Annotated in this window: 51 protein-coding genes and 1 riboswitch (1 of these 52 running past the window's edge); of the genes, 16 read left to right on the top strand and 35 right to left on the bottom strand. The window is 37.5% G+C overall.

Annotation, left to right across the window (positions count from 1 at the left end):
• A protein-coding gene (locus tag ACVYAD_RS00255) for an NAD(P)H-dependent flavin oxidoreductase (RefSeq protein WP_476423881.1) crosses the window boundary here: on the bottom strand, positions 1 to 603 show its 5' portion. Its footprint begins 354 nt before the window's first position; the window shows 603 of its 957 coding nt (coding positions 1-603); its start codon is at positions 601 to 603; the stop codon falls past the left edge of the window.
• Between the two features lie 151 nt (positions 604 to 754).
• Between ACVYAD_RS00255 and ACVYAD_RS00250 the strand changes: the two genes are divergently transcribed.
• Positions 755 to 2,224 (top strand): aminotransferase class I/II-fold pyridoxal phosphate-dependent enzyme, encoded by a 1,470-nt coding sequence (locus tag ACVYAD_RS00250; RefSeq protein ID WP_349658968.1) that lies wholly within the window; start codon positions 755 to 757, stop codon positions 2,222 to 2,224.
• A 41-nt stretch (positions 2,225 to 2,265) separates the two neighbouring features.
• Here ACVYAD_RS00250 and ACVYAD_RS00245 read toward each other — a convergent pair whose 3' ends face one another.
• Entirely contained in the window at positions 2,266 to 2,598 is a 333-nt protein-coding gene (locus ACVYAD_RS00245) for a helix-turn-helix transcriptional regulator (RefSeq protein ID WP_476423879.1), read from the bottom strand.
• 173 nt (positions 2,599 to 2,771) lie between these two features.
• Here ACVYAD_RS00245 and ACVYAD_RS00240 point away from each other — a divergent pair, with 173 nt between their 5' ends.
• The gene (locus ACVYAD_RS00240; RefSeq protein ID WP_403008105.1) at positions 2,772 to 3,368 is read left to right on the top strand and encodes a class I SAM-dependent methyltransferase; all 597 of its coding nucleotides are present in this window, start codon (positions 2,772 to 2,774) and stop codon (positions 3,366 to 3,368) included.
• 36 nt (positions 3,369 to 3,404) lie between these two features.
• Here ACVYAD_RS00240 and ACVYAD_RS00235 read toward each other — a convergent pair whose 3' ends face one another.
• The 8 genes from ACVYAD_RS00235 to pdhA all read right to left on the bottom strand — a co-directional run bounded on the left by ACVYAD_RS00235 (position 3,405) and on the right by pdhA (position 12,505).
• On the bottom strand, positions 3,405 to 4,082 hold the full coding sequence (locus tag ACVYAD_RS00235; protein ID WP_476423877.1) for an LrgB family protein: 678 nt from the start codon (positions 4,080 to 4,082) through the stop codon (positions 3,405 to 3,407).
• Positions 4,075 to 4,518 carry a CidA/LrgA family protein gene (locus ACVYAD_RS00230; protein WP_476423875.1) on the bottom strand — a complete coding sequence of 148 codons (444 nt, stop codon included), beginning with the start codon at positions 4,516 to 4,518 and terminating at the stop codon, positions 4,075 to 4,077. Before ACVYAD_RS00230 ends, ACVYAD_RS00235 begins: the two co-directional genes overlap by 8 nt.
• A 218-nt stretch (positions 4,519 to 4,736) precedes the next feature.
• Positions 4,737 to 6,242: a Tle-like phospholipase domain-containing protein gene (locus tag ACVYAD_RS00225; RefSeq protein ID WP_476423873.1), complete on the bottom strand. Its 1,506-nt coding sequence runs from the start codon at positions 6,240 to 6,242 to the stop codon at positions 4,737 to 4,739.
• Positions 6,243 to 6,577: 335 nt separating this feature from the next.
• Positions 6,578 to 7,360: an SDR family NAD(P)-dependent oxidoreductase gene (locus tag ACVYAD_RS00220; RefSeq protein WP_349658974.1), complete on the bottom strand. Its 783-nt coding sequence runs from the start codon at positions 7,358 to 7,360 to the stop codon at positions 6,578 to 6,580.
• 236 nt (positions 7,361 to 7,596) lie between these two features.
• A complete protein-coding gene (gene lpdA, locus ACVYAD_RS00215; protein WP_053483451.1) occupies positions 7,597 to 9,012 on the bottom strand; it encodes a dihydrolipoyl dehydrogenase in 1,416 nt (471 codons plus the stop codon).
• Between the two features lie 5 nt (positions 9,013 to 9,017).
• Positions 9,018 to 10,361 carry a dihydrolipoamide acetyltransferase family protein gene (locus tag ACVYAD_RS00210; RefSeq protein ID WP_349658975.1) on the bottom strand — a complete coding sequence of 448 codons (1,344 nt, stop codon included), beginning with the start codon at positions 10,359 to 10,361 and terminating at the stop codon, positions 9,018 to 9,020.
• Between the two features lie 47 nt (positions 10,362 to 10,408).
• Positions 10,409 to 11,386, bottom strand: a complete 978-nt coding sequence (locus ACVYAD_RS00205) for an alpha-ketoacid dehydrogenase subunit beta (RefSeq protein WP_079559704.1) — start codon at positions 11,384 to 11,386, stop codon at positions 10,409 to 10,411.
• 3 nt (positions 11,387 to 11,389) lie between these two features.
• Positions 11,390 to 12,505 carry a pyruvate dehydrogenase (acetyl-transferring) E1 component subunit alpha gene (pdhA, locus tag ACVYAD_RS00200; RefSeq protein ID WP_476423871.1) on the bottom strand — a complete coding sequence of 372 codons (1,116 nt, stop codon included), beginning with the start codon at positions 12,503 to 12,505 and terminating at the stop codon, positions 11,390 to 11,392.
• 393 nt (positions 12,506 to 12,898) lie between these two features.
• Between pdhA and def the strand changes: the two genes are divergently transcribed.
• Entirely contained in the window at positions 12,899 to 13,456 is a 558-nt protein-coding gene (gene def, locus ACVYAD_RS00195) for a peptide deformylase (protein WP_349658976.1), read from the top strand.
• 125 nt (positions 13,457 to 13,581) lie between these two features.
• Here the strand turns inward: def and phnX are convergent, their stop codons facing one another.
• Genes phnX through ACVYAD_RS00170 form a run of 5 tightly spaced genes read right to left on the bottom strand, consistent with a single transcriptional unit; the run spans position 13,582 to position 18,851 of the window.
• Positions 13,582 to 14,388 carry a phosphonoacetaldehyde hydrolase gene (gene phnX, locus ACVYAD_RS00190; RefSeq protein WP_476423869.1) on the bottom strand — a complete coding sequence of 269 codons (807 nt, stop codon included), beginning with the start codon at positions 14,386 to 14,388 and terminating at the stop codon, positions 13,582 to 13,584.
• Positions 14,385 to 15,479, bottom strand: coding sequence for a 2-aminoethylphosphonate--pyruvate transaminase (gene phnW, locus ACVYAD_RS00185; RefSeq protein ID WP_476423867.1), 1,095 nt, complete (start codon positions 15,477 to 15,479; stop codon positions 14,385 to 14,387). Before phnW ends, phnX begins: the two co-directional genes overlap by 4 nt.
• A gap of 16 nt (positions 15,480 to 15,495) precedes the next feature.
• On the bottom strand, positions 15,496 to 16,479 hold the full coding sequence (locus ACVYAD_RS00180; protein ID WP_349658979.1) for an extracellular solute-binding protein: 984 nt from the start codon (positions 16,477 to 16,479) through the stop codon (positions 15,496 to 15,498).
• On the bottom strand, positions 16,442 to 18,106 hold the full coding sequence (locus tag ACVYAD_RS00175; protein ID WP_476423865.1) for an ABC transporter permease subunit: 1,665 nt from the start codon (positions 18,104 to 18,106) through the stop codon (positions 16,442 to 16,444). The genes ACVYAD_RS00180 and ACVYAD_RS00175 overlap by 38 nt, the downstream gene beginning before the upstream one ends.
• Positions 18,099 to 18,851, bottom strand: coding sequence for an ABC transporter ATP-binding protein (locus ACVYAD_RS00170; protein ID WP_349658981.1), 753 nt, complete (start codon positions 18,849 to 18,851; stop codon positions 18,099 to 18,101). The genes ACVYAD_RS00175 and ACVYAD_RS00170 overlap by 8 nt, the downstream gene beginning before the upstream one ends.
• 147 nt (positions 18,852 to 18,998) lie before the next feature.
• On the opposite strand from ACVYAD_RS00170, the gene ACVYAD_RS00165 reads away from it, so the two are divergent.
• Complete coding sequence (locus tag ACVYAD_RS00165; RefSeq protein WP_476423863.1) at positions 18,999 to 19,772, top strand: DeoR/GlpR family DNA-binding transcription regulator; 774 nt, start codon at positions 18,999 to 19,001, stop codon at positions 19,770 to 19,772.
• A gap of 68 nt (positions 19,773 to 19,840) precedes the next feature.
• Here ACVYAD_RS00165 and ACVYAD_RS00160 read toward each other — a convergent pair whose 3' ends face one another.
• Complete coding sequence (locus ACVYAD_RS00160) at positions 19,841 to 20,611, bottom strand: Cof-type HAD-IIB family hydrolase (RefSeq protein ID WP_386826925.1); 771 nt, start codon at positions 20,609 to 20,611, stop codon at positions 19,841 to 19,843.
• A 448-nt stretch (positions 20,612 to 21,059) separates the two neighbouring features.
• Here ACVYAD_RS00160 and ACVYAD_RS00155 point away from each other — a divergent pair, with 448 nt between their 5' ends.
• Positions 21,060 to 21,269, top strand: a complete 210-nt coding sequence (locus ACVYAD_RS00155; RefSeq protein ID WP_349658984.1) for a DNA-dependent RNA polymerase subunit epsilon — start codon at positions 21,060 to 21,062, stop codon at positions 21,267 to 21,269.
• Between the two features lie 5 nt (positions 21,270 to 21,274).
• Positions 21,275 to 22,942 (top strand): ribonuclease J1, encoded by a 1,668-nt coding sequence (gene rnjA / locus ACVYAD_RS00150; protein WP_349658985.1) that lies wholly within the window; start codon positions 21,275 to 21,277, stop codon positions 22,940 to 22,942.
• A 214-nt stretch (positions 22,943 to 23,156) separates the two neighbouring features.
• On the opposite strand, the gene ACVYAD_RS00145 is transcribed toward rnjA, so the two are convergent.
• Positions 23,157 to 23,990, bottom strand: a complete 834-nt coding sequence (locus tag ACVYAD_RS00145; RefSeq protein WP_349658986.1) for a TetR/AcrR family transcriptional regulator — start codon at positions 23,988 to 23,990, stop codon at positions 23,157 to 23,159.
• A 99-nt stretch (positions 23,991 to 24,089) separates the two neighbouring features.
• On the opposite strand from ACVYAD_RS00145, the gene ACVYAD_RS00140 reads away from it, so the two are divergent.
• Positions 24,090 to 27,179 carry an efflux RND transporter permease subunit gene (locus ACVYAD_RS00140; RefSeq protein ID WP_476423860.1) on the top strand — a complete coding sequence of 1,030 codons (3,090 nt, stop codon included), beginning with the start codon at positions 24,090 to 24,092 and terminating at the stop codon, positions 27,177 to 27,179.
• 359 nt (positions 27,180 to 27,538) lie between these two features.
• A complete protein-coding gene (locus ACVYAD_RS00135) occupies positions 27,539 to 28,093 on the top strand; it encodes a GNAT family N-acetyltransferase (protein WP_476423858.1) in 555 nt (184 codons plus the stop codon).
• Positions 28,094 to 28,131: 38 nt separating this feature from the next.
• On the opposite strand, the gene ACVYAD_RS00130 is transcribed toward ACVYAD_RS00135, so the two are convergent.
• The 5 genes from ACVYAD_RS00130 to ACVYAD_RS00110 all read right to left on the bottom strand — a co-directional run bounded on the left by ACVYAD_RS00130 (position 28,132) and on the right by ACVYAD_RS00110 (position 33,417).
• On the bottom strand, positions 28,132 to 28,635 hold the full coding sequence (locus ACVYAD_RS00130; RefSeq protein WP_476423857.1) for an N-acetyltransferase family protein: 504 nt from the start codon (positions 28,633 to 28,635) through the stop codon (positions 28,132 to 28,134).
• Positions 28,636 to 28,965: 330 nt separating this feature from the next.
• The gene (locus tag ACVYAD_RS00125; protein ID WP_476423855.1) at positions 28,966 to 29,931 is read right to left on the bottom strand and encodes a S66 family peptidase; all 966 of its coding nucleotides are present in this window, start codon (positions 29,929 to 29,931) and stop codon (positions 28,966 to 28,968) included.
• 102 nt (positions 29,932 to 30,033) lie between these two features.
• The gene (locus tag ACVYAD_RS00120; protein ID WP_476423854.1) at positions 30,034 to 30,819 is read right to left on the bottom strand and encodes an alpha/beta fold hydrolase; all 786 of its coding nucleotides are present in this window, start codon (positions 30,817 to 30,819) and stop codon (positions 30,034 to 30,036) included.
• A gap of 291 nt (positions 30,820 to 31,110) precedes the next feature.
• Positions 31,111 to 31,815, bottom strand: coding sequence for a response regulator (locus tag ACVYAD_RS00115; RefSeq protein WP_386826935.1), 705 nt, complete (start codon positions 31,813 to 31,815; stop codon positions 31,111 to 31,113).
• Entirely contained in the window at positions 31,816 to 33,417 is a 1,602-nt protein-coding gene (locus tag ACVYAD_RS00110; protein ID WP_476423853.1) for an ATP-binding protein, read from the bottom strand. It lies immediately after the preceding gene.
• 414 nt (positions 33,418 to 33,831) lie between these two features.
• Here ACVYAD_RS00110 and ACVYAD_RS00105 point away from each other — a divergent pair, with 414 nt between their 5' ends.
• Positions 33,832 to 35,094 carry a dicarboxylate/amino acid:cation symporter gene (locus ACVYAD_RS00105; protein WP_476423851.1) on the top strand — a complete coding sequence of 421 codons (1,263 nt, stop codon included), beginning with the start codon at positions 33,832 to 33,834 and terminating at the stop codon, positions 35,092 to 35,094.
• 217 nt (positions 35,095 to 35,311) lie between these two features.
• On the opposite strand, the gene ACVYAD_RS00100 is transcribed toward ACVYAD_RS00105, so the two are convergent.
• From ACVYAD_RS00100 to ACVYAD_RS00085, 4 genes are all read right to left on the bottom strand, one after another.
• Positions 35,312 to 35,791, bottom strand: a complete 480-nt coding sequence (locus ACVYAD_RS00100; protein ID WP_476423849.1) for a hypothetical protein — start codon at positions 35,789 to 35,791, stop codon at positions 35,312 to 35,314.
• Between the two features lie 5 nt (positions 35,792 to 35,796).
• The gene (locus ACVYAD_RS00095) at positions 35,797 to 36,459 is read right to left on the bottom strand and encodes a potassium channel family protein (protein WP_079559812.1); all 663 of its coding nucleotides are present in this window, start codon (positions 36,457 to 36,459) and stop codon (positions 35,797 to 35,799) included.
• A 229-nt stretch (positions 36,460 to 36,688) separates the two neighbouring features.
• Positions 36,689 to 37,141 carry a TlpA family protein disulfide reductase gene (locus ACVYAD_RS00090; protein WP_476423847.1) on the bottom strand — a complete coding sequence of 151 codons (453 nt, stop codon included), beginning with the start codon at positions 37,139 to 37,141 and terminating at the stop codon, positions 36,689 to 36,691.
• Positions 37,142 to 37,276: 135 nt separating this feature from the next.
• On the bottom strand, positions 37,277 to 37,819 hold the full coding sequence (locus ACVYAD_RS00085; protein ID WP_197142165.1) for a peroxiredoxin: 543 nt from the start codon (positions 37,817 to 37,819) through the stop codon (positions 37,277 to 37,279).
• A 406-nt stretch (positions 37,820 to 38,225) separates the two neighbouring features.
• Here ACVYAD_RS00085 and ACVYAD_RS00080 point away from each other — a divergent pair, with 406 nt between their 5' ends.
• The 7 genes from ACVYAD_RS00080 to thiW all read left to right on the top strand — a co-directional run bounded on the left by ACVYAD_RS00080 (position 38,226) and on the right by thiW (position 44,729).
• Positions 38,226 to 38,768, top strand: coding sequence for a helix-turn-helix domain-containing protein (locus ACVYAD_RS00080; RefSeq protein ID WP_476423846.1), 543 nt, complete (start codon positions 38,226 to 38,228; stop codon positions 38,766 to 38,768).
• 17 nt (positions 38,769 to 38,785) lie between these two features.
• Entirely contained in the window at positions 38,786 to 39,892 is a 1,107-nt protein-coding gene (locus ACVYAD_RS00075) for an ABC transporter ATP-binding protein (protein WP_349658997.1), read from the top strand.
• Positions 39,882 to 40,694 carry an ABC transporter permease gene (locus ACVYAD_RS00070; RefSeq protein ID WP_197142169.1) on the top strand — a complete coding sequence of 271 codons (813 nt, stop codon included), beginning with the start codon at positions 39,882 to 39,884 and terminating at the stop codon, positions 40,692 to 40,694. Before ACVYAD_RS00075 ends, ACVYAD_RS00070 begins: the two co-directional genes overlap by 11 nt.
• On the top strand, positions 40,691 to 41,488 hold the full coding sequence (locus ACVYAD_RS00065) for an ABC transporter permease (protein WP_197142184.1): 798 nt from the start codon (positions 40,691 to 40,693) through the stop codon (positions 41,486 to 41,488). Before ACVYAD_RS00070 ends, ACVYAD_RS00065 begins: the two co-directional genes overlap by 4 nt.
• Positions 41,485 to 42,558, top strand: a complete 1,074-nt coding sequence (locus tag ACVYAD_RS00060) for an ABC transporter substrate-binding protein (RefSeq protein ID WP_476423842.1) — start codon at positions 41,485 to 41,487, stop codon at positions 42,556 to 42,558. Before ACVYAD_RS00065 ends, ACVYAD_RS00060 begins: the two co-directional genes overlap by 4 nt.
• Before the next feature lie 201 nt (positions 42,559 to 42,759).
• The gene (locus tag ACVYAD_RS00055) at positions 42,760 to 43,956 is read left to right on the top strand and encodes an MFS transporter (protein ID WP_476423840.1); all 1,197 of its coding nucleotides are present in this window, start codon (positions 42,760 to 42,762) and stop codon (positions 43,954 to 43,956) included.
• Positions 43,957 to 44,022: 66 nt separating this feature from the next.
• A riboswitch (TPP riboswitch) is annotated at positions 44,023 to 44,130 on the top strand.
• Positions 44,131 to 44,231: 101 nt separating this feature from the next.
• The gene (gene thiW / locus ACVYAD_RS00050) at positions 44,232 to 44,729 is read left to right on the top strand and encodes an energy coupling factor transporter S component ThiW (RefSeq protein WP_476423838.1); all 498 of its coding nucleotides are present in this window, start codon (positions 44,232 to 44,234) and stop codon (positions 44,727 to 44,729) included.
• Between the two features lie 273 nt (positions 44,730 to 45,002).
• On the opposite strand, the gene ACVYAD_RS00045 is transcribed toward thiW, so the two are convergent.
• The 9 genes from ACVYAD_RS00045 to ACVYAD_RS00005 all read right to left on the bottom strand — a co-directional run bounded on the left by ACVYAD_RS00045 (position 45,003) and on the right by ACVYAD_RS00005 (position 57,220).
• Positions 45,003 to 47,600 (bottom strand): VWA domain-containing protein, encoded by a 2,598-nt coding sequence (locus ACVYAD_RS00045; protein WP_476423837.1) that lies wholly within the window; start codon positions 47,598 to 47,600, stop codon positions 45,003 to 45,005.
• Positions 47,584 to 49,329 carry a vWA domain-containing protein gene (locus ACVYAD_RS00040; RefSeq protein WP_476423835.1) on the bottom strand — a complete coding sequence of 582 codons (1,746 nt, stop codon included), beginning with the start codon at positions 49,327 to 49,329 and terminating at the stop codon, positions 47,584 to 47,586. The genes ACVYAD_RS00045 and ACVYAD_RS00040 overlap by 17 nt, the downstream gene beginning before the upstream one ends.
• 11 nt (positions 49,330 to 49,340) lie before the next feature.
• Positions 49,341 to 50,216: a DUF58 domain-containing protein gene (locus ACVYAD_RS00035; protein ID WP_476423833.1), complete on the bottom strand. Its 876-nt coding sequence runs from the start codon at positions 50,214 to 50,216 to the stop codon at positions 49,341 to 49,343.
• Positions 50,213 to 51,208 carry an AAA family ATPase gene (locus ACVYAD_RS00030; RefSeq protein ID WP_476423831.1) on the bottom strand — a complete coding sequence of 332 codons (996 nt, stop codon included), beginning with the start codon at positions 51,206 to 51,208 and terminating at the stop codon, positions 50,213 to 50,215. Before ACVYAD_RS00030 ends, ACVYAD_RS00035 begins: the two co-directional genes overlap by 4 nt.
• An 11-nt stretch (positions 51,209 to 51,219) precedes the next feature.
• Positions 51,220 to 52,665: a hypothetical protein gene (locus tag ACVYAD_RS00025; RefSeq protein WP_476423829.1), complete on the bottom strand. Its 1,446-nt coding sequence runs from the start codon at positions 52,663 to 52,665 to the stop codon at positions 51,220 to 51,222.
• Between the two features lie 12 nt (positions 52,666 to 52,677).
• A complete protein-coding gene (locus ACVYAD_RS00020) occupies positions 52,678 to 53,526 on the bottom strand; it encodes an ABC transporter permease (protein ID WP_476423827.1) in 849 nt (282 codons plus the stop codon).
• Positions 53,523 to 54,458, bottom strand: a complete 936-nt coding sequence (locus tag ACVYAD_RS00015; protein ID WP_386826947.1) for an ABC transporter ATP-binding protein — start codon at positions 54,456 to 54,458, stop codon at positions 53,523 to 53,525. Before ACVYAD_RS00015 ends, ACVYAD_RS00020 begins: the two co-directional genes overlap by 4 nt.
• The gene (locus tag ACVYAD_RS00010; RefSeq protein ID WP_476423825.1) at positions 54,458 to 56,854 is read right to left on the bottom strand and encodes a hypothetical protein; all 2,397 of its coding nucleotides are present in this window, start codon (positions 56,852 to 56,854) and stop codon (positions 54,458 to 54,460) included. The genes ACVYAD_RS00015 and ACVYAD_RS00010 overlap by 1 nt, the downstream gene beginning before the upstream one ends.
• 216 nt (positions 56,855 to 57,070) lie before the next feature.
• Positions 57,071 to 57,220, bottom strand: a complete 150-nt coding sequence (locus ACVYAD_RS00005) for a hypothetical protein (RefSeq protein ID WP_476423823.1) — start codon at positions 57,218 to 57,220, stop codon at positions 57,071 to 57,073.
• Positions 57,221 to 57,671: the final 451 nt, after the last annotated feature.

Here is a 57,671-nt window from a genome sequence, read left to right as displayed (position 1 = left end):
AAAACGAGTTCCCATTTCAATTCCCTCTGCTCCAAGTGCATGAGCTGCCATCCAGCCACGACCATCACCAATACCACCAGAGGCAATGACAGGTATTTTCACACTATCTACAACCTGTGGCACGAGCACCATTGTCCCTATATCATCGCGTCCAAGATGACCTCCACCCTCTTGTCCAACAACCATAACAGCATCTGCGCCTAGTTCTTCCGCCTTTTGAGCTTGTCTACGTGCAGCAACAAGAACTAATTTTTTAATATCCGTTCCTTCTAAAATATCAAAAATAGGTGCAGGATTCCCGCCAGTCATTGTAACAACAGGTACCTTTTCTTCCACCGCAACGTGCACCATTTCCTCATAACCAGTACCATACATACCAATTGCAAAATTTACGCCAAACGGTTTATCCGTTAATGTTCGTACTTTATGAATCTCTGCGCGCAATAAGTCAGGATCACGTAAACTCATTGCTGTAATTTGCCCTAGCCCCCCAGCATTCGACACCGCTGCTGCTAAATCAGCATAAGCTAAATAGGCTAATCCCCCTTGTATAATTGGATATTTAATATTTAAAAGCTCTGTCACACGTGTATTCCAATTCATAGTACCTCCCCTTTCCTACGATACTAATTTCTCGAAATTATTAAAAAAACCTTTATTTTTTATTTTTTTCTGTAAAGTCTGTTTTTTCGTGCAATTAGGTGCTATAATTCACTTGTTTTGTTAGATATTAAAAAGTGAGGTGGTACCTGCGTTGTCACAACTAGAGACTCCATTGTTCGACGTATTATTAAAACATCGGAACAGACACCCAATTCAATTCCATATTCCAGGCCATAAGAAAGGTCAAGGCATGGATCCTGCGTTTCGAGAATTCGTCGGCGACAACGTTTTATCAATTGATTTAATTAATATTGCTCCACTAGACGATTTACATTCACCAAAGGGCGCCATTAAAGAAGCACAAGCACTTGCTGCACAAGCCTTTGGTGCTGATCATACATTCTTTTCCGTTCAAGGTACTAGTGGCGCCATTATGGCGATGATTCTGACCGTCGTCGGTCCAGGTGATAAAATTCTAGTACCACGGAATGTTCATAAATCCATTATGTCGGCGATTGTTTTCGCTGGAGCAATCCCGATTTTTATTCATCCTGAAGTAGATAGTGAATACGGTATTTCTCATGGAATATCGCCTGAAGCTGTTGAAAAAGCTTTAAATGCTTATCCAGATACAAAAGCAGTACTTGTAATTAATCCAACGTACTTCGGCTTCTCCGCAGACTTAAAGCGTATTGTAGAAATAGTCCATACACGTAATATTCCGGTAGTTGTCGATGAAGCACATGGTGTACACATTAAATTTCATGATGACCTCCCTTACTCCGCAATGGAAGCTGGGGCTGATATGGCTGCAACAAGCGTACACAAGCTTGGTGGCTCTATGACTCAAACGTCTATTTTAAACGTTCGTGAAGGTCTTGTTTCTGCAAAACGAGTACAAGCTGTTCTGTCGATGCTCACAACTACATCGACATCATATCCATTACTTGCTTCTCTTGACACAGCACGACGTCAGCTGGCAATCCATGGTTATGACTTAATTGGTGATGCACTTCGTTTGGCAAAGGATGCGCGTAAACGCATTAACCAAATTCCACATATAAAATGTGCTGGTAAAGAAAAATTAAATTCATCTGCAACTTATGATATGGATCCTTTAAAGCTACTAATAAGCGTTAAAGATTTAGGCCTCTCTGGTCATCAAGCTGAAGAATGGCTTCGTCACAATGCAAATATTGAAGTAGAATTATCGGACCTATACAATATTTTATGTTTAGTGACATTAGGTGATACGAAAAAGGAAATTAATCTCCTCATCAATGCTCTTAGTCGTATGTCAAAAGCATTCGATTCAGAAGCTACTATTACTGAGGCGATGGTTAATGTACCGGATATTCCTGCACTTGCCATGTCACCACGCGATGCATTTTATGCAGATACTGAAGTTGTTCCTCTTGCAGAAGCAGATAATTGTATTTGTGCAGAATTCGTTATGGTGTATCCCCCAGGTATTCCGATTTTTATTCCCGGGGAAATAATTACACAAGAGAATATTCGTTATATACAAATGAATATTGAAGCTGGTTTACCTGTACAAGGACCTGAAGATACAACATTAAAAACGATTCGCGTCATAAAAGAACGCAAACCTATTATTTAATACCAAAGCTACCTCTATATGAGGTAGCTTTTTGTCTCGGATTAAAACTGATAATAGAACCAAGAAGAGAGCATAGCGAATATAGGGAAAATAAGCCACCAATACTTCCACAAAAAATCACCAACAGTTTTATGATCCGATTTATTAGAATCAGAAGCTACGAGTGTTTGATACTTTTCTTCACCTGTAATAAGCTGGTCTAAAGAAATTTTATATAAATCACTTAACCTTCTTAAATTATCAATATCAGGATAGCCCTTTCCTAACTCCCATTTTGAAACAGATTGTCTTGAAATATTTAAAAAACCCGCGACATCGTCCTGTGTATATTTATGTTGTTCTCTCAATTCCTTTAAACGGTTTTCTATCTTCATTGAATTTCACCTCCAACTTATAGGATTTTGATCAAATAATAATGGATGATTACACTTTATTCTAGAAGTTATCATTTGCTAATTCGCAACGCATAGTTGCTTTCAAAGAAACTGAGCAAAAAATTCGAATCTAGAGCATACTTTCCTTACAATATTTATTGAGGAGTGATGGAATGAACACATGGGATCAACGATTTAAAACAGCCGAATATGTTTATGGTGAACAGCCAAATACATTTATAGAAGACTATGTACACTATTTAAAGGATTATCCAAGTGTGGCTGCATATGCCGAAGGTGAAGGTCGAAATGCTGTATTTTTAGCTTTACAGGGACATACGGTAACTGCCTTTGATTATGCGGAAAGTGGTCTTAAAAAAACAGAACAGCTTGCAGAAAAACATAATGTATCAGTCCATACAAAGCTAACTGACTTACTACAAGATGAACTGCCAGAAGAAATGTTTGATGCTGCTATTATGGTGTTTGGACATTTTCCAGCTGAACAGCAACAAGAAGTGTTTAAGAGGATTGTTAATTCTGTAAAACCTGGCGGTCGTATTATGATGGAACTTTATTCAATTTATCAACTACCTTACGCCTCAGGTGGCCCAAGACAGCTTGATTTTTTATATGACCCTTTGGATGTTCTAAAATGGTGTCAACCTTATAAAATCATCCATTTTTTCACAGGTGAACAAATGCGAAATGAAGGTATACTCCACACAGGACTTGCTCATACCATTCAATTTATTATCGAAAAAAGTTAAAAAGACTATATACAGATTTTCTGTATATAGCTTTTTTTACAAAAATAAATAAACAAATAGTGGACATAAAAATGCGCCTATAATTGCAGTTAAGGCCATAGATAACGACCCTACTGATAATTCTTGTTCTCCGTATTCTCTTAATTTAACAAGTCCAACGCCATGAGAAGCACTACCTACTGCAACACCTCTACTAACGGCTGAATCAATTTTGCCGTATTTAATGACTAATGGTCCTATAATAGCGCCTACAAATCCTGCCAGCATGACAAGCACAGCTGTTAATGGTGGAATACCGCCAATTGTCTCACTCACTTGCATACCTACAGGTGTCGTTAACGATTTAGGCAAGGCAGTCAGCAACCAGCTTTTATTGACGCCAATCCATTTCAGCATAACAAATATTGTCATTAAACCCGTAACCATGGCGATAAAAACACCTGACAAAATTGCATATTTATATTTCATAATAATCTTACGCTGGTTATATAATGGATAAGCAAGTGCTACAACTGCTGGACCTAGCATTTTTTGTAGCCATTCTCCACCCTCCATATATGTAGAGTATGGAATATTAAAGACTACTAACATAATTGCACTGACGATCGTTGTCGTCACTAGCGGAATCATTAAAGGATGAGGGTAACGTTGATAAAGTTTAGTAAATAATACGAATAACACAACGGTACCAACGACAACAATAATTTCAATCAACTGTTAATTCCCCCTCTCCTTCTTCTACAATGGCTACTGTTTCTTTTTTAGTCAGCTCTTTTTTCTCAACCATTTGACTAAGTAATCCTGTCACATAAATAGAGATAAGCGTGCTTGCTATAACGGCTAGCATAATCAATAGACCAGTTGTTGAAACAAGTTCAGGGTAGTCAATTACTCCTACTGTTGCAGGAATGAAAAACAACGTTAATACGCCAATTAAAAAACCAGCTCCATCTTGAATGTATTCTACTTTAATTATTTTAAAATGGAGTAAAAGTGCTAATAATAACAAACCAATTACACTTCCGGGAAGAGGTACATGTAGTAAAGCAACAATACCGACGCCCATGTAATAAAAGATATTGAGTATCCCGATCTGAACAATAATTCGAACAACTCTCTTTAACATCGCAACAAAATTCTCGTTCATCATTTCGCCACATTTCACCCCCATTACGTCCATTCTACAACTGCAGGAATTTTCTGTCTATTATAATTTTAGAAAAACAATAGAAAAAAGGATTACTTCAAGACTTTCCTATTGTGCACTTACTTAAGAAGCTACTCTGACAAACATATTGCTGGACATTCATTTTAAAAAAGCACTTCCTAAGTGATTTTAAACAAAATAGGAAGTGCTTGTTTATTAATTTATTTTTTTGGATGTTTCATATCATATGCTTTCCAATTAGAATTTGGACTTTCTTTTATCAGATACAGGTTATCATAAAAACCATTGTGTGAAGATACCATACTGTCGAAAGGTTTGCGATATTGAGAAATAAGGAGGTATTCACTTCCTTTAAAACGGTAATATTCTACAGTAGGTTTTTTCACGTATTCATTTTCTACCCAAGAATCAATAAAGATCGTGTTTGGATTTGCTGCAATGTTATCGGTGCCTCTAAATATATATTTGTTTTCCAAAGGCATCATATCTTCTTTCATGTATTTATTAATATATTCAGGTGTGAATCCAGGAGATAAGATATCAATTATTTGAGTCTTTGTGAAGTAATAGGTGTCTCCAAGCCGTATCTTATCTTGCATTCCGATTAGACCATCTACTATTTTCTTAGCTTCAGATAGTTCGAAGTCACTAAAATTCTTAATGTATTGGTTCGAAACATATCCTTCTTTTCCTTCGTAATTGAATAGAGAATAACCATATATATCATGAGAATAGGTCGTAATTTTTGTGCCGTTCTTTAATGAACCTAACTTTGCAAAATTAGTGCCTGGTCCACCTAAAACTTCGACTTCCTTTAAGTTAGTGGAGATAACTCCTGTTGCCACATCGTATAATGGTTTATCTGCATATTGATAAAAATTAGAAAGATCGTGGTAACCACCTACCGAAGTAGAAGGTTGATTATCTTTCTTATCATAATAAATATTAGTTTTTGAATTTTTTTTAGGGCTGTTATATTTACCAATTGGATCAAGATTTATAGAAAACGTCTTTACTAACTTTCTGTTTGCATTGTCAATATTTGAATATTCGTCAGGACTAGGTGCGTTGAATACAACGGAAGGTATTCCTTTTTCCAAAGTTATAGAAGTTGCTAAAAATCCACCTAAAGAATGACCGGTAGCAGTAACTTTATATTTTGGATTTACCTGTTCAAATAGTTTTCTCGCATTATCCATTTGAGTATTATACAGTTCCGAAGTAATGCCCGATAGATCTTTAGAGATATCTCCACTGTCAGAAGTACCTCTAAATGCGATTACATATTCTTCAGTTTTTGTATTTTTAAAAACAGCTCCGAAAAAGCCTGTTATATCATCACTTTCATAATCATCTAGAATCCATTTTTCTAAATCAGCATATTCGATAAACTCACTTACTTTCATAGAAGGGTAGTAATGTTCTTTTTGAATTTTCTTCCATTCATCCTTAAAATTTTGCAGTGGATCACTTTTAGCTTTTAATGCATCAAATTTCATATCTACTAATTTTGTTCTTTTTTCAAATTTGCTTAGGTCTGAGTAAACTAAGGTGCTAAAGAACAATGCTCTTGTTTCTTCTTTTGTTAGATTTTTCGGGCTAAGATTTGGTACAGTTGCTGCTTTTGCCGCTTGTGGATTTACACCACTGAAAATGACTGATAAAAATGTAGTAATGATTAAAAAAAATAAAAAATTTCTTTTCAAAAAAAATCCTCCTTTAATGGTTTCGAACAATTATATCACCCCAATACCAGCAAATGAATAATTTTACAGAAGTTAATGTCAATGGAAAACTTCTTTGATACTTAATCAAGAGAAGTATTACGGTGACGTATTTAAACTAAAACTGGCTGGCATAAGTCCAGTAAAATCCCGAACTCACACCAGCCAATTAGCCGCATAATAAAAACTCTAACTTTAAGGGGTTACTACCTTTGAGCTACCCTTTTTCTATACATATGATAAAGAAACTGTCTTAAAACTAATCTACAATCAATTTTTTGACACAGCTAAATATACTTTTCTCAAAAAATATTACTCTATAATGCATGCCCGGAACCACCATCAATATTTACAGAAGTTCCTGTCACATAACTAGCAGCATCAGAAACTAAAAAAGTAATGACATTTGCTGCTTCTTGAGTTTCCCCTACACGACCAAGCGGAATTGCTTGACCTACTTTACGGGAATACTCATCCCACGATAGCTCGGGTTCTGCCTCTTTCCACGTCTTCTCTATTTGATCACTACGAATAAGCCCAATACAAACAGAGTTCACACGTATATTATCTTTTCCTAAGTCTTTGCTCATAGCTTTCGTTAATGCCAGACCTGCAGCACGACTTACAGTACTAGGGAGTGAGCTTGCCGGTGGTGTTTTAGCCATTACCGCAGTCACATTAACTATTGCACCGCCACCAACCTTACGTAAATGAGGTACAGCATATTTTGAACAATTGACAGCACCAAACACTTTTAAATCTACATCAGCCTGCCATAGCTCACTACTAACCGATTCAAATGAATTAGCTGAAGCTGTGCCTGCATTATTAATAAGAATATCAAGGCGACCAAAATGCTCTACTGCTCGTTCTATTAAGTACTTACAATCTTTTTCTTTTGTAATATCAGTTGGTACAATTAAAACGTCCTCGCCTGTTTCATTTTTAATACAGCCAGCAGCCACTTGAAGCTGTTTTTCACCACGAGCACAAAGTACGACCTTCACGCCCTCTTTCACAAGCTGCATCGCTGTATAATAGCCAATTCCCTTACTTGAACCTGTAATAACTGCTACTTTCCCCTTTAAGCCTAGTTCCATTTTTTATCACCCCAGTTTTTATGATCAACTTCCCTTGTTTCAAAGACATCGTTATCATTTCCGGACATCTAGCATTCAATTACTAGATTTTTAAGTCTATCCGGTATGTAATATGTTCCTAACCGAACTGTATTTTTAGAATATTCATTCGATATAATTACTTTATCAAAATTACATGTAATATACAAAAAAACGGCTACAAAGCAAATGCTTTATAACCGTTTTCATAAACTTTATTATTTTTTTGCTACAATATGGATTGGGTTGCCAAGTAATACTTCAGCAGCTTCCATTGTAATTTCACCTAATGTTGGGTGAGCATGGATTGTTAACGCGATATCTTCAGCAGTCATACCGCCTTCAATAGCTAAGCCCATTTCAGCGATCATATCTGATGCACCAGCACCTACGATTTGAGCACCAATTAATAAGCCATCTTCTTTACGCGCAACAAGTTTCACGAAACCTTCTGTTTGGTTTAATGCAAGTGCACGACCATTTGCTGCGAATGGGAATTTCGCTGCAGTGTACTCGATGCCTTCAGCTTTCGCTTCATCTTCGTTATAACCAACTGTTGCCATCTCTGGATCTGTGAAGCATACAGCAGGAATAGCTAAATAATCAACGATTGATTTTTCACCAGCGATTGCTTCAGCAGCAACTTTACCTTCGTAAGATGCTTTATGAGCAAGCTGAGGACCAGCTACAATATCACCAATTGCATAGATGTTTGGAATATTTGTACGGCACTGTTTGTCAACATTGATAAGACCACGTTCACCGAATTCAACACCGATTTCAGCAAGGCCCATTTCATCTGTATTTGGACGACGACCTACAGTTACTAATACGTAGTCAGCTTCAACTTTTTTCTCTTCTCCGCCAACTTCATATGTTACTACTACGCCGTTTTCTGTTTCTTCAACGCCTTTTGCAGATGCGTTTACTTCCATTTCAACGCCTTTCTTTTTAAGGCCTTTTTTCACGATTTGTGTCATTTGTTTTTCGAAGCCAGCTAAGATATCTTTTCCGCCTTCGATAATTGTTACTTGTGAGCCAAGGTTAGCGTAAGCTGAACCTAACTCTGTACCAATATAGCCTCCACCGATAACGACTAATTTACCTGGTACTTCTTGTAAAGAAAGTGCGCCAGTAGAATTTAGTACGCGATCAGAGAATTTAAATGTTGGAATTTCAACTGGGCGAGAACCCGTTGCGATAATTACATTGTTAAATGTGTAAGTTTGAGCAGATTCACCATTGATGATACGCACTGAATGAGCGTCAACGAAATAAGCTTCACCTTGTACAATTTCAACTTTATTACCTTTAAGTAAGCCTTCAACACCGCCAGTTAATTTTTTAACAACGCTGTCTTTAAATGCTTGTGCTTTTGAGAAGTCTAATTTCACATCAGAAGCGATGATACCCATGTCATCTGAATGTTTAGCATGCTCAAAACGGTGACCTACTGAAATTAATGCTTTAGATGGGATACAACCTACGTTTAAGCACACACCACCAAGTACATTTTTTTCAACGATTGTTACTTTTTGGCCAGTTTGAGCTGCACGAATTGCTGCTACATATCCTCCAGGACCTGAACCAATGACAAGAGTATCTGTTTCGATTGGAAAATCTCCTACTACCATTTTTGTTACGCCTCCATTAATAATAATTCTGGTTCACTTAACAAACGCTTTAAGTGATTTAAAGCATTTTGCGCAGTGGCTCCATCAATCATACGATGATCAAAGCTCAATGATAATGCTAACACAGGTGCTGCTACAATTTCACCATTTTTTATTACAGGTTTTTCTGAAATTCGACCAATACCTAGAATCGCTACTTCAGGATGATTAATTACCGGAGTAAACCACTGTCCTCCTGCAGAGCCGATATTTGTAATCGACATCGAAGCGCCCTTCATTTCATGTGGTGCAAGCTTGCTTTCACGAGCTTTAGTCGCTAATTCATTAATTTCATTTGATACTGCAAAAACAGATTTACGATCAGCGTGCTTAATAACTGGTACAAGCAAGCCTTTTTCTGTATCTGCTGCAATACCAATATTGTAATAATGCTTCTGAATAATTTCTTGTGTTGCATCATCTAATGAGCGGTTAAATTCTGGGAATTCGCGTAAAGTTGAAATTAGCGCTTTAACTACATATGGTAAGTACGTTAATTTAACACCTTTTTCAGCAGCGATATCTTTGAATTTTTTGCGATGTGCTACTAGAGCTGTTACATCGACTTCATCCATTAGTGTAACATGTGGAGCCGTTTGTTTCGAGTGAACCATCGCTTTTGCAATCGCTTTTCGAATGCCCGACATTTTCTCACGTGTTTCTGGGAAATCACCTTCAAGGACTACTGGTGCTACTTGTGTAGTTGTTTCTTGCTGCACAGCTTCTTCATTAGCTACTGGTGCTGCTGCTTCAGCCTCTACAACGCCTCCACCTTTTAGGAAATTCTCAATATCTTGTTTTAAAATACGACCATTTTTGCCTGTACCATTAACTTCACGAATATTCACATCATTGTCACGTGCAAATTTACGTACTGAAGGCATTGCAATGATACGCTTATTATCTTCAGCTACCGCAACAGCTTCAGTCTTTTCAGGAGTTTTCTCTGGAGCCTGCTCAACTTCAACAGGTGCCTTTGCTACTTCCTTACCATACTCAGCTGTCGCTTGAACTTGAGCCTCTGTTTTCGCTTCAGCATGGTCATCACCTTTTAGCTTTAAATCTTCATATCCAGGTGCATCAAGGCGGATTAAGACATCACCAACAACTGCTACTGTGCCTTCTCCTACTAAAACTTCCTCTACTGTCCCTTCAACTGGAGACGGAATCTCTACTACTGCTTTATCATTTTGTACTTCACAAAGAATATCGTCTTCTTTTACTGTATCTCCAGCTTTAACGAACCACTTAACGATTTCGCCTTCGTGAATACCCTCGCCAATATCCGGTAATCTAAATTCAAATGCCATGTGTACCCATCCTTTCTATTTGCTGTCCTTCAAGTTTAGAAGTTACATTAGAATGTTAAAACTTTTTTAGCTGTTTCCATTACATCTTTATAGTTCGGTAACCAAACACCTTCAGCTTGTGGGAATGGGTACACAGTATCTGGTGCAGCTACACGAAGTACAGGTGCTTCTAAACTTAAAATCGCGCGCTCTGTAATTTCAGCCACTACGTTTGCAGCAATACCTGCTTGTTTTTGAGCCTCTTGTACAACGATTGCACGACCTGTTTTTTCAACGGACGCAATAATTGTCTCAATATCAATTGGTTGGATTGTACGTAAATCAATTACTTCTACAGAGTGACCTTCTTTTTCTAGCTCCTCTGCTGCCTTTAAGCTTTCGTGAACCATTAAACCGTAGGCAATAATTGTTAAATCTTTACCTTCACGTTTTACATCCGCCTTACCTAGTGGAATTTCGTATGCTTCCTCAGGTACCTCTTCACGGAATGAACGATATAATTTTAAATGCTCTAAGAAAATGACTGGATTATCATTTCGAATAGATGAAATAAGTAAACCTTTAGCATCGTATGGAGTTGATGGGACAACAACCGTTAAACCTGGCTGTGCTGTCATTAAGCTTTCTAAACTATCAGAGTGCATTTCAGGTGTATGCACGCCTCCACCAAACGGAGAACGGATTGTTACTGGTGCATTATAGACACCACCGCTACGATAGCTCATACGTGCTAATTGACCACTGATCGAGTCCATTACTTCATATACGAAACCGAAGAACTGGATTTCAGGAACCGGACGGAAACCTTGTAGAGAAAGACCGACTGCTAAGCCACCAATACCTGATTCTGCTAACGGTGTATCGAATACACGGTCAACCCCAAATTCTTTTTGTAGGCCTTCAGTTGCGCGGAATACCCCACCGTTGACACCTACATCTTCCCCGAATACAAGAACGTTTTCATCATTCTTTAATTCTGTGCGAAGTGCATCTGTAATTGCTTGAATCATCGTCATTTGTGCCATAGGTTATTTCGACTCCTTCTCTTTGTAGATTTCATACTGTTCTTTTAAATTAGATGGCATTTCGCCTTTGTACATGTTTTCCATTAACTCTGTTACTTTTTGTTTTGGAGCAGCATCGGCTTTTTTGATTGCTTCTTTAATTTCTTCTTTTGCACGCTCAATAACAGCCTCTTCTTTTTGCTCATCCCACAGACCTTTTGCTTCTAAGTATTTACGGAAGCGTACAAGAGGGTCTTTTTGTGCCCATTCATTATCTGTATCTGATGTACGGTAACGCGTTGGGTCATCCCCTGCCATTGTATGAGGACCATAGCGATAGCACATTGTTTCAATTAATGTTGGACCTTCGCCATTTACTGCACGCTCACGTGCATCACGTGTTGCTACGTAAACTGCTAGCGCATCCATTCCATCTACTAAAATACTTGGTAAGCCTGCTGCTACACCTTTTTGAGCGATTGTTTTTGCAGCAGTTTGTAATTCGCGAGGTGTTGAAATGGCGAATTGGTTATTTTGTACAATGAAGATTGCTGGTGACTTAAATGCACCTGCAAAGTTAATGCCTTCATAGAAATCCCCTTGTGATGAACCGCCATCACCTGTATAAGTTACTGCCACTGCCTTTTTACCACGTTTTTGAATACCAAGAGCTACACCTGCTGCTTGAATATATTGTGCACCGATAATAATTTGAGGTGCTAATACGTTTACGCCATCAGGAACTTGGTTCCCCGCAAAATGACCGCGTGAGAATAAAAACGCTTTATCTAAAGGTAAACCGTGCCATACGATTTGTGGTACATCACGGTAACCCGGTAAAATCCAATCTTCTTTTTCTAATGCAAAGTGCGACGCAAGTTGTGAAGCTTCTTGCCCAGCAGTTGGTGCATAGAAGCCTAAGCGACCTTGACGGTTAAGAGAGATAGATCGTTGGTCTAAAATACGTGTATAAACCATACGCGTCATTAACTCAACTAGTTCCTCATCAGATAGCTTCGGGTCTGCCTCTTCATTTATAATTTCGCCTTCTTCATTCAAAATTTGAAACATTTCAAACTTATCTTCGATTTCAGTTAGCGTTTGTTTAGCATCAAAAATATTATTGTTTTTCTTGCTCATTTGTCACATCTCCCTTTCAGCTGTATTAAAATAAATCACCGTTTCAACTAGTACAACTTATTCTTTGCACTCAGTATACTGAATAAAATACTGTCGGTCAATCATATATTACGCGTACAAACAAAGATTTTTTCTAACATAACAATTAAACAACTCTGTTTCATACTGTACCACTAATTAATATTTTCTGTATTATAACAACGTATTAAAGGTACTCAATTATTACGTTCTCCTACATGATTACCAATAGTAGAATGCCCAGTTTCAGACAATCTAATAGCTATTAAAAAATTTTTTAAGTATATTCAAATAAGGTTTTTTTCATGTGATTGTTTTAAGACGTGATGTATACTTATAAGCAAGACACTACAAAGTCGAAAGGAAGATTCATATATGATTTTAATGGATGATATTATTCGCGAAGGTCATCCGACTTTACGCACAAAAGCCGAGGAGGTAAAATTCCCTTTAACTGATGAAGTAAAACAACTCGCAGAAGACATGCTTCAATATTTAATAAACAGCCAAGATCCCGAAATGGCAGATAAATATAACTTACGTAGCGGCATTGGATTAGCTGCCAATCAAATAAATAGCCTCCATCGAATGTTTGCCCTCCATTTAACAGATGAGAATGGCGAACAATTAAGTTTTGTAGCAATCAACCCAAAAATCGTTAGTCACTCAGTAGAAAACACGTACCTTGCAACAGGCGAGGGCTGCCTTTCTGTAGATCGCAATGTTCCAGGCTATGTACCACGTCATGCTCGTGTTACAGTTAAATTTAAAACCATTGAAGGTGAGGAGAAAAAAATGCGCCTTAAAGGAATGCCTGCTATAGCCTTCCAACACGAATTAGACCACCTTAACGGCGTTATGTTTTACGACCGCATCAATGAAAAAAATCCATTTACGGAAATTCCAGATTCTACACCATATGAGCGCGATTAGGCGCACGAAAATGAAAGCAAACCCCTGCAGTTTTTTTAAAACTGGGGGTTTACTTCTTTCTTGCCTCGTTATGAAATTCATCTGACACTTTAACTTCGGGATCAGTCTAACATCCACCTGAGGCTTTAAGCCATTACGATTCCTCGTTCTAAACGCTCATTAATTTTTTCCAATAATGCTGGGAGCTCTTTTATCGTTCGAATCGTATAATGTGCACCTGTTTCTTTAAATATTCTTGCTGTTTTTTCAATAGCAAATTGCTGCTCTTCTTCAGATAAAGCCATATACTCTTCTTCAGATAACCCCATTTCAGAGCTTCCAATAATAACACCAACAGCCCATACACCTGCATTTAGAGCTTCTTGAATATCTGAAGTTGTATCACCAATCTTCACCACTTGTTTCGTCGCCTGAATACCCATTGCTTCCATATTTTTAAAAATCATATATGGGTAAGGGCGTCCTTTATCTCCTAATTGAGTAGGCGTTACTAAAAAATCAGGTTCATATCCTTTAGCCGCTGCATGCGAAGTCACTACCTCCATCATCGAGTCTGTATATCCCGTCGTAGAACCGATCCGAATACCCTCTTCTTTTAATTGTTGTATCGTTTCTGTCACATACTGAATCGGATCCGTGTAAGTCGCTAAAGATTCCATTAACTTTGATTCAAACTGCATATATAAAGCGTGGACATCCTCTTCCGTAAAATCTCGTCCATACTTTTCGTTCCATACCTCACGAATTCTTGGCATTTCAAGCATTGTACGAATATGATCTATTTTCAACATGCCCATCGGTTTACGTGCTTCCTCTAGCGTAACTTTGACTCCCGCATCTTCAAAAACTGTAAGAAAAACATTCACAGGAGCAAAGCAACCAAAATCAACAGTTGTACCTGCCCAATCTAAAATAATCGCTTCAATCTTCATTTTTTTATCACCACCATATAATTTTCGATAACCTTACACAATGACTTCATATCATCTTCATGAATGTCTCCAATATTGCCAATTCGGAATGTATCCACATCTGTTAGTTTCCCCGGATAAATGACAAATCCTGCTTTTTTCATCGCATTATAGAAATGATCGAAGGAGAACCCTTCATAAGGGAATAAAAATGTCGTAATAATAGGTGATTGTAACCCCTCTGAAATATAAGCGTTAAAACCAAGTGCTTGCAATTGAGTACGAAGTATACGATTATTATTCGCATATCGTTCGTAACGAGCACGTATACCACCTTCTTCCACAAGTTCCTCTAATGCCTTCGCAAAAGCTGCCACTACATGTGTAGGAGATGTAAAACGCCATTTCCCATCGAGTTTCATCACTTCCCACTGATTATATAAATCTAATACAACACTTCTAGCTTGCTCTTTACACTTTTCTAATTCCTTAATCTTTGCGATAACAAACCCAAACCCAGGTACCCCTTGGATACATTTATTAGCACTGCTAATTAAATAATCAATCCCTAATGCTTTTAAATCCATCGGTACGCCACCGAAGCTACTCATCGCATCAACGATAAACGTTTTATCCAACCCTTTTACAACGCTTCCTATTTCGTGAATAGGATTTAAAATGCCCGTTGTCGTCTCACAATGTACAATAGCAACATGTGTTATTGTTGCATCATTTTCCAACAGCGCTTTCACTTCGAGTGGTGATGGCGGTTCATTATAAGGAACACTATAGACCGCGTGCTGTAGTTTAAGCACTTTTGCCATTTCAACAATGCGTTCACCGTAAGCACCATTTGTGATAATAAGGACTTTATCTTCCTCTCCAACAGCCGTTGTTAACACTGATTCCACAACAAAACTGCCACTTCCCTGCATAAGAACAGTTGCATAATCTGTTTCTGTCACTTGCGCTAACTCTAAAAGCTGCTTACGTATTGTTTGTGTGACACTTTTATAATCATCATCCCAAGTACAACGATCTTTTAGCATCTCTTGTTTTACTGTAGCAGTTGTCGTTAAAGGTCCTGGCGTTAACAATTTATAGTTGTTCATAAAAATTAATATCTCCTTATTTTTGCGCTTCTTTAAAGAAAGCTTGATGTTTTTCTAATAGATCTACCGTTAAAGTCGTATCCCACTTCTTCAAATATTTAGGTACATGCTCATCATTTACTTGCTCACCTTCATAAAGAGCTACAGGATATTGCTTCAATAAATCAGGGCGGGCCTCCGTTGCGATTACTTTGGCTATTTCATGCGCTAACGCTTCATCCCCCTCTTTATCTACTACAGCCACTGATTCTGTTAATGTAAAGTTACCTTCTATTGGATCGATATAATCAATCGGTAGCCCTTCTTTTTTAGCATTGATAGCCTGAATACGCAGACCAAATCCTACAGCCACTTCGCCCGTTTTTACTTTTTTAATAGGCCCAGAGCCTGAGCTTTCGATATGCGGTCCAGCATTTTTGATTAAATCAGCTAATATTTGTTTGCCCTCTTTTTCTCCATACTCATTAATAATGGCCTGCACTAACAACCAAGCTGTTGACGAGTCATGAATATTAGGAAACGACAATAAATCTTTATAGGCAGGGTTTGTTAAATCCTTAACAGATGTTGGAACTGGCAAATCTTTTTGTTTTAATAAATCCGTATTAATAAAAATCGAGCCGATATTCCCTAAAATCGGTAATGCAAATGTAGAACCATCATCTAAAGGCTTTAAATCAGAAGATAAATCTACAAACATGGACTTGGACTTTTGCGCACTTTCAATAAAATAAGAAGCCGTTGTTACGACATCTGCTTCAATATCTTTCCCCTCCGCCATTATTTTCCCGCCCAGTTCAGACGTTCCGAATGATTGGATTAAATATTTACCTTTATACCCCTTGTTATCTAATGTTGCTTCCATAACGTCAATCGCTTCATCATCTGCATTTGAATAAATAATGACTTGATCTTTCGAACCTGCTTCCGCTCCTCCACATGCTGCCAAAACAATTGCTGAGCTAACTGTACCTAACATCATTACTGTTGATTTTTTCATCTTTATGCTCCTTTGTTTTTTCTTTAGGTATTGCTATATAATCACAACCTAATTTCACAATGAGGTTTGTACATAAAATAAAAATCGATAGAACAAAAATGTCTGTATACTTCGCGAAATGTTGAAGTTCTTTTATACGTGTCGATACAAGCATCGTTTTCGTGCTAACAAGGAAAATTACCCCGCTAACAGTCACCATGGCGTTTAAAAAATAATAGCTGAACATTTGATAAATCGTAGGTCTAATATTCGGTAAAATAACGCGAATAACCGTTTTCAACCACGAATCTTTTAATAGCTCTGCTGTTACTTCCCATGTCGGATCCATTTTTTGCAATGAATTTTTCGCCATTAAATATGGTGTTGTAAAGAAGTGAACGACATTACACGCAATAATGATGAGGAATGTCCCTTTTAAGGAACTCCCATTAAAGAAGAACAAGTAAGAAAGACCAAGTACCATGCCTGGCACAGTATTCGTAACCATTGAAGCAAAATCTATGCTTTTCCTTCCTTTAAGTGGTGTTCGTACATTTAATAGAGCGGACACAAACGCTACAGCCACACCTAAAACAGCTGTCAAAACAGCCACTATTAGCGAGTTCATATAGACTTGCTTCAAGCCCTGTTCAGCTAGTACGTTTTTCACATGCTCGAATGTAAAGCTGAAATCATATGGATAACCTTTCGTAAAAGGTACTATAAATATTGTTGAAAACATGATTAATACCGCACCTACACAAACAAACGAGAAAACAGTAAACATTACATCACGGAAACGATGGACAACGAGGTCACTTTTAGAAACTTGCTTATACTGAAAATTAAATCGTTCCAAAATCGTTAACATAACAACTCCAAGCACTGCAGGTACTAACATTAAAATCGAAATCACTGCACCTCTCTCGAAATGTACAATGGAACCAAGCATCGCTTGATATAGCTCAGTAGCAATAACTTTGTAGCTACCACCAACTGACGCTGGTATCCCGAAATCTGTAAAACTTAACACAAACGATAGTATGAATGCCCCACCAATCGTCCCTTGCATCGGACGAAATACTGTATGATAAAATCTTCGGTATGGTCGATCATGCATCAGCATGGAAACTAGCAGAAACCTTTTATCAATATATTGCATAGAATTTTGCATTAATATAAAGGCAACGGGCAATGTATACAGCACATAACCAATTAATAAACCGTTAAATCCATAGACTGTAAACAAGGGCTGACCAAGTATCTTCGTAATAATCCCTTGATTGCCAAAGGTATAAATCAGTACAAAGCCATATGTTATGGTCGGTAATAGCATTGGTAATGTAATACCCACTTGGACAAGCTTTTTCGTAAAGCGATGCATCGTTGTAAAATGAACAGCATAGGCCAATAAAAAAGCCAAAATGGTCGTGATTAAAGCTGCTATTAAAGAGACTTGAAAACTATTGAAAAACGCATCACGAATCTCCACATTTTGCAATGTTTCCACATAGTTTTGAATGGTGATGGCCTTCCCCTTTTTTAAAGATTGCCAAAACATATACAGTAACGGAACAATTAAAAAGAAAACAAAAAAGAAAATAATCGGAAGAAAAATCAATTTCATTATTTTATTTGTTTTAAGCATACGATTCTCCAAATAGCTGATAAATGTTATGACGTTTTATATGAAGCTGTCTTAATATAAAATCTTCAACAAATTGGTTTTCTGGTGTATTTACTATTTCTTGCGGCGTTCCAAATTGCGAAACAGTTCCCTCATTAATAATTAGCACTTTATCTGATAGCGTAAGAGCTTCCTCTGGATCGTGCGTGACAATGATTGTCGTTAAATTAAATTGGCGAGCAATGGATTGGATCCGTTCTTTAATCGATTCCTTTATCACGCCATCTAGCGCACTTAACGGTTCATCCAACAATAAAATTTTAGGCTGCATCACAAGTGTTCTAGCTATAGAAACACGCTGTTTTTGCCCGCCTGATAACTCATGAATCTTTTTATGTAAATGTGGGGTCAGTTCTAAAAAGTCTATATATTCCTGAACCTCTTTTTTTGACATTCCTTCTTTTTTATTTTTCAAACCATAGACGATGTTGTCATAAGCATTTAAATGAGGAAACAACGCAAAGTCCTGAAAAACAATATTAAACCCTCGATCTTGCATAGATTGTTTCGATATATCTTGTCCGTTGTAAAAAAGCTGTCCATTCGTTTGTTGAGTAAGACCTAGAATAATATTGAGTAAAGTTGTTTTTCCACAACCACTCGGCCCTAGTAACGAAACTATTTCACCCGATTGAATGTTTAAATTTATATTCATCAAGACTTTTTTATTTTTATAGTTTTTCGAGATATCTTTTAGTTCTAACAAATTGGTCACCTCTCTTTAGTTCTTAACCTCAGTATAGGGACAATTTGTAAAGCGAATTGCGGATTTGTGTAAATATTGAGTAAATATAGACTAATTGTTGACAAAGTTACGATCATTTTGATTATCATTTAATAGAGGTGATGTGCAATGTATACAATAGAAAGGCAACAGCATATTTTGCAATTTGTCCGAAAACATAAGGTAGTAAAATTAGTAACGCTAACAAAAGAGTTTAATGTATCAATGGAAACAATACGTCGTGATATTCATCAGCTTGTGCAAGATAAGAAAATGGAGAAGTTTTATGGTGGTGTTAAATATATGGAACCTGCCGAGGGATTGATGGATAACCGATTCCATGAACAGCTACCAGAAAAGATCGCAATCGCAAAAGCTTGTGCTTCTTTAGTACAAGATGGGGAGTGTATTTTTTTAGATAGTGGAACGACCACATATCAAATGACACCTTTTTTATTAGAAAAAGAGAAGTTAACCGTTATTACAAACTCACTTCCCGTAGCCTTTGATTTAATAGGCTCCAATATTGAAGTGATCATTATCGGCGGTAAAGTTCGTCATTCTGAAAAATCTGTAACGTCTAATGATTTCCTCTTCCGCTTCGATCATTTAAATATTAATAAAGCTTTTATTTGTGCTAGTGGGGTGTCGATTGAAAAAGGAATTTCAGATTTCAATTTAGAAGAGGCTATCACCCGAAAACAAATTATTAATATTTCTCAAACTGTGTATGTAGCAGCTGATTCTTCGAAATTTGACAAAGATGTCGCTATTCAAGTTTGTCCAGCAGATGCGGTAAATATGATTATTACAGATTGTGGACTCTCTAAAGAAACGATCAATCATTTCACGGATAAAGGTGTACAGTTAAAAATAGTAAGTACAAACATAGATACTGAATGAAATTTATGAAATACAAAAGCAACTAGCTGTAGTTAATACCTCCAACTAGTTGCTTCTCATTAATTTCTTTAGATGATATTTAATTGGCGCATAATTTTAGCAAGGCCATCCTCATCTACATGTTCTGCAATATGGGTAGCAACAGCCTTTACTCTCTCATGCCCATTCCCCATTGCCACACCTGTCCCAACAGCCTGTAGCATTTCTATATCATTCATACCATCTCCAAAAGCAATGGCATCATTTAGTGTCAGCCCCATTTTCTCAAGAACCTTTTCAATACCAGTAGCCTTCGAGCCTCCCTTCGGTAAAATATCACAAGAATAGCGATGCCAGCGTATAAACTGCACGTTAGGAAATGCTTCACGATATAAATGTTCATCTTTTTCTTCCATAAAAATAAGTGTTTGATATACATCGTTCTGCATATAATAAGTTGAGTCTAAATTTGGATACTGGTATTTTAAAGTATTTAAGCTTTCTGCCACCATATCGTTATTTTCAACAGATGCAATCATTTGCTTGTCATCTAAAAATACTACAGGTTCGTTCCGTTCTTCACCAAAGGCAATGATTTTGGCTAGCTCGTCTTTCTCAACACCATTTGTATAGACAACCTCACCACGATAAACAACATATTGCCCATTAAATGTCACATACGTATTAATATCCAACTCTTCTAGTAAGGTCTGAATCATAAATGGCGCACGGCCAGTTGCAATCGCTAGCTCATAGCCATTTCGACGAGCCTCAAAAAGCGCTTCTTTCGCTGAAGCAGGTAATATTTTCTCACTATTATAAAGCGTACCATCTACATCAAAAAATAATATTTTCTTCATCTTATAGTCCCCTTCATTATGTATTATTCTGCAAAGGCCAACGACTTTACAGAGGTATGATTTTTCATTATAATGATCCTAAGGAGTGATGTGCCATGCTGAAGAAACTCAAACGCAAATTGTTGAAGCAACTTCGCGGCATACTCGGAAAAAAATCAATTGCCTAACATTTGCCCTTCATTATTTGAAGGGCTTTTCTTTATTTTAGAGTAACTGCGTGATAATATAAAGGAAATGCATTTATTTGGCTATGTGCAACCACTGTCTCATTGCTTTATTCAATTGCAACTTGTTGTAATTACGTCTGGATTAAAATACTGAGATACAAGAACTTCAAACGCCTAATTTCGCCATTAGTATACTAGAAATTCGTTGTTTTTTCTTGTAGTACGTGCGTGGTATTAGTCAAAGCTGCAAAAAAATGTACGCAATAAAAGGAGAGCAAACTATGATTTACAAAGTTTATTACCAACAAAAAGCAAATGAAATTCCAGTTCGCGAAAATACTAAAAGTCTATACCTTGAAGCTGCTTCAGACCGCGAAGTACGTGAAAAGTTAAAAGACCGAAACTACAACATCGAGTTCATCCAACTGCTTGAAGGTAACTATTTAGCTTACGAACAAGCAAGTCCGAACTTCGTCTTAGAGGAAATTTAACAAACATGAAGTTTGTTAAAAATGACCAAGCAGCTGTTTTCGCGCTCGGCGGACTGGGCGAAATCGGCAAAAACACTTACGGCGTTCAATTTCAAGATGAAATCATTTTAATTGATGCCGGCATTAAATTCCCAGAAGACGACTTACTCGGTATTGACTATGTTATTCCGGACTATACGTATTTAGTACGCAACGTCGACAAGATTAAAGGATTATTCATTACCCATGGACATGAAGACCATATTGGTGGTATTCCCTACTTATTACGTCAAGTAAATGTCCCTGTCTACGGTGGTAAGCTTGCACTTGGCTTACTTCGCAATAAGTTAGACGAGCATGGCTTACTACGTACAACAAAGCTAATCGAAATTAAAGAAGAAGATGTTATTAAGTTCAGAAAAACATCTGTTAGCTTCTTTAGAACAACACATAGTATTCCAGATGCTTACGGGATTGTTGTAAAAACACCACCAGGTAACATCGTGCATACAGGTGACTTTAAATTTGATTTTACACCTGTAGGCGAGCCAGCCAACTTAACAAAAATGGCTGAAATCGGACGCGACGGAGTACTATGCTTACTTTCAGATAGTACAAATGCAGAAAAGCCGAATTTCACTATGTCAGAGCGTACAGTTGGAAAAAGTATCGACGAAATTTTCCGTAAGGTTGATAGTCGTATCATTTTTGCAACTTTCGCATCCAACATTCACCGTTTACAGCAAGCAACAGATGCTGCTATAAAATACGGAAGAAAAATTGCTGTCTTCGGACGTTCGATGGACAATGCCATTACAATCGGTCGTGAACTAGGCTATATTAATGCACCAAAGGATACATTTATTGATGCCCAAAGCATTAATCGTCTTCCTGCAAATGAAGTAATGATATTATGCACAGGCTCTCAAGGTGAACCGATGGCGGCCCTTTCTCGTATAGCAAATGGCACACATCGTCAAATCCAAATCCAACCTGGTGACACAGTTGTCTTCTCTTCTTCGCCAGTACCAGGAAATACGGTAAGTGTAAACAAAATTATCAACTTACTTTTCCGTGCAGGTGCAGAAGTTATTCATGGTGCACTTAATAATATCCATACGTCTGGTCACGGTTCTCAAGAGGAACAAAAACTAATGCTACGCTTAATGAAACCTAAATTCTTTATGCCGATTCACGGTGAATTCCGTATGTTGAAAATGCATACTCATCTAGCAGAAGATTGTGATGTTCCACTTGAAAATACATTCGTTATGGAGAATGGTGACGTGCTAGCATTAAGTGCCAACGAAGCACATGTAGCAGGTCGCATCCCTTCAGGAGACGTTTATATTGATGGCAATGGTATTGGAGATATCGGCAATATCGTCTTACGTGATCGACGCATCCTTTCGGAAGAAGGTTTAGTGATCGTTGTTGTAAGTGTGGATATGGAAAATCAAAAAATCGTTTCTGGCCCAGACATTATTTCGCGAGGCTTTGTTTACATGCGCGAGTCAGGTACAATGATTAATGAAGCACAAAAAATGCTAAACCGTCACCTTAACGAAACAATTCAAAGCAAAACTCCTCAATGGACTGAGCTGAAAAATGAAATTACTGACGTATTAGGACCATATTTATTTGAAAAAACAAAACGTCGACCTATGATTTTACCAATTATTATGGAGGTTTAACCTCCTCACAAAAAACTACGCAAATTTGCGTAGTTTTTTTATTTCCATTTTTCTGAAACCTCTTTGCTTTTTTTTCGTATATAGTAATAACAACTCAATTTTACTCCCTAGACTAATACATTAGCGCCACTAACACTTCAATTTTTCGTACGACCACTTAATTTCAATAAAACAGGATTGTTCACCCTTTAAAGTGACCAATCCTATTCCATGCCTAAACATTAAAGTATTTAGCTATTACATAAGCAACCCATCTATGGTCTGGCTGCAAGCGTATATTTTCAATCAAACCTTTTAAAATCGCTTTACTATAGGTTGTATTTTCGACCTGAAGTTTTAATAATTCAAGAGACTCGCGTTCTATAGAGTCTTCTAATCCGTCTAGATGTTGTTCGATTAATTCTAGTAAAGATTCCTGAGAAACTTCCTCATTACAAGGTTTTGCTGTCAATTGAATAAGCTCTTCGGTTATAAACGGAATCGTCGTATGCCGTGCAATAATTTCCGTCTTTTCAGCTAGAGATTTAGCCAATAGCTCTAAATCGAGTGATATATCAGAAAAAATAAAGAGTTCCGAATAACTTTTCATAAACCCTTTAATACAATACATGACATCATATTTTGTCTCGTGGAGTTCATCTTGATATAACTGCTCCAGCATATAGATAATCGACTTAGACATTTCGACATCATAGGCAATTATTTTCTGAAACAACTCTTTTTTTGAAAGAAGTACTTTCTCATTAAAAAACACACGGGCAGGTGCAGCATGGTTTTTAAATGCTTGAAAAATACTTTTATAAAACTCAACTAATTTGATATCTTTACTAAGCGAACTTCTGACTACTTGGTCAACATCCATAACAAACTGTTGTAGATAGTTCTCTACCATGGAAATTATAAGCTCGTCTTTTGTTTTGAAAGATAAATAAAATGCACCTTTTGAAATCCCACATCGTTCTGTAATTTGCTGTACAGATGTAGCTTCAAAGCCTTGTTCTGAGAAAAGCTCCAACGCTTTCTCCATAATAAGTTGCTTTTTTAACATACTTTTAATTCTCTCCTAATGTATATCGTTGACAAATGACCGATTAGTCATTAGTATAAATAACTGAATCAAGTTAGTCAATAAAGGGTAGGTGTAAAGGTGAAAGGTTTAGTTAATTTCGTATTGAAAAACAAATTGGCAGTGTGGTTATTAACAATTATCATCACTGTCTCTGGTATTTATTCAGGTACAAAAATGAAAATGGAATCCATACCTGATATTTCTATACCATATTTAATTGTAATGGGTGTTTATCCTGGCGCAACACCTGAACAGGTTATGAATGAGCTTTCCATGCCATTTGAAAAGGCAGTAGAAAGCTTAGAAGATGTAAAGGCTGTTTACTCAAACTCCTCTTCAAACGTAGCACAAGTTCAAGTTGAATACGACTACGGCATTGATATGGATGAGAAAAAACGCCAATTAGAGTCCGCTTTAGAATCTATCAAATTACCTGAAGGTGCTCAAAAGCCGACAGTTATGGCAATTAGCATGAATATGATGCCAGTTGTCGCTTTATCAATTAGTAGCTCTAAGGAAGATATTGTTGATTTAACGTCAACAGTAGAAGACATTTTACTTCCTAAAATTGAAAAAATTGATGGCGTTGCTTCAGCAACTATTAACGGCCAGCACATTAATGAAATATCATTTAAATATGATCAAGCGAAAATGGCTGCTCTCGGCTTAACAGAGGATTCTGTCAAGCAAATGATTCAAGCAAGTGATATGTCGCTATCACTTGGTTTATATCAATTTACTGTTGGCGAACAAGCCGTATCAGTAGATGGTAAAGTACAATCTATCGATCAGTTAAAAGACTTATTGATCCCAGTTACACCTTCAGCTACAAATCCTTCACCATTCGTTCGCTTAGGCGATATTGCAACGATTGAGGTCGAAGGTAAAGTACAATCTGTATCCCGTACAAATGGCGAAGATGCGATTGCGATTCAAATCGTTAAAGCTCAAGATGCAAATACGGTAAAAGTCGTAAATGCAGTGAAAGATTTAATGAAAGACGAAGAAAAATCATTAGACGGCTTAAAAGTGGATATTTCACTTGACCAAGGTAAACCAATTGAAGATTCAGTCTTCACAATGATTGAAAAAGCAGTATTCGGTGGTGCCATTGCCGTATTAATTATTTTACTATTTTTACGTGATTTCAAATCAACAATTATTTCGATTATTTCTATCCCAGTTTCAGTATTCATGGCATTACTACTATTAAACTGGATGGATATCACATTAAACATTATGACTCTCGGTGCGATTACCGTAGCAATTGGTCGTGTCATCGATGACTCCATTGTAGTTGTTGAAAATATTTATAGACGTATCCATTTAAAAGAAGAAAAACTAACAGGTCGTGCTCTTATTCGTGAAGCGACAATTGAAATGTTCAAACCAATCCTTTCTTCTACATTAGTAACTGTGGCCGTATTCGCCCCACTAATGTTTGTAGGCGGTATGGTTGGTGAATTATTCATGCCATTTGCGTTAACAATGTCATTTGCGCTAGGTGCTTCATTAATAGTGGCGATTACAATCGTTCCAGCTTTATCTCACTTCCTATTCCGTAAAAAAATATACGGTGAGAAAAAAGAAAGTCAACATAAAGAAGTTGGTAAACTAGCTCTTTGGTATAAAGGTGTATTAGCGAAAGCATTAAACCATAAAATCATTACATCAGTTATTGCGATTGTATTGCTTGTTGGTTCTCTTGCTTTAACACCACTTATCGGCTTCAGTTTCATGGGCTCTCAAGAAGAAAAGGTTATGTACTTAACGTATACTCCTGCTACAGGCGAGCTAATGAAAGATACAGAAGCAAATGTCGCAAAAGTAGAAAAAGAATTAATGAAACGCAAAGACGTAGATATTTTGCAAGTTTCTATCAATGACCCTAAACATGTTGATCCTTCAGCAATGATGATGGGTGGCGGTGCTGGCGGTGCCTTAATGTACCTCATCTTCGATCCAGATATGAAGGACTTCCCTAAAGCACGTGAAGAAGTAGAAGACTATGTAACGAACATCGGTCAATCAGGTGAATGGAAATCTCAAAACTTCTCATCAATGTCAGGATCTTCAAATGAAGTGAGTTACACATTATATAGTGAAAATCTAGATAAGCTTCGCAAAGCCGTGAAACAAGTGGAAGGCGCATTAAAAGAAGTTGATGGATTAGAAGAAATTAAGTCTGATAATGAAGATCCATTTGTTGAGCATACCTTAAAAGTAGATCAAAAGAATGTTCTACAATACGGTTTAACTACTGCTCAAATTGTAATGGCTTTAAATGAAAATACATCGCCTGAAGTTTTAACTAAAGTTCAGTATGATGGTGAAGATATCGATGTTATTGTACAACGTGAAGAAAAAGCTGCAGCTAAATCAATTGATGATGTATTAGCTACTAAAATCCAAACAGCTTTAGGCACAACAATGACAATCGGTGAGTTAGTAAAAGTAGAAGAAGGCACTACGTTAAACACATTATCTCGCTCAAAAGGTGAATATTTCGCAAAAGTTTCTGGTACGCTTATCGGTGACGATATTTCAAAAGCAACTTCTGCTGCTGATAAAGAAATCGATAAATTAGATTTACCTAAAGGTGTAACGACTGGCGTTGCAGGTGTTGCAGCAGATATGCAAGAAACATTCACACAACTTGGAATTGCTATGTTAGCTGCAATCGCGATCGTTTACTTCATTCTAGTAGTAACATTCGGTGAAGGTTTAGCACCATTCGCTATTCTGTTCTCACTACCATTCGCAGTAATTGGTGCATTTGTCGGCTTGTACGTCACAAATCAAACTATTTCTGTTTCTGTTATGATGGGACTATTAATGCTAATAGGTATCGTTGTAACAAACGCCATCGTATTAGTAGACCGCATTATCCATATGGAACGTGACGGACTTGCTATGCGCGAGGCTATTTTAGAGGCAGGGGCAACTCGTTTACGTCCAATCTTAATGACTGCTATCGCAACAATCGGTGCGATGATTCCAATGGCAATCGGTAACGGTGGCAGCGGCTTAATTTCAAAAGACCTGGCGATTACCGTAATTGGTGGTTTACTATCTTCAACATTATTAACATTAGTAGTTGTACCAATCGTGTATGAAATGCTATCTAAAATGTTAAAGAAAAACCGTAAAGACATGGAAGAAAATTAACAAATAAATGTAAAATGGGCTCTCCTTTAAAGGGGGCCCTTTTTTCTATATTTTAAAGAAACCTTTTGGCTATAACCCATTGCATAACGTAGGGTTGATTTCCGTTACAGCTGAGCGCTTCGTTGCTGCCGCTTCGCTTTCGCACTGAAAACATTTGTTGCTGCCGCGTCACTTTCGCGCAGAGCAAAGCGTCAGATGAGCCGCAAAGAGCCACCCAGCCGGAACGAAGATCAACTTTTCTACATGAAATACGTTCTAACAAAATAACATCCCCTCTCAATCTCAAATAAAAATTTTAATGAAAATTCAAAAATCTCGTTATAATTAAATACATTAAAATGCTTTTAAGGAGGAGTTTTATGAGCGAGAACATTTTTATACAAGCACCACCAGTTTTAAAAACTGCAAGATTAACATTACGACCTATTTCATTAAATGATTTAGAAGCAATGTTTAATTACACTTCTAGCGAAAACGTTGCACGCTTTGTTACATGGAGTCCTCATAAGAGTTTAGACGAAACAAAAGTGTTTGTTGAATTAGTTTTAAATGGGTATGAACAAGGTAATCATCTATTATGGGGCATTGAATATGAGCAGAAATTAATCGGCACTATCGACTTTGTTTCTGTTAATGACCAACATAAATGTGCTGAGATTGGCTATGTTATTTCTGAAGATTATTGGAATAAAGGGATTACGACCGAAGCAGTAAAAAAATTAATAGACTACGGATTTAACGAATTAAAAATGATTCGAATACAAGCACGCTGTTTTGAGGACAATATCGGTTCCCAAAAAGTAATGGAAAAATCGGGTATGCTTTTCGAAGGTATATTACGAAAAAGTATGTTTGTTAAAGGACTTCACCAAAATATTAAAATGTATGCTATTACAGATGATATGTATTTTTAAAAGAAGAGCCTTACTGAAATTATTCAGTAGGGCTCTTCTTACTGTTCCAATATTTTTGACATGTAATATTCATCCATATATTCCCCATCAACATATAAGGAATGTCTTTTAGTCCCCTCAATGTCAAATCCCATTTTTTTATATAAAGCTATACCAGCTGTGTTATTAGCCATTACTGTTAGTTCCAGGCGATGCATACCCTTTTCTTTTGCCCAATCGTCGAGGTGACTAAATAATGCAGTACCTATTTTTCGTCCTCTATAATCACTATGGATACCTACGACTATATAGGCTCGATGCGAAACTCTAGATGGCGTTTGATTACCTTGAACAATTAAATAACCAACTATAGCCTTTTCAATTTCAGCAATAAATAAAGCTGAATGACTGTTATTGTTCATATTCTCGATAAATTTAGTAAACTGTTCAGTCTCTAACTTTCGTTCACCTGGCTTGAATAACATAAAATTAGATTCTTCCGCATTTTTTATGACAGCTATGACCTGCTCGGTATCTTCTCGTACAGCCTCTCTTATTAACATCTTGATCGAGCCCCTTTCTTTATCAATTATGCCTCGGCATAATTGCGTCCGGAATCGGCTTTGTGCTTAGGCCTGCACGAGGGCCGACATGATGTCGGTCATTTCGGTAATGCAGGACGTGGCGTTTTTACCGATGCAGGTCAGTTAGCCGTTATCGCATGGATGCGATGTTTTTAGGCTAACATCCCCTAAGAACTCCTTTCCGATTCCGTGACATCCGCCGGAGGCTTTAACTTCTTTCAGTGGATGTTGGGACACCTGCTGAAAAGTGACTTAAAACCGTATTCATCATCTGTACCTGTCGCTACAAAAAATATTTGCTGAAAGAAGTTAAAATTGAATGAATTGTATCATCAAGTTTTCCGTGTCCATTTGAACTTCACCTCCGATAGGAAACGTAAAAATTGGCTGTGTATGTCCAAAATCAACATCATAGATAACTGGGATGCTTTTTAACTCGGGATGCTTATCTAAAATAAAATGTAACTGCTCCTCTGTCATATTCGAAGCTCTTTGGAAACGCCCTATCGCAATACCTTTAATATTGCTAGTAGCTTGCAATAACGAGGTGAAATCACGGGCAAATATTTCTGGATTAACTATTTCATCATCCTCTACAAATAAAATACTGTTCGATAAATCAGGCATATACGGTGTGCCTTGAAGTAAATTTAACGTACATAAATTCCCACCAAATAATTGTCCACTTCCTTCTCCATCAGAATACACCTTCCAACTAGCTGCTTCAAAATGACGATTATGTTGATCTAAATACCACGCATCATCACTCCAAACGCTTGACGCCTTGATCGTATATGATGTATTAGTCATTAAGCATTTTTGGAAATAGGTTAACTGATAGTCTTGTGCCTCTTCCATTTGAAAGCTAGAAAAATGAGGACCAGAATACGTAACAAATCCACATTTTTTTGTAATAGCTGTTGCTAAAGCTGTGATATCACTGAAACCACAAAGGATTTTTGGGTTATTTGCTATCATGTCGTAGTCTAAATAAGGTAATACTTCATTACAGTTAAAACCACCAATAACTGTTAATACAGCTTTTACACCCTCATCACGAAAGGCATCATGAATGTCTGCAACTCTATGCTCAATTGATGATGAATGCTGTAGATCGCATTCAAAAATATGTCGACCAAAAGATACACGAAAGCCTAACTCTTCAAGCTTTTTCTTTGTTTGTTCAGCGCCTTCTACTGTGATGATTGCCGCACTAAGACTAGGTGCGATAACACGTATCTCATCACCTACTGTCAATTTATTCGGAATATGCAAACTGCTCCCTCCTCTAATAAGTTTCAAATTTTTATTATTGATCTCTCACCTTTTTCTTATAGTGCTTTAAGCAGTTTATGGCTTTGAAAAAGTTTGAATAAATTAATGAAAGATTTCCTTTCTAATCCGCTCAGCTACCTCACTAGGATTGGTAAGGGGCAAAAAATGATAGCTATTAGGAATAATCTCAACTTGTGCATTTGGTTGTCTTTCTTGAAACCCATTTAACTTCTTATGTAACAAACTATCTGGATGGTCATCAGCCAACAGTAATAACACCGACAATGGAATTTCATTTTCTATACAGTAATTATTTATTTCAATTGCTTTTGACAAATCATTTAAAGCTCTTACGTCGCTGTGATGGTAAAAAATATTATTTTTTTCAACGAAATTATGCAAGAAATAATTACGCAAATATTCTTTATTTTCAGTCGATAAATTCACCATGTTACTTACCTCTTCAGTAATAGCTTCCTGTAAATCTTCTAATCGTTCAATGATAGGTAATTGTATTTCTGCTTTATCATCAAGTTGATATTCTCCTATAAAATAATACCCACCGTCTAACAATATTAATGATTTAACCGAATCTGGATAGTCTGTATAAAACTTTTGAATAATCCATGTACCTATTGAATTCCCAAGAAAATGAGCTTTAGTAATATTTATATGCTCCATAATTTCCTTTATCGTATTGATAAACGTTTGAAATGAAAAATCACTGTCTAGTCGACCATTATGCCCCGGTAAATCGATTGCTACAACATGGGCTTCTGGAAGGGCGCTGGCTAATGCTGCAAACATTTCTTTACGTTCACCAAGCGCAGGTATCGCAATTATTACCTCTTCATTTTGAAATGCATTGTATTGAATATATTTTTTCATGATCCTCCCCCTTACCATCATAACGCTCGTCCTTTTTTGAAAAATTCAGGTAATTATACAACTAAAATTTTCTTTATTATTACAAAGCATTAATGGAAAATCAATGACTAATACCCAAAATATTGATGATAATTGTTAAAACACGTTCCGACTCGGCGACACTTTAGCGATTCGCAATAGAGGAACGAAGGTTAAAAGCATCACGTCTTGTGATAGCGTCTTCACAGGATGAGAAGTTCTTAGCCTAAGTTCCTCTATTTCAGCGGGTGTTTGGACACTCGCTGAAAGAAGTTAAATATAATATCGATGGATAGGACGTCCAACACTTCCGTATTGTATATCTACCTTTAATAAATTTTGTTTTTCTAAAAAGTCTAAGTAACGTCGAGCCGTTACGCGCGCTGTCCCAATATATGTAGACACTTCCTCCGCTGATACCGCTTCGTTACTTTCTTGAATATAGGCAAGCACTTTGCCTAATGTTGCCCGGTTAAAACCCTTTGGTAGCTCTTCTATTACAATTGTCTCAGTGATTGGGGGAACAGCTATTTGTTCAGGTATACGTTGCTGCATTAGATGATCCACATCATGCTGTGTTAGATCTTCCATACCACTTATTTTCTTTTTATAGGATTGATAATTCTTTAAAGTTTGCTCAATTCGTTCAAATGTAAAAGGTTTCATAATATAATCATAGACGCCTAAGTGTAAAATTCGCTGCACAGTAGGCATATCATTCGCAGCAGTTACAGCAATAACATCAACAGGAAGATGTTCTTCTCGAATTTTTCCTAACGTAATGATGCCATCTTGCTCGGGCATAAAAATATCCATAAAGACTAGGTCGGGGTTTAATTGTTTAATCCTCTCAATCCCTTCTATCCCATTACTAGCATAGCCTATTAACGAGAATCCTTTGATTTGCTCTATAAATTGTCTATTCACTTCTCGTACCATCGGATCGTCCTCAATTAATAACACGTTCATTACATCCATCTACTCTTCTCCTAACTCCAATAAGATTAAGAAACTTGTCCCTTTCATAAATTCACTCACAACTTCAATATCACCATTACCTTTTCTTACAATTTCATCTATTAAATGCAAGCCAATACCGCGATTCTCGCTTGCCTTTGTAGAAAATCCATTTTCAAACATACGAGCTTGCACCTCTTCAGACATCCCAATTCCATTATCAGAAACAGCAATTGCTAAAACATCGTCATGCTCATCTACAGAAATCGCTACATATTTATCATCTTTTGAAAGTACATTTAGCGCTTCAAAGGCATTTTCAATTAAATTTCCTAATAAGACAACAAAATCGTGGTGATCTAATAATGGTGGAAAGCGTTTAAAATGACTTTTTCGATCGATTTCTACTTGTATGCCTAATTCCTTGCCATAGCTAACTTTACTTAGCAATAATCCTGAAATATTTTCATTATGAAAGCGTTCATTTAAAAACTTCGTTAAAGAGGCTTCATTTTCGGTAGTAGCTGTAACGTATTCAAGCGCTTGCTTTGTATGTCCCAATTGCAGAAGACCTGCAATCGTATGTAGCTTATTTTTATGCTCATGTGTTTGTACACGGAGTGCTTGAACAAAAGCTTTAACACCCGTCACCTCTTCCGCAAGCTTTTTCACCGCTGTTAAATCTTTAAACATAGCAACAGCTCCGACTAATTCACCATTTACTATAATAGGGACACGATTACTCAAAATACTATGATGATTAATATAGAGCTCTTGATTGTATACAGGATTTGCTGTTTCAACAATTTCAGGCAATCGTGTGTCTGGCAAAACATCATAAATATTTTCCCCAATACAATCCTCTATCTTTGTAGTAACGCCTAATATATCAGCTGCTTTTTCATTAAAAATTGTAATATTCATTTCTTTATCGACCGCTATAATGCCTTCATGCATAGCATTGAATGTTTCTGTTCGTTCCACATACATCTTCGCAATCTCATGAGGTTCAAGCCCAAACATTTGCTTTTTAATATGCCGGCCAAGTGTATATGCCCCCCAGATGCTAAAAACAAGGGATATCAGAATCGTAATAAAAATTTCATGCTCATAATTTTGCAGCATTTCTATAAAAGTAGGCAGTGAATACCCTACAATGACAATGCCCACTTGTTCTTTTTTCTCATCAATGATTGGGACAAACGCTCGAATCATTACACCAGCTTCCCCTTGCGCCTTCGATACATAATAATGCTCACTAAAGGCAGCGTTTAAATCCTGTGATTCACTACGCTTCCCTATTTCTTTACTGACTGGGTGAGATAGTTTAATACGATCCTTATTCATCACAACAATATACTCTGCTTTATTCACAACACGAATTCCATCTACAATTTTATTAACATGTTTCGCAGCTTCTTTCATATTGTCATCTTTCAAATGTGTACTGATTTCTGGCACATTTGATACAGTCCGTGCAACGAGCATAGCACGCTGACCAAACTCCTTTTCTTGCTCCGTTAAAAGGTTACCGAGTACAAAAATGCCTCCCAGTAAAAAGGAGAAAGCAATGATTAAAAATGTTACTAACAATATTTTGCCGTTTACAGGCATTTTCATCATTTGAAATCCCCCCCTTTTCAAATCTGCATTTGCACTATAAAAGTCTTTGGTCAATCTCACTTCTTCAAATGATATGCTTTTAAGATTATCTTCAAAAAAATCTTTTGACAACACTTTAGTTGACATAAGTAGGATAAAGTCATGAACTTAATGAACAATATTACGAAAAATTGGTATAAAACAAAATTTTCTATCACTAATTATTATTGTATTATAACAAAGATGAATTAACGACACAGTATCATAACAGATTGGGCCATTGAAAACACTACGTTTCATTAAAAATATGGATGAATGTACTTAATGAACGATATGTTTCTTATTTTCTAAATCTCTTTTTTTCAAAAGGATTCGTTATGATAATTCTAGTGAAAACGATATCAAAGAGAAAATTAAGAAACGAGGTAGCATAAAATGAAATTACTGAAAAATTTGACTGTTCAGGTTATAACTGCGATCATTTTGGGGGTTATTGTTGGAGCCATCTTCCCTGAGTTTGGTGCAAGTCTTAAAATCCTGGCAGACTTATTCATTAAGTTAATTAAAATGTTAATCGCCCCTATTATCTTCTTAACAGTTGTAATCGGAATCGGTAGTATGGGAGATATGAAAAAGGTCGGAAAAATCGGAGGAAAGGCGTTACTGTATTTCGAAATTGTCTCTACCATTGCCTTAGCAATCGGGATTGCTGTTGCATTAATCGTAAGCCCAGGTACTGGATTAGATACATCAGGTGCTTCCGAAGCTGATATCTCAAAATTTACAACTGCTGCTTCAGAAAGTGAGCAAGGTTTAGGTGCTTTCATCTCTAGCATCATTCCTGAAAACGTTGTAGGTGCACTTGCAGCAGGGCAATTACTTCCTGTGTTATTCTCTGCAATATTATTCGGTTTAGCTGCTGCTTCTATTGGTGCACCTGCAAAACCGGTCATTACATTTTTTGAACAAGTGGCAGAAATTTTCTTCAAAATCGTAAGTATGGTGATGAAAATTTCTCCAATCGGTGCCTTTGGTGCAATGGCCTATACGATTGGTAATTTTGGTTTGAAATCTTTAAGCAACTTAGGTCTATTAATGGCTGCCGTCTATATTACTATGTTCTTATTCGTAGTCTTTGTTTTAGGCGCGATTGCAAAATTCTTCGGCTTTAATATTTTTAAATTTATCGCTTATATTAAAGAAGAAATTTTCTTAGTAATTGGTACTTCATCATCTGAATCTGCCTTGCCATCTATGATGCGTAAATTGGAGAACTTTGGTTGCTCTAAGCAAGTTGTTGGATTAGTAGTTCCAACCGGTTATTCCTTCAATCTTGATGGAACTTCCATCTACCTTTCAATGGCTGCATTATTTATTGCACAAGCATACGGAATGGACTTAACATGGATTCAAATCATTACACTACTCGGAATTTTAATGATTACATCTAAAGGAGCTGCCGGTGTAACGGGTTCTGGTTTTATTACGTTAGCAGCGACACTTGCTGCTTTCCCAATGATTCCAGTCGAAGGGATCGCGCTACTAATTGGTGTTGACCGATTCATGTCTGAAGCACGCGCCGTAACAAATTTAATTGGTAACGGTGTAGCTTGTGTAGTCGTATCGAAATCTGAAAAAGAGTTTGATGTAGAGATGCAAGAACGTGCACTTCAAGGAAAAACTACAATTGTGTCTTGAGAACAAATGCGCTAAAGCGCTCGTTTACATCTGACAAGCGCTGGAGAGCCCGAAGCAAAAGTAAACGCTCCACCACTTTTGCCCGTGGGATCGAAGCGACCTCGAGGATGTAGCGCTTTAGCCTAGACGCCGACTATGTTCTAGGTTAACCAAAGTTAGTCTTTAGTTTCTAAAAAAAGGGTAGTGATGACAGCGTGTTGCTGTTTCACTACCCCTTTTATTTAACATATTGTTCAAGCAAGCGTTGCGTATTTGTTGACTGCTCAAGTGCTTTTTTCTCATTTACCCAATAGATCAAATATTGCTGATCTCCAACATTAAAAACCATTTGCTGTAATTCCTCATTTAGCTCAGAGCTAATCGCGACCTTTAAAATATCCACCTCATATAATGGCTCTCCTTTTATTTCATAGACAATATGATAGAGTGGTTTTTCTTCAAATACAGCTCGTTCTTTTTTGCTTAATTTCTTAACATGGCTTAGAGGGTAGTTTTCAATGTAGGCTGTTGCATCTTGACCTGTTGCTTTAAAAACAGATTGCTCTCCTTCAAATAGCTCGATTGCATTAATTTCTGTTACATGATCTAAAATGTGAGAAATAGCTTCTTTCTCATTTTTTTCGCGAGACTGCAACGTAAAAGCGCCAATCAAAATAATTGCAGCAAATATAACTAGTTTCAATCTTCTTTTATTCATGTTCATTACCCATTCAATGCTTTTTTCACAAAGCGGTTAATATCTACATCAGCCCCAATGACAAGCATAATATCTCCTAGCAAAATTTTATCACTCGCCTGTGGAGATACGATAATATCTGCACCACGCTTAAGGCCTACAATATTTATCCCGTACTTTGCACGAATATCTAAATCCATAATAGAATAACCTGCAATCGCATCATTGGCCTTAAGCTCCATAATGGAATGTTCATCAGAAAGCTCTAGATAATCAAGCACTGTATTAGACAGCATATTATTAGCAATACGAATCCCCATATCACGCTCAGGATGCACGACAAAATCTGCTCCAATTTTACGCAGTACTTTTTCATGATAATCATTCTGAGCCTTTACAGTAATCTGCTGAACGCCGATTTCTTTTAAAATAATCGTCGTCAAAATACTAGCCTGAATATCTTCACCGATTGCTACAATCACATGCTCAAAATTACGAATACCTAATGAATTTAATACCGATTCATCCGTCGAATCTGCGATAACAGCCTGTGTGGCAATGGAAGCGAATTCGTCCACCCGCTCTGATGAATGATCGATCGCCATAACTTGTGCCCCTTGACTCATTAGTTCGCGGACAATGCTTCCTCCAAAACGTCCAAGTCCAATGACAGCAAACTCTTTTTTCATCATTATAAATCCCTCCGAAAACTACTATACCCTTATTGTAACGCATTCTCTGCTATATGTATCGCCAAAACAAGAGACTATTCGTCATAGAAAGACAACCCTTGGGCATTTTTAAGGATCCTTCTCCACTCAAGATACATCTCATTGCTATGCTCTATAATAATCCCACTAACATTGTATTTTACATAAAAAAGGGCGAGGAATAAAACATCCTCGCCTGATATTGCTATTATGCGTTACGCATTTCATCTAAAACACGATTTACACGTTTTTCTAGCATTTTCATACCGCTACCACCAGCTTGCATATGACGAAGCTGACCATCTTTATCGAACACAAAATAAGCAGGTACATATTGATTTTCAAATGCATCTGTTAGCTTTAATTCGCTATCCACAAAGATTGGTTGAACAATATCATGCTCTGCCGCTACCGATTTGATTGTTTCTAAATTTGTATCTTCCTCAGAACGTGGCATATGCACAGCAATAACGTTTAACTCATCTTTGTATTGGTCACGGAAATTGTTCACATCCGGCATTGCCTCTTTACATAAATGACAACTAACTGACCAGAAGTGGATTAACGTTGGTTTTTCGCCTACTAAATCCGCTTTTGCTACTTCTCCATTTAACCAAGTCGTTGCGCCTGCAAGTTCAGGCATTTGTTCACGAAGTTTCATAAAACATTCTCCTTTTCCTATATCAAGTTTAAAAAAATCCCCACAAACTTACTGTGGGGACTCTTTATTTTTGAATGATCAATTTCGTCAAGCCTCGAATTTAGTTCAACGCCTGATATAAAAACTCTTCTTAAATTATAGAGTCGCTTGACCTGGACGCCAGTTTGCTGGGCAAAGACCACCAGTTTGTAAAGCTTGAAGTACACGTAAAGTTTCGTCTACATCACGGCCGATGTTGTTATCGAATACTGTTTGGTATTTTAATTCGCCTTCTGGGTTGATAATGAATAAGCCGCGTAGTGCGATACCTTCTTCTTCAATTAATACACCATATTCTTTTGAAACTTGGTGATTTGTATCTGCTGCTAATGGGTATTTTAACTCACCAAGACCATTTTTAGTGCGGTCAGTGTTAATCCAAGCTAAGTGAGTATGGATTGTATCAGTTGAAACACCGATTACTTCTGCATCTAAGTCTTCGAACTCATCGTAACGATCGCTCATTGCAGTGATTTCTGTTGGACATACGAAAGTGAAGTCCATTGGATAGAAGAAAAGTACTGTCCATTTGTCTTGTGCTTTAATGTCTTCTAATGATACTTTGCCAAATGATTTGTCTGCAAGTACCGCTTCCATTGTAAAGTCAGGTGCTTGTTTACCTACCATGCGTTCTGCCATTATAAATCCCTCCGATTATATATGTAGTGTATATATTCCATTCGCACCAGCGAACTCGTCTTCTACGATAGCAGAGTAATCGTAGTTTTTCAAACAAGTAAACTTCACAAAAGTGCACACTTTTAATTATCTGACAAATTTTCGCCAAATCCCAAAATGGAATAGCTGCTACAGCCTATTTATTAGCTACTTTTAACAATTTTATTCTAGTTTAAACAAATTTTTTCTATACAACATTTATGTATAATTTCTAAAAATTTCATCTACTTTTTTTTCATTAAAAACGATTGCAAATTCTTTTTTATTATGTATAATTGTAATGGTTTTAGTAAACTAAAAGTTTCGTTAAAGTAAACTTCATATTTCAAAAGTTTATGATTGCTAAACTTCTTCTAGGAGGGAAAAGATGCAAATAGGAGCAAAAATCAAAGCGCTTCGTTTAAAAAAAGGTCTTACCCAAGAGGAACTTGGAGAACGTACAGATTTAAGTAAAGGGTATATTTCACAATTAGAACGTGATCTAAATTCACCTTCCATTGAAACATTATTTTCACTATTAGAAGTTTTAGGGTCAACACCTAAGGAATTTTTCGATGATGGAGCACCTGAACAAAAGGTTGTATATACAAAGGAAGATCAATCTACTTATACAGATGAAGAAAAAAAATATGAAATTCAGTGGTTGATTCCTACATCAAATGAAAAAGAAATGGAGCCCATTTTCTTAACACTTGCTGCTGATGGTGAATTTAAGCAGTTTGAACCCTCCCTTTCTGAAACATTTATTTATGTTGTCGAAGGGCGTATTCGTCTCGTTTTAGGAGATGAACAGTACATAGCGAGTGAAGGCAATGCTCTCTATTTTGAAGCGACAGATCATCATCAAATTTTTAATGCACATGCTGATGAAACAAAAATTTTACTTGTCGCAACGGATTCATATTTATAGCTTAAGGAGGCGCATCTATGACAACGAATTCGATTATCCGCTTTGAAAACGTTTCAAAGTCTTATAATGACGGCACGGTCGTCTTAAAAAACATTAACCTGGAGCTAGAAAAGGGAAAATTCTATACGCTACTAGGTCCGTCCGGTTGTGGTAAAACAACTATTTTACGTATGATCGCTGGATTCACAGAACCGACAACAGGAAATATCTATTTTCATGATAAAAAAATCAACTCAGTACCAGCCAATGAACGCCAAGTAAATACAGTTTTTCAGGATTATGCGTTATTTCCTCATTTAAATGTCTTTGAAAACGTCGCATTTGGGCTTCGTATAAAAAAGCTTCCTGAAAGTGAAATTAAAAACCGTGTTGCAGAAGCATTAAAATTCGTTAACTTAGCAGGCTATGGTAACCGTGAAATTTCTGAAATGTCTGGTGGTCAACGTCAACGTGTAGCAATTGCTCGTGCGATTGTGAACGATCCTGAAGTAATTTTACTTGATGAGCCTCTGTCAGCGTTAGATTTAAAGCTACGTACAGAAATGCAGTATGAATTACGTGAGTTACAACAACGACTTGGGAAAACATTTGTATTTGTCACACACGATCAAGAAGAAGCACTTGCCATGAGTGATGAAATCTTTGTTTTAAGCGAAGGTGAAATTCAACAATCTGGTACACCAGTAGATATTTATGATGAGCCAATTAACCGCTTCGTTGCTGATTTTATTGGTGAATCAAATATTGTTCCTGGCGTAATGATCGAAGATTTCAAAGTAGAATTTGCTAGTAAAGTTTTTGAATGTGTCGACCAAGGTATGAAGCCAAACGAAAAAATTGATATTGTCATTCGCCCAGAGGATTTAGAAATGACAACAATCGATAAAGGAAAACTTGTCGTTAAAGTCGATACTCAATTGTTCCGCGGGGTACATTATGAATTATCTACGTACGACAAAGATGGCAATGAATGGCTTGTGCATTCATTGAAAAAAGCTGAGGTAGGGACAGAAATTGGTTTAGACTTTGACCCAGAAGCAATTCATGTAATGCGCTTAAATGAAACAGAAGAAGAATTCGATAAACGTTTAGAGGCGTATGGGGACGACGAAGATGCAAACTAAGACTTCGAAATCAGCCTTATTTCCTTATGTTTTATGGATTGCACTTTTCGTTATCGCGCCGATTGCACTCGTTGTTTACTATTCCCTACTAGATATACATGGCAATTTTACGCTCGATAATTATAAAGCATTCTTTACTTCTGTCTATTTAAAAATGACATTAAGTTCATTCTGGTATGCGTTTTTAATTACATTCTTTACGTTACTTGTTTCATATCCAACAGCCTATTTTTTAACAAAAACAAAATATAAGCAGCTTTGGCTTTTACTAATTATTATTCCTTCTTGGATTAATCTATTGTTAAAAACATATGCCTTTATCGGGATTTTCGGCTTGTACGGCCCATTAAATGCATTTATCGAAGTATTCGGTTTTGATCCGAAGCAAATGCTATTCACTGATATTAGCTTTGTGTTCGTATCCGTTTATATTTTTATTCCATTTATGATTTTACCGATTTTCAACTCATTGGATCGTTTAAATCCGGCACTTATTTATGCAGCACGTGATTTAGGGGCATCTGCCTTTACTACGTTCCGTCGCGTTATTTTGCCGTTAACAATGGACGGTGTTAAATCAGGTATTCAAGTTGTATTTATTCCAGCATTATCACTCTTCATGATTACTCGTTTAATTGCAGGAAACCGTGTTATTACACTGGGTACAGCTATTGAACAACAATTCCTTGTCACTCAAAACTGGGGAATGGGTTCAACAATTGCTGTTTTCTTAATTTTATTTATGGTCATTATTATGTTAATTACGGGACAGAAAAAGGATAAAGGAGGTCGCGTACGATGAAAAAACTATCTGCTTCAGCAAGAGTATATTTAGCGATTGTTTTTATCGTTTTGTATGCACCTATCTTCTATTTAATTTTCTATTCGTTCAATAGTGGTGGAACGATGAATAGTTTTGAGTCCTTTACGTTAGAACATTATAAAGCTGTTTTTGAGGATTCACGCCTACTCGTCATTCTAATTAATACAGTCATCGTGGCATTACTCTCTGCATTGATTTCTACAATCATCGGAACACTAGGAGCTATTGGTATTGTTACTGTTAAAGATTCAAAAATGCGCAATACACTACTTTCTTTAAACAATGTGTTAATTGTTAGCCCGGATGTCATTATTGGTGCAAGCTTTTTAATTTTATTCACAATGATTGGTATTAAGTTAGGCTTTGCTTCTGTCTTATTAGCACATGTAGCGTTCAGTGTTCCAATCGTTGTACTGATGGTTTTACCAAAACTATTAGAAATGAATAAATCATTAATCGACGCTGCATTAGATTTAGGAGCAACGAAAAAAGATGTTATGATGCGTGTTATTTTACCGTATATTAAACCTGGTATTTTTGCAGGGTTCTTCCTTGCCTTAACGTATTCTCTAGATGACTTTGCGGTAACATTTTTCGTAACAGGTAACGGTTTCAGTACATTATCTGTTGAAATTTATTCGATGGCACGTGCCGGTATTTCCTTAACGGTTAATGCCATTTCTGGTTTAGTATTCTTTGTAACGGTTATAGTCGTAGTTGGCTATTACTTCATCACAAGCCGCGCTAATAAAAGAACGGGGGGAACTCAATGAAGCAATTAATTCAAGCAACAATCGCAATACTTGTCGTTTCCGCCCTTTTATTCTATGCTGCTGACGCCCTAAGTGCGGGCGGTGGGAAAAGTGGTAAAGATACGTTAACAATCTTTAACTGGGGAGAATATATTGACCCTGATTTGCTGAAACAATTTGAAAAAGAAACAGGCATTCATGTTATCTATGAGACGTTTGATTCAAATGAAGCTATGATGACAAAAATTCAACAAGGTGGTACAGCTTACGATATTGCAGTACCTTCTGAATATATGATTGAAAAAATGAAGGAAGAAAACTTACTTGTTCCTTTAGATAAAACGAAAATCCCTAATTTTAAAAATATCGATCCGTATTTTTTAGATTTACCATTTGATGACGACAATAAATATTCTGTTCCATATTTCTGGGGAACAGTCGGCGTTGTCTATAATCCAAAGCTCGTTGGAAATCTTGACTTCTCTTCTTGGGAGGACTTATGGGATCCTTCATTAAAGCGTAAAGTCTTTTTAGTAGACGGTGCACGTGAAGTGATTGGTATGGGCTTAAACAGCCTTGGCTACTCGCTCAACTCTTTAAATAACGAGGAGCTACGTACGGCTACGGATAAACTAATCACATTAGCACCAAATGTAAAAGCCATTATCGGGGATGAAATTACACCGCTGATGGTTAATAAAGAAGCGGCCGTGGCACTCACTTGGTCTGGTCAAGCAGCTGACATGTTGTCAGAAAATGAAGATTTAGACTTTGCTGTACCGAAGGAAGGCTCAAACTTATGGTTTGACAATATGGTCATCCCAAAAACATCAAAAAATCTAGATGGTGCACATGCCTTCATTAATTTCATTCTAAAAGCTGAATCAGGTGCTAAAAACGCTGATTATGTAGGCTACTCTTCCCCTAATATTGCAGCGATGAAGTTAATGGATAAGGAAGTTGTATCTGATAAGCGATTCTATCCTTCTGAAGAACAACGTAAAACATTAGAAGTTTATAAAAACTTAGGCCCTGATTATTTGGGTAAATACAATGAGCTGTTTTTAGAATTTAAAATGAGTATTCGATAAACCTAAGCTGTTCTCACATTACGTTGAGAATAGCTTTTTTGTTTATCTGGAAGCGAATCCCAAGGAAAGACTGGTGCAGGGACTTGTTTTAATAATTAGAATCCCCATAAATAAGTCTCTTATTTCAGACTTATAGTCAATAGTAAACGTACAAGCCTTGTGGTAGACTGTAATATATTTGAATAAAGAAAGGGGTATTCGATGACCCAGCAGAAGTCTAATAAGGCGGCTTTATATATTTTAATGTTTAATATGTTTATCGCAATGGGGAGTATCGGAATTATTATTCCTGTCATGCCTGAGTATTTACAACTATTTGGTGCTGCAGGACAAGTACTTGGCATGTTGATTGCAACGTTCGCCTTAGCACAATTTGTTTTTTCTCCAATTGCTGGGAATCTTTCCGATCAATACGGTCGTAAAAATCTCATTATTTTCGGTCTTATAGTTACAGGCCTTGCACAAATTGGTTTCGGGCTATCTACAGATGTGTGGATGCTCTTCTTGGCACGCTTTTTAGGTGGCCTTGGATCTGCATTTGTCGCACCTCCTATAATGGCATTTGTGGCTGACGTCACAACGTACGAGGAACGCGGAAAAGGTATGGGGATGATAGGGGCAGCAATGTCCTTTGGTTTTATGATCGGACCAGGTATCGGTGGATTCCTCTCAAAAGTTAGTTTACACTTTCCATTTTATACTGCTGGATTTGCAGCTATCTTAGCAGCTATTTTATCGTTCTTTTTATTACCTGCTACAAAACCGAACACAGCGAAAAAGGCGCAGAAGCAGGATAATCTTGTAAAGCAGATGGCCCGTTCAGTCCAAATGCCTTATTTTGTCATGCTAATTATCATGCTTGTATTCTCTTTCGGAATTGCTAACTTCCAAACAACATTATCATTATTTGTTACAGAAAAGTTTAATTACACACCTACTGATATCGCCATTATATTAGTAATGGGCGGCGCTTTTGGTGTTGTTGTACAGATGTTTGTTATTACACCGCTGTTTAATCGCTTCGGCGAAATGAAAGTAGTGTTAGTCAATTTATTTATTGCAGCCGTTTCGATTTTCTTAATATTATTCGCATCCGGGTTTGCACTTATTTTAATTGTAGCGACAATCTTCTCTACAGCTACGACATTGATTCGCCCAGCTGTCAACACACTGATTTCAAAGCTTGCTGAAAATGAACAAGGCTATGCAGCTGGTCTGAATAATGCGTATATGAGTCTTGGTAATATGATTGGTCCAGCTTTAGCAGGTATGTTATTCGATTGGAATATGAACAGTCCTTATATTTTCGGGTCTATTATTTTAATGGCTTGCTTCTGCCTTGCCCTTATTTGGACAATGAAAAAAGCACCACACCTTATGCATCCTGATTCAAATTAGTCTGAAAAGTTATTGACTATTTTTAGTAGTGTGCTACATTATTAGGAGAAAAACTAACAATTAAATGTTTACCACTAGGGGAGTCTTTAAAAGGCTGAGACGTATATTGTCATATACGGACCCTTTGAACCTGATCTAGTTCACACTAGCGGAGGGAAGTGGCGACACTTGCTTTTTGCTATTTTAAATGCAAGGCCGCTTCCTAATGCTTTTAGGGAGCGGCTTTTTTTCTGGTTAATTAGCGATTCACAAAATACTAAATAGGAGTGGAAATTATGTCAATTCGAAAATTAACAATCATGGCCTTATTAGTAGCAATTGCCGTAGCAGGTTCTACCTTCGTTTCAATACCAACGGGCATTGCGCGTGCCTACCCTGTACAGCATGCCATTAATGTAATTGGCGCGATCATTCTTGGACCAGTGCCAACTGTTATGGTCGCTTTTATCACAGCCATTATTCGTATTTTAACAGGCACAGGCTCATTATTAGCTATACCCGGCAGTGTTATTGGTGCTTTATGTGCAGCTCTTGCCTATAAATACAGCGGCAAACAATGGCTCGCAGGTATCGGTGAAATGTTTGGAACAGGTATAATTGCCTCACTCATTGCCGTACCTTACGCACATTTATTAATGGGGACATCTGTAGCTGCTTTATTTTTTATGCCAGCCTTTTTAACTTCAAGTACTATTGGTGCTGTATTAGGCATTGTTGTTGCTAGCAATTTACGTAAAACTGTATTTGTAACTAACCTTAATACTCTTTTATAATTCATAAATCCTTTTTGAAGGGATGAGTGATTTATCGGAATGAATTTGTGTTTTATCGGAACAATTTCAGACTTTATCGGAATGTTTCATCGATTTATCCGAATATTTTAGAAAATACAGTATATCTGACCGCACTAATAGTTTGCAGGAATTCTATATTCCCTATTTTCACCACCTACTTTGTAAATGTCATCCAACAATTGATGATAGCCTTGGAATGACAAAAAACGATGGCTCATTGCTATAAAGCGTTGAACCATCGTTTTTTAATTGCTAATGTCGTTTTTTCATGCCCTTTAATAGCTGGGCAACATTTGTGTCCTCTGCCTGTATTGGTTTTTCCTCTACACGCTGATCTTTTTTCTTCGGTCTTGTTAGGAAACCCCAACCAAAGCGTCTAATGGTAATATCAATGAAGAATAGTAGCATCCCTGCTAATAAAAGCCATGTTGCGATATTTTGGCGTTCCGCTCCTTTTTTAGTAAATTCACGGAATACTTCGCTCGGTTCTTTCAAAACAGAGCCGCCTGTTTGCTTTGTTAGTTCTTTGATTAGCTTATCGTTCACTGGACGTAATTCATATTCAACACTATAAGGTACACTTAAGCCAGCCTGGTAAATAGCTTGTTCTTCATCGGTAATGCGGAAGAAGATGAGTCCTGGTTCTGCTTGCACGACTGCTCGAACTTGTGATGCTGAAATTGCCTCAAGCTGTGTTTCAAGTTCTTCACCCGCTTCATTGACAGCAACAATATCTAAGAATGCCGCTTCATTTGTTGGGTCAGTAATGACAAAGGAGCCGTCTGATTCTAGACGTACATCGTAGGCAACATCGTTATAGCTTGGTAGCATTTTTGAAATAAGCGTTTGCCAAAATGTACCCCAATTTTGCCATCTTGCCCAGTCTCCCGTCCATTTTCCTGTCGAATCAGAAGTAAAGGCATATGTTTTGCCAAGGCCATATTGCCATTCTGCAAGTACAGGATCTTCCTTCTCACTTTCTGCGATAACAGTGGCCCCCTGCTTTGCTGTCGTACCTATATAAGCATTCATTTTAGGTACCCCATTTGTAAATAGCGTATTCCAGCCAGATGTATTAAATATAGATGGGTAAAATGGGTTATCTTCAATATATGTGCGTGAAATCATAGCAGTTTCACGAGATAAAATAGAGGGAATCGTCTGTTCATCAATAACATCGTAAAAACGCCCACTCCCCATCTCACTGAGTGCTTCAAGTAAGTTAGCATCTGCATCTTGACCAATTGCAACTGTTGATAGAGTCGTGCCATTTTCTTTTCCTTGTGTAATTAAGTCTTCATAGTTACCCGACTGTGACTGTCCATCTGTTAATAAAATAATATGCTTACGCTGCAGCTTTAAATCTGCTAGATTTTCATAAGCTTTAGCAAGTGAACCATATATTTCAGTACCTCCACCTGGCGTTACAGATAAAATCGTATCTACAGCTTCTTCCTTATTGCCAAGTGGCCCTGTCTCAATAATTTCCCAAGGTCGATCATCAAAGGCAATAAACCCGAGCGTATCCTCATCTCGTAGCATTTCAATTGAACGGGCGGCAGCCTCCTTAGCAAGCTCTAACTTTGCTCCAGACATACTTCCAGAGCGGTCAAGTACGATTGCCAGCCCTAATGATGGTAATTGCTCCTTACCTTTAATCTCCATTTCAACAGGTAGTAAAGTTTCGATTGGTGTTTTAAAATAACCGCCTAAGCCAAAGCTATTTTCGCCACCAACCATTGTAAAACCGACACCAAAATTTTTCACTGCTTGCTCAATGACAGTCATTTTTGCCTCGCCTACTAAATGGCCTGGCACATTATCAAAAATGATTGCATTGTATTGTAAATAACTAGAAAGCTCATTTGGTAGACTTTTAGCATCTACCACATCATAGGAAATGGATTGATTGCCAAGTGCTGCTGCGATTGGTGATGGTGTTTCATAGCCATTAACAATTAATAAATGTGGTTCACTTTGCACCATCGTGACGCTCGTTAATTTATTATTTTCTAAAATCGCATCTTGATCGACCTGCACGAGTGCTTCATATTTTACAAGCCCTTCAGCCGTTGCTGCATGTTTATACGTAAAAATATTTGAACCTTCTGCAAGCTCCACTTTCTCACGATGGATGAGCTGATCGTTTTCATATAATAATAGCTCACCTCGTTCTGCTACAGTTGCATTTATTTCAGTGACTAGCTGCTGCTGTTCACCTGCATAAGCAACTTGTGGTGTTACAAAGCTTTTCAGAGATACATCCTTAGCTACAGGTTTGTTAAATGATACTACATCAACACTACTATTTGCCCCTTTAAACTTTGAGGCAAATTCTAAGGCATCTCCTTTTGTTTCATTGCCATCCGTTAAGAGCACAAGTCGCGTTGCTTTTTTCGGATCTACAATACCTGATGCGAGCTGTAGACTCTGTTCGATATTTGTTTGATCTGTTGCTTTTATAGTTGTAAACTTCGGTACTTCCTTTAAAGAGTTCGATAACATAGCTTCCGTTTGTAATGTCGATGAAAAAGAATAAATTCCGGCAAGTTGTTCATCTTTTTTCGACTGTAAACTTTCCGCTATAAAATTGACCATTTCATCATCTGTACCATTCATTGAAGCAGAACGGTCAACTAAGAATAATACTTGTTCTTCCTTTACGGGTAATAAAATATAGGGACCAGCTAGTGCAAAAACTAAGCAGCATATTGCTACTATTCGGATTCCTAGAACGACGATATGACTTTTTTTAAGTCGCTGTCGCTCACGCCAATAGGTCCATCCAAAATACACGAGTAATGGTAGTAAAAGCAACAATGCTAATGGTATATCAATTCGTAAATCCACGACGTCGTTGCACCTCCCACTCTACAACAAGTAATACTAAGATAATAAGAATCAACCAAGGTACGAACGAAGTTTTCGATATTTCTTTCTTCCCATTGTCCTGAAGCTCTCCAAGCGTATAGCTTGTTCCTTTTTCAATCACACGCTCCTGTGCTTGAAGCTGTACAATAAAGCGCTTTTCTTCATCATTTGAGCGTGTTGTATAAATTCCTGGCTTCATTGGAGCTGTTAATAATCCACTCGTAACGGACGATAAAAACTCATCATCTTGCGAATATACACTCCAATCACCTTGTGCTAAAGCAACTGCTCGTTGCTCATTTGGTATAAAAATACCGAGTGAACCAATGGATTCTGATAGCAGCTGTTCTGCACTCCATAAAAATAATGGGAATGAAGGATGTAGCGGCCAATCTGTATCAGCAATATCTGCTAATACAACAATATCTCCTTCTGGTGAACGCTGTATAAATGGTTGATCTCCAATCGATGCAATTGTTTTATAGCCATCGAATCCAGGATATATAGCACTGACATAAATGTCTTTTAGTTCACTAAATGCAAACAATGCATGACTTGTTGTACCGATTTCCCCAGTAGCTTCAACTTTCTCTACGTCATCCCGTCCAAATAATACTATTGGCTTGTCTATCTTTTCGAGAAGCGCCGTCTGATTTGTCACAATAGTGGCATCCTTATTGTCAGCTACTTGTGAAGATGGAACAATTTTCACGCTACTATTAATCGTTTGAAAACCTTTTTGAATAAGTTGATGCATACTTTGATCAACAACTACTTTTGAAGTCGCTGTTTGTAACAATACAGTTTGTGAATTATCAACCGTGTAATCGTCCTTAGCATCTATGTTGGCCGTCATAGTATCTTCTAACGGTAAGTCTTTAAAAGTTTTTGTTACAGCTTCCTTTGAAGGCAATGTGACACTTTCTGAAACTAACTCCTTACCTGTAACATTTTCTATCGAAAGAGTTACATGTTGTTCTTGGTCCGTATCATTTTGTAACTGCACAAGCGCCACTGCAGATTGTCCATCTGTAGTAGCAGCAAAACGTGTAATTGCAATATTTGTTAAATCTTTCGCAGCGCCTTTTACAATCCACTTCACAGTATCTTTTTCCATCGGCAATTGCTTTTTATCGAGCGAATCTGTAAAGACATAAATAGATGTTGGTGTATTACCGACAAAAGCCTGTGCCACATCGAGAGCCTTATTCATTTGAGCTGTTTCATAGGTTACGTGTAATTCTTGAATAGCTTGTTCAATATCTTTTGTATTTGTTTCTTGCTGTAATATAGCTTTTGGCGTATTACCTGTTGTAATGAGTGTCACGGGCCTTCCATCAAGCTCATTCACCAATGACAGCATTTCTTTTTTCTGTGTGTCAAATGTTGACTGCCCTTTCCCCGCTAACATTGTTGCAGACGTGTCTACAATGAAAATCGCCTGTGCACCAACAATCGTTGATTTTTTAACGTAAGGATTCATTAATGCCAGTACAAGTAAAAGAAGAGCTAGCAATTGTAAATAAAGCAGTGCATTTTTTTGAAGATGTTTTAAGTATGGTGATACACGTGTTTCTTGCATAATTTCCGACCAAAAAAGTGTGGAGGAAACGGTTTGATCGGTATATTTTTTTCGAAAGAAATAATATAGAAGGACAATGACCGGGATGATGGCCGTCCAGCTAAAAATTATTTGACTAAAGCCCAATACGGCTCACCTCACCTAATCCAATGTGCTTTTAATAATTGTTGAAAGATTGCATGTTGTAATCCATCTTCTACTTTAAGCTGTAATTGTCGAACACCGAAACGCCGACAAATTGCCTCAAATTCCTCTTCATGTAATAAACGTCTTGCCAAATATGTGTCTAGAACTTTAGAAGACATCGTAACATTTACATCTCTGCCTGTTTCACGATCGAGTAAGCGCACATCACCTGTATATTCTGGTGATAGTTCTTCTTGCGTAACTATTTGCAAAATGCGCACATCCCCCGCAAAACGTGGTAGCCTTTTTAAAAGTTGCTCCCATTCCTCGATTGGCTCCAGTCCGTCCGTCACAATAAATAGTACTGTACTATCCTTAGGCAATGCTTTTAAAGCTCCCTGTGCGAAGCTATTTGTATAAGTTGCTTGCTCTATGTCTGTGACTACCTGTAAAAAAGCACGACGATACATGGCACCTTTACGACGAAATGGTGGCTTTACCTCATCCTGTACAAAAGAAAATGATAAGCGATCATCGCGACCGAGTACCATTAAACCAAGTGAGGCGACAATTTGACGGGCAAACGTCCATTTTTCTTGATCGCCCATAGATTTAGTTGTATCTAGTAAAATGTGAACGCGCATCTCTTGTTCATCTAAAAAACGTTTAATAAAGTATTTATCCGTTCTCGCAAAGACATTCCAATCAACCTGACGCACATCATCTCCTAAATGATATTCACGAAAATCGGAAAAATCGAGTGATGCCCCGAAGCGTTGCGAACGGTGCGAGCCCTTGTGTTGCCCACGTAATTTGGAGGCCGTCGCTACTTGGAAGCGACTGATTTTCGCTAGCCAATCCTCGGGCAATAATAATTTTTGTGTCACCTATTAACACCTTGCTGCACTTTTTCTAAAATGACATCAATCACATCGTCTGCTGTTTTACCCGAAGCCTCCCCTTCATAATTCAACAGCATACGATGGCGTAACACCGGCTTCGCCACAGATTTAATATCTGCTATAGAAACGTGGAAACGTCCGTTCATAAGCGCCCTTGCCTTCGCTAATCTAATTAAACTTTGTAAACCTCGAGGGCCGCTACCATACATGGCATATTGCTTGACCTCATCAATGGCATCTACTCTCTCAGGATGTGTGGCCACAACAAGGTCCGTCGCAAACTCGAGCATTTCATCAGCAACAAGTACTTCCTTCACCATTTGCTGCGCTTCAATAAGAGCTTCCGTATTCATGATCTTTTGTAAACCAATTTCCGTAGCGCCTGTTGTCCGCTTCATAATTTCCATTAGCTCACTTTTCTCAGGGTACGGCACAAGAATTTTACATAGGAAACGGTCCATTTGCGCCTCTGGTAAAGGGTACGTTCCCTCCATCTCAATCGGATTTTGTGTTGCTAACACGAAGAATGGTCGTGCCATTTTCTTCGTATCTCCCAAAATTGTTACCGTTTTTTCACCCATTGCTTCAAGCAATGCACTTTGTGTTTTTGGTGTTGCTCGGTTAATCTCATCCGCTAATACCATTTGGCTAAAAATCGGACCTTGCTGGAACGTAAACTGCTGCTTGCCATCAGATGTGCGTTCAATCATACTTGTTCCTGTAATATCCGCTGGCATTAAGTCAGGTGTAAATTGAATTCGCGAAAATGATAAATCTAGCACTTCAGAAATTGTACGGATTAACATCGTTTTCCCTAAACCCGGTAGGCCCTCTAATAATGCATGCCCATCAGCAAGCACTGCGTATAATGTATAATCAATTGCTTCCTCTTGCCCGACGATAAAGCGATGAATTTCTTCCTTTACTTGTAGTAATTGCTTACTCATTTCAACATATTGTTGCTCTGTAAATGCCATTTCTTTTCCTCCTACTGAGACTCAATTGACGTGAAATAAGATTGCACGACTTTTTGTAAATCCTTCGGTAATTGTAAACGCTCTGAGCTTTCTAAATAGCTATCTTTATAGGAACCTATAACTTCCTCATATGGACGGATAGAACCTTTAGTAATGGGACCATTTCCTTGTTGCTCTGAAACATGTGATCCTTCACCTAATGCCCCACTATCAACCGAAGTCTGACTAGAACCACCAATTCGTTTCGGTGTCGTTAATAAATCGCGGCCACCCTGTCCTGTGCCTACACCGCTACCACCAGCTGTACCAGAACCATTGCCTTTACCCTGTCCTTGTCCTTGTCCTTGTCCTTGTCCTTGTCCTTGTCCTTGTCCTTGTCCTTGTCCTTGTCCTTGTTGATTGCTTTGACTCGATCCTTGTCCCTGACCTTGACCACTAGCCTGTTGAGAACCGTTTTGTGAATTCCCCTGTTGCCCTGTTTGACCTTGCTGATTACTTGGCTGTGAATTCGCTGAAGACTGTTGATTTTGATTTGAATTAGCATTGTTTTGCTGATTGTTATTGGCACTATTGGCACTCGCAATAGCATTTTGTAAGGAATTACTTGCAGGTTTTCCAAGCTTGCTCATAGCTGTCTGAGTAGCATTGGCATTTTGCGTCAGCTCCTGCTGCATTTGGGCAAGCTCTTTCAATTGCTCCATTTCTTCCTTCGATAAACCATGCTCGTCAGAAGCGCCATCCTTACTAGCCGTTTGCTTATCTTTTAATTGTTGTTCCTTTAAAACAAGCTCCTTTTGCTTTTTCACGACTTCACGTAATGCTTCTTCAGCTGTCTCTGCCTCTTTTAACGTATTTTGCAATTCTTTTAATTGCTCTTTCACTTCTTTTGTTTCTGCTGATTTCTCTAATTTAGCAACTTCCTTCTTAACATCCTCAATGACAGCTTTTTCTTTTTCCACTTCAATTGCTTCAATTTGTGTAGCTGCTGGGAACATATAAAGAATTGCTAGTACGACAGCTGTTCCAAACAACCCAATCAACGCTGTTGGACGGAACAAGTTTTTCTTTCGAGCCTTAAAGTCTACAAACGCCTTTTCAACGTTTTTTACTGCTTTCGTTAGTAAAGATTGAACGAGTGGGTCCTGATCATCCTCGAACGATAAGGCTGTCACTAGCTCATTGTGAGAAAAATAATCATCCAGTGTATGCAATGCTGCCTTTTCCTTTACACGCTTCCACCACATAAATAGCACAGTTGCTAGTATGACAACGATGAAGGTAGTAAGAGCTGTTTGGCGATAATACGGCCAAACAAAGAGTCTTGAAACGAGGAAGAGGGAAGCACTCGAAAGCAATGCCAAAAACAAGCCGTACTGTGCAATTGGAATGCTTCTTTCCACCGTTAAACTCGTTTTAGCACGTTGAATATATTTTCTTAATTGCTGACGATGCTCCATAAGATTTCCTCCTTATCGGTTGCTTTTCATATTGGCACGTAATTTTTTAATCGCAATGGTTAAACAAAATACAATAATCAATGAATAGGTTATTAAATAACTAATCCATACAGGTAATTCTACTCCCGAAACTTGTGCTAATGCATCGCCCATAGACGACGAAGTAAGTGTAAGCATTAATGCACCTGGGTTAATAGAAGCCCAAAAATAAGCCATATAAGAAGTCGTCGTACCTATGGCATTATTCCCCATTTGATGGAAGGCCACTGTTAAAAAGAAGAAAAACGCTGTAATGCCACCTAAAAAGATGATCGAACCATACGTAGAAATCATTGCAACAATTGTTCGCTTCGTAATCGTTGAAAACATAACACCAATACTACCAATTGCTACGACTGTTAATAAATAAAATAAAAATATCGAGATTAATTGAGACGGCGATACGCCACCAAATAAAAATACTAAACTATATAATGGTAATCCTGCGATTAGCATTAATACTAAAAATGCTACCGAGGATAATAATTTTCCAACGATAATTTGTGTAGAGCTTTGTGTCGTTGTTAGTAAAATATTTAATGTTTGCTTTTCCCTTTCGCTACTAATGGCACCAGCCGTTAAACTTGGTGTAATGAAAAGAACAAGAGCCATTTGTAATATTGTTAAAACTACAAACATCATAAAGCTTGTTTCTGGTTTGAAGAAACCTTTGCCTGTAAAACCAGTTGTTATAAGCAAAAATCCTGCGATAAAAATACAAAGAACCGCTAAATAAAACATTAAACCTGAAAAGCTTTTAAAAGAACGGAAGCGCAACTTCAATTCTTTTACGAATACCGGATTATAAAATCGTTCCATCATTGATTGTCCGCTCCCTTCGTAATAGCCATAAAGACATCCTCTAAATCTTTTTCCTCTTCACTTAACGCATAAATAGGTAAATTCGCAAGTATAGCTTTTTTCAATAGTGCTACCTGATCAGCATCTGTTCCACGGTAGTTAAAGGCTATCTCTAAGCGATTCTCTATTACATCTATGGAAGAGATAAGTGGATCCTCCTCTAAAAAAGTACGAACCTCGTTTAAACAGTCTGTTACTTTAACTACGATACGCTTCTCCCCCTGTAGCTGTGCTTGAATGGAGGCTACATTGCCATGCGCGATAAGCTTACCATTATCGATCACACCAATTTCATCACACATTTCTGCAAGCTCAGGCAAAATATGTGAGGAGATTAAAATCGTCTTTCCCATAGATTTTAAATTCCGTAAAATATCACGCATTTCTACTCGTGCACGTGGATCCAAACCTGATGCAGGTTCATCTAAAATTAATACTTTAGGATCGTGGATAAGAGCACGTGCTAAACATAGACGCTGCTTCATCCCCCGTGATAGTAAATCCACATAGTCATACCGTTTATTTGTTAAATTTACCAGCTCTAGCAGCTGTGGAATAAGTACTTTTCGTTCCGTCGCTCCAATGCCGTAGCTGGCACCGTAAAAGTCTAAGTATTCGTCTACTTTTAGTTGATCATAGACGCCAAAGAAATCTGGCATATAACCAATTAGTTTTCGTACTTCCTTTGGTTCCTTAATAACGCTCTTTCCGTCAATAACGGCATCACCTGAAGTTGGAGACAGCAACGTTGCTAAAATCGAAAATGTAGTCGATTTACCTGCCCCATTGGCACCTACAAAACCAAAGACAACCCCTTCCTTCAAAGATAGATTCAAATGATCTAGTGCCGTAAAGGAGCCATATCTTTTCGTCAAATCACGAATTTCAATCATTATTTCGCCACTCCCTTCAGCTCTACATCTGGTAATTTCGTTTGCTCGCCCGTTTGATCCGGTCCGAACTTAACCTCAATCAACAATTCATCATTATTATTGAAATATTTTTTTATGTTATCTGTAAACACCTGCTTCGTATCTACCAACGGCTCATAAGTTTTCTTCTCGTTATTCCAAATCGATAGCTGCATACGATTACTATCCTTATTCGAAATCGTCAATTCGTTTAATGTTTGAACTGAATTCATAAAATGATCTGGCATCGCGATGGATACTTCATATGAACCATTAGACAAATACCAACTATTTAACTGCTCATCAATTTTGTCATAACTCGAATTAGGAGATAGTGGGTTTACTGAGTACGTAAAGTTATTACGCTTCATCGTAAATGGTCCCGATAGCTCTATTTTGCCATCAAATGGCTGAACCAAATAAGTAAGCGGAGACATATCGGCACCTGTTTCCAATTCAACCCCAGCTATAGCTTGATCGGTCCATGCTGTAATGACAGGCTTTTTCTCTTTTTCTACAAGTGGTAATGCCATAGTTTTCATTGACTCAATACGTGCAGGATTCACTTCTTCCTTCTTCGTTGGATAATTACTGTAATTGTAATTTGTAAAATCAGATGGTTTTTGAAGAACTGTTGCTTTTAGCTCCTTATCGACTTTAAGAGTACCGTTCGCTGCAATGTCGCCAAGTTTAATTTCTTTAATGCCGGAGATTAACGTAACGTCCTTTAAGGCAAACGGGAAATTATTCTTAATAGTCCCAGTCAGCTTTTCATTTTTCAACGTAATATCGATATCCATTTTGCCAATATTTTGTGCCGCTGTTTTCCCTGCAAAAGACTGAATAGACCAATATCTTAAATCACGTAGTGTCAGCGTTGAACCATTGGCATTTTCCTTAATATAGGATATTTCATGTAAATCCTCTATTGTCCCTGCAAAATTATTAGAATTTCGTAGCGCGAACGCACTTGTATTCTTATCTGTATTCACAACAAAATCACCACTACGATTTGTTAAAATGGACTCTACGTAATAACCATTTAAACTACTATCTTCATTTACTTTATAAAATGCAGATTGTTGAATTTGCGGTTGCCCAATTCGATCTTTTGCACCAAAAATAAATAAAGCAATAGATAACACAATGGATATCGCGGGAATGATCCACCATGCATGCTCACGTTTGTCTATTTTCTTTAAAATGAAATATAAAATAGGTCCGATAATTAAAATATATAAAATAATAACAATGAGCATATAGCTAACAGATACTTCAAACGAAGGGAATAATTCATTTATATTACTCAGTTCATTTGAAATTTGCTCCAGCGACGACTGTCCATGAACCATTTGTTGTGACATCTTTTGAATATTTATCAATTTCGCCACTAATGATGGGTAACCATCCATAGACGCAAGTGGTTGGTCCCCTAAAGAAAACGTCGTTTGAATAATTTCTCCACTGCCCACTTTTTTCTTAGACGCTAAAATCTTATTGTTTTCTGCTAAAACAGGAATACTTCCTTGATTTCCAGTGGCTTCATAAATAGAAATAGACTGTGTAAAAGCCCCTCCGCCTGATAATTTCGATAGGCTCTCTGCAGAAACGGATGTCATTTTTTGTGATAAAGTTAGTGGTAAATAATCCTTAAAAATAGCTGCTGTTGCATTTACTTGATCAGCAGCTCCTATTAATAATGTTCCACCGTTCTGTACCCATTTTAGTAAAGACTCTTGTTGCTTTTGGGATAAATCAGCACTAGCAATTTCATCGATGACGATAACATTCGCCATTGCAAACCCTTCTGTATCCTCTGGTAATGTGTAATCCTTCATTTGCTTTAAATTGAACACTTCAACATTATTCTGAGGAGCTACTTGAGAAAGGCGCAAAAATGCTGATAAACGATCACTATTATCCGTTAATGTATAAATAAAAACGGCTGAAGGATCTAAAAGATTACTTTGTAGCTGCTTTGTTCCTTTATAAGCAACCTTTTTTCCCTTTTCTATGCCCCCTTCAAAAAATGCAAACACATCTGAATTCGAGTAATTATAGTTATCAATACCATCTAGATAAATATCAAATGTTTTTTCTTCTCCTGCCGCTATATCTATCGGAAGTACTTTTGCTGTTGCAGCTTGATAGTTGCCCGAAGCATTGATGACCATATCTCCAGAAAAATCTGCACCAATATTTTTTACTGTTACTTGAAGCGGCACAACTGATTGGTATTTAGCCTTACCCGCAATCCCTACTTTAGCCTGTACCTCTAACGTAGCAGTTGCAGTAGCACTTGCCTGCTCCACAGGAAGAATAAGACTAATAACAAACATGAATAGTAGTATGAGTACCGTTATATTTGTTTTCTTCAAAAACTCAACCCCTTTTTATGTAAATTGTTGGCTACATAATTATACGTTTTTAATTACACTTTGTTCCATTTCTTATGACATCTTCATCAATATTCATAAACTCTTAAGAATTAACTTATTACCATAGTTAGGGATGATATTTGTTAAACTATGCCAAGGCGAAATTGATATCAGTTGATTGGAGTGGAGAGTGGAGACTGGGCGACTCCTTGGGAATCAGCGAGAGGAACGAAGGCTAAGAGCATCACATCCTGTGATAACGCCTTCGTGACCAACATCCTGCTGCTGCTGTCGCTGCGCTTTCGCACTAACAAAACCAAAACCTGCTGCCGCTACGTTGCACTCACGCTTTCGCGCATAAGACATCTGTTGGCCCGAGACCCTGCAGCGAAGCGAAGCGGCTCATCGGACGCCCCCAGGAAGCTCTGCTCTGCGCGAAAGCGTAGCGGCAGCGGCAAATGTTTTATCTGTGCGAAAAGCGTAGCGGCAGCAACAAATGTTTTATCTGTGCGAAAGCGTAGCGGCAGCAACAAATGTTTTATCTGTGCGAAAGCGTAGCGGCAGCAACAAATGTTTTATCTGTGCGAAAGCGTAGCGGCAGCAACAAATGTTTTATCTGTGCAAAAGCGTAGCGGCAGCGGCAAATGTTTTATCTGTGCAAAAGCGTAGCGGCAGCGGCAAATGTTGTATCTGTGCGAAAGCGTAGCGGCAGCAACAAATGTTTTAACTGTGCGAAAGCGTAGCGGCAGCAACAAATGTTTTAACTGTGCGAAAGCGTAGCGGCAGCAACAAATGTTTTAACTGTGCGAAAGCGTAG

It is taken from the genome of Lysinibacillus sp. G1-3 (assembly GCF_056322905.1).
The sequence above is the reverse complement of the archived record's forward strand: the minus strand, read 5'-3'. Positions and strand labels throughout refer to the sequence as shown.

Bases quoted from the DNA above. Each gene is read 5' to 3' on its own strand.
- ACVYAD_RS00175 (WP_476423865.1), bottom strand. From the start codon at position 18,106: ATGCTTAAAACAAATAAAATAATGAAATTGATTTTTCTTCCGATTATT.
- ACVYAD_RS00135 (WP_476423858.1), top strand. From the start codon at position 27,539: ATGAGCGAGAACATTTTTATACAAGCACCACCAGTTTTAAAAACTGCA.
- ACVYAD_RS00085 (WP_197142165.1), bottom strand. From the start codon at position 37,819: ATGGCAGAACGCATGGTAGGTAAACAAGCACCTGACTTTACAATGGAA.
- ACVYAD_RS00065 (WP_197142184.1), top strand. From the start codon at position 40,691: ATGAAAAAACTATCTGCTTCAGCAAGAGTATATTTAGCGATTGTTTTT.
- ACVYAD_RS00110 (WP_476423853.1), bottom strand. From the start codon at position 33,417: ATGATGAAAATGCCTGTAAACGGCAAAATATTGTTAGTAACATTTTTA.
- ACVYAD_RS00105 (WP_476423851.1), top strand. From the start codon at position 33,832: ATGAAATTACTGAAAAATTTGACTGTTCAGGTTATAACTGCGATCATT.
- def (WP_349658976.1), top strand. From the start codon at position 12,899: ATGATTTTAATGGATGATATTATTCGCGAAGGTCATCCGACTTTACGC.
- ACVYAD_RS00020 (WP_476423827.1), bottom strand. From the start codon at position 53,526: ATGATGGAACGATTTTATAATCCGGTATTCGTAAAAGAATTGAAGTTG.
- ACVYAD_RS00075 (WP_349658997.1), top strand. From the start codon at position 38,786: ATGACAACGAATTCGATTATCCGCTTTGAAAACGTTTCAAAGTCTTAT.
- ACVYAD_RS00210 (WP_349658975.1), bottom strand. From the start codon at position 10,361: ATGGCATTTGAATTTAGATTACCGGATATTGGCGAGGGTATTCACGAA.
- ACVYAD_RS00245 (WP_476423879.1), bottom strand. From the start codon at position 2,598: ATGAAGATAGAAAACCGTTTAAAGGAATTGAGAGAACAACATAAATAT.
- ACVYAD_RS00025 (WP_476423829.1), bottom strand. From the start codon at position 52,665: ATGGAGCATCGTCAGCAATTAAGAAAATATATTCAACGTGCTAAAACG.
- ACVYAD_RS00100 (WP_476423849.1), bottom strand. From the start codon at position 35,791: ATGAATAAAAGAAGATTGAAACTAGTTATATTTGCTGCAATTATTTTG.
- pdhA (WP_476423871.1), bottom strand. From the start codon at position 12,505: ATGAGCAAGAAAAACAATAATATTTTTGATGCTAAACAAACGCTAACT.
- ACVYAD_RS00145 (WP_349658986.1), bottom strand. From the start codon at position 23,990: ATGTTAAAAAAGCAACTTATTATGGAGAAAGCGTTGGAGCTTTTCTCA.
- ACVYAD_RS00180 (WP_349658979.1), bottom strand. From the start codon at position 16,479: ATGAAAAAATCAACAGTAATGATGTTAGGTACAGTTAGCTCAGCAATT.
- ACVYAD_RS00230 (WP_476423875.1), bottom strand. From the start codon at position 4,518: ATGATGAACGAGAATTTTGTTGCGATGTTAAAGAGAGTTGTTCGAATT.
- ACVYAD_RS00115 (WP_386826935.1), bottom strand. From the start codon at position 31,815: ATGGATGTAATGAACGTGTTATTAATTGAGGACGATCCGATGGTACGA.
- ACVYAD_RS00220 (WP_349658974.1), bottom strand. From the start codon at position 7,360: ATGGAACTAGGCTTAAAGGGGAAAGTAGCAGTTATTACAGGTTCAAGT.
- ACVYAD_RS00165 (WP_476423863.1), top strand. From the start codon at position 18,999: ATGTATACAATAGAAAGGCAACAGCATATTTTGCAATTTGTCCGAAAA.
- ACVYAD_RS00120 (WP_476423854.1), bottom strand. From the start codon at position 30,819: ATGAAAAAATATATTCAATACAATGCATTTCAAAATGAAGAGGTAATA.
- ACVYAD_RS00160 (WP_386826925.1), bottom strand. From the start codon at position 20,611: ATGAAGAAAATATTATTTTTTGATGTAGATGGTACGCTTTATAATAGT.
- ACVYAD_RS00070 (WP_197142169.1), top strand. From the start codon at position 39,882: ATGCAAACTAAGACTTCGAAATCAGCCTTATTTCCTTATGTTTTATGG.
- ACVYAD_RS00205 (WP_079559704.1), bottom strand. From the start codon at position 11,386: ATGGCACAAATGACGATGATTCAAGCAATTACAGATGCACTTCGCACA.
- rnjA (WP_349658985.1), top strand. From the start codon at position 21,275: ATGAAGTTTGTTAAAAATGACCAAGCAGCTGTTTTCGCGCTCGGCGGA.
- lpdA (WP_053483451.1), bottom strand. From the start codon at position 9,012: ATGGTAGTAGGAGATTTTCCAATCGAAACAGATACTCTTGTCATTGGT.
- phnW (WP_476423867.1), bottom strand. From the start codon at position 15,479: ATGAACAACTATAAATTGTTAACGCCAGGACCTTTAACGACAACTGCT.
- ACVYAD_RS00055 (WP_476423840.1), top strand. From the start codon at position 42,760: ATGACCCAGCAGAAGTCTAATAAGGCGGCTTTATATATTTTAATGTTT.
- ACVYAD_RS00005 (WP_476423823.1), bottom strand. From the start codon at position 57,220: ATGTCTTATGCGCGAAAGCGTGAGTGCAACGTAGCGGCAGCAGGTTTT.
- ACVYAD_RS00030 (WP_476423831.1), bottom strand. From the start codon at position 51,208: ATGGCATTTACAGAGCAACAATATGTTGAAATGAGTAAGCAATTACTA.
- phnX (WP_476423869.1), bottom strand. From the start codon at position 14,388: ATGAAGATTGAAGCGATTATTTTAGATTGGGCAGGTACAACTGTTGAT.
- ACVYAD_RS00095 (WP_079559812.1), bottom strand. From the start codon at position 36,459: ATGAAAAAAGAGTTTGCTGTCATTGGACTTGGACGTTTTGGAGGAAGC.
- ACVYAD_RS00240 (WP_403008105.1), top strand. From the start codon at position 2,772: ATGAACACATGGGATCAACGATTTAAAACAGCCGAATATGTTTATGGT.
- ACVYAD_RS00130 (WP_476423857.1), bottom strand. From the start codon at position 28,635: ATGTTAATAAGAGAGGCTGTACGAGAAGATACCGAGCAGGTCATAGCT.
- ACVYAD_RS00060 (WP_476423842.1), top strand. From the start codon at position 41,485: ATGAAGCAATTAATTCAAGCAACAATCGCAATACTTGTCGTTTCCGCC.
- ACVYAD_RS00015 (WP_386826947.1), bottom strand. From the start codon at position 54,458: ATGATTGAAATTCGTGATTTGACGAAAAGATATGGCTCCTTTACGGCA.
- ACVYAD_RS00080 (WP_476423846.1), top strand. From the start codon at position 38,226: ATGCAAATAGGAGCAAAAATCAAAGCGCTTCGTTTAAAAAAAGGTCTT.
- ACVYAD_RS00155 (WP_349658984.1), top strand. From the start codon at position 21,060: ATGATTTACAAAGTTTATTACCAACAAAAAGCAAATGAAATTCCAGTT.
- ACVYAD_RS00090 (WP_476423847.1), bottom strand. From the start codon at position 37,141: ATGAAACTTCGTGAACAAATGCCTGAACTTGCAGGCGCAACGACTTGG.
- thiW (WP_476423838.1), top strand. From the start codon at position 44,232: ATGTCAATTCGAAAATTAACAATCATGGCCTTATTAGTAGCAATTGCC.